Here is a 57671-nt window from a genome sequence, read left to right as displayed (position 1 = left end):
CAGGACCGGCGAGCCGAGCGCGGCAACGAGCCGGAGATCCCCGAGTGGATCACCGGGGCCGAGCTGGACGGCTCGTACCGCGAAGAGCTTCGTGCCCTCAGCAAGGACACCGCTGAGCGCGTCTCGCGCCATCTCGTGGCTGCGCTCATCAGCGTGGAGGAGGATCCCGCAGATGCCGCGGCGCATGCCAAGTTCGCCGTCAGCATCGGGGCCCGTGTCGGGATCGTCCGCGAGACCTACGGCGTGATCGCGTATCAGACCGGCGACTACCACACCGCCGTGCGCGAGCTGCGCACGGCGATGCGGATCACCGGCCGAGCCGACATCCTTCCCATGCTCGCCGACGCGGAGCGCGGCGTGGGCCGTCCCGAGCGCGCTCTGGACATCGCCGCGTCCCCCGAGGCGGAGAAGCTGGGTCTCGAGTCGACGATCGAGCTGATGATCGTCGTGGCCGGCGCCTACGCGGACACCGGAGACGTCGAGACCGCTCTGACCTCCCTGGAGATCCCGGCCCTGCGCCAGAAGGTCGAAGGACGCTGGCAGGTCCGCCTCTGGGTCGCGTACGCGGACCTGCTCGAGCGCGCGGGTCGATCCGAGGAGGCCCGCAAGTGGCTGCTGCTCGCCGCGGACGCCGACACGGAGCGGATCACCGACGCTGCCGAGCGTCTGGGCCGCCCGGCGCCGGTCGAGGAGCCGAACCCCACCTGGTACGACGCCGAGGAGATGCACGTCGTCGACGCATTCGACGAGGATGCCGAGGACGACGAGGTCGAGGGCGACGAGGACGACGACGAGACTGAGGTCGCTGAGGTCGTTGAAGACGACGAGGACGACACCGAGGCTGAGGTCGTCGAGGGCGACGAGGACGACAACGAGCCCGAGGCCGAGCTCGACGGGGAGGACATCGCGGCCGAGGCCGACGAAGCCGACTCGCGTCCCGAGCACCTCGCGTCCGAGGCGGTCTCGTCCGAGGACGCCCCGGTCGATGATGCCGACACGGATCCCGAGCACGTCGCGGCCGATGAGGACTCGGTCGCAGCCGAGCCGGCCATGCCCTCGTCTCAGGCCGAGCCCGAGGCCAGGGAGACGCTCGAGGACGCGGAGGCGGAGGCCGGCGAGGCGTCCGGGGACCGCGACGTGCCGGAGGAGACCGACCAGGAGGCGCGCGCGTGACCGCTGGGCCCGATTCCTGCTACCTGGACCTGTACGACGCTCTGCTGCTGGACCTCGACGGCACCGTGATGCACGGCCCGCGCCCGATCGAGCACGCGGCCGAGGGCATCCTCGCCGGGCGCGACGCCGGCGCCGGCATCGCCTTCGTGACCAACAATGCCTCCCGCACTCCCCGCCAGGTGGTCGACCACCTGCGGACCGTGGGCGTGGAGGCATCGGAGGACGAGATCGTCACCTCCCCGCAGATCGCCGCACGGCTGCTCGCCGAGCAGCTCGAGCCGGGCGCGACGGTGCTGGTCGTCGGCTCCGAGGGACTGGCCGAGGAGGTGCGGGGCGTGGGCCTCGAGCCCGTCGTCGAGGACCGCGAGGACGTCGTCGCCGTCATCCAGGGCTGGGATCCCTCCCTGGGCTGGGCGCGGCTGGCCGAGGGCGGATACGCGCTGCGGCGCGGCGCCCTGTGGATGGCCACCAACACCGACGCCACCCTGCCCACCGAGAAGGGCATCGCTCCGGGCAACGGCTCCCTGGTGGCGGCGCTGCGCCATGCCACCGGGCGGGAGCCCCAGGTCGCCGGCAAGCCGGAGCCGGGGATGTTCCGCGGCGCCGCCGATCGTCTCGGTGCGCGCCGTCCCCTCGCCGTCGGCGACCGCCTGGACACGGACATCGAGGGCGGCAACCGCGCCGGGATGGACTCCCTGATGGTCCTCACCGGTGTCGACTCGGCCCTGGACGCCCTGCGCGCCGACCCGATCCGCCGCCCCACCTGGATCGAGCAGGACCTCTCCAGCCTCGGGCGGCCCGCGCCGCGCGCGGTCCTCGAGGGGGAGCGGGCGCAGTGCGGGCCCGTGCATGCTACCTGGGAGGACGGGGACATCCGCCTCGGCGGCCCCGCGCAGGACATCCGCACCCTGCGCTGCGCCCTGGCGCTCGTCGCGCATCATCGGCCCGAGGCCCGCTTCACCGGGAGCCTGCGCGACGCCGAAGGCCGCGAGCTGGACGCGCTGCCCGCGCCGGATCCGGAGCCGGCCGCCCTGTGAGCCCGCGCCGTCTGGACGTGGCGCTCCACGAGGACGGCCATGCCCGCTCCCGCACGCATGCGCGCCGGATCGTCGAGGAGGGACGGGCCCTGGTCGACGGGAGGGCGGCGACCAAGCCGTCCCTGCCGGTGCCCGAGGGGGCGCTGGTGGAGGTCATCGACGTCCCCGACGGGGTCGAGTACGCCTCCCGCGCGGCCCACAAGCTCGCCGGCGCCCTCGCCGGCGCCGGGGTCCAGGTCGCCGGGCGGCTCTGCCTGGACGCGGGAGCCTCCACCGGGGGGTTCACCGATGTGCTGCTGCGGCGCGGAGCGCGCCGCGTGATCGCGGTGGACATCGGCCACGATCAGCTGGCCCCGCACCTGCGGGAGGATGCCCGGGTGGACGTCCGCGACGGCACCAGCATCCGCGGCCTGCGGCCCGAGGCCGTCGACGGACCGGTCGACCTCCTGGTGGCGGACCTGTCGTTCATCTCCCTGCGCACCGTGATCGCGGATCTCGCCGGCCTGGTCTCCGCCGACGGCGAGCTGCTGGTGATGGTCAAGCCGCAGTTCGAGGTGGGCCGCGCCCGCCTGCCTCGCAGCGGCGTGGTGGTCTCGGCGGAGCACCGCGTCGACGCGCTGCGCGGCGTGGTGGAGGCCGCCGCCGAGACGGGCCTGGAGCTGCGCGGGGCCGGCATGAGCGCGCTGCCCGGTCAGGACGGGAATCGTGAGTACTTCCTCCACCTGCGTCCGGCCCCCGTGGCGGCACCGGTTTCCCCTGCCGCCTATGACATGATCGACCAGGCGGTGCGCCACCCTTCCGCACCGCGCACGACCCCCGAGGGAGGCGAACGCACCCGATGAGACGGTTCCTGCTGTACACGCATGCAGGGCGCGCCTCCGCGCTCCAGGCGCTCCGCTCCGTCCTGCGGCACATGGCCGAGCGCGGCGTCGGCGCCGTGATGATCGACGATCAGGTCGACGAGGTCTGCGCGGACGAGGAGGGCCACATGCCCCCGGGCCTCGACGAGATCCTCCACAGCGACGCCGTCGAGGTGCGCGACGTCGCCCATGCGAGCCTCGGCGTCGAGCTGTGCATCGTCCTCGGCGGCGACGGGACCATCCTGCGGGCCCTGGAGGCCGTCCGCGACGAGGACGTCCCCGTCCACGGCGTGAACCTCGGGCACGTCGGATTCCTGGCCGAGAGCGAGGTGGAGGACCTCTCCACCACCATCGACCGTCTGCTGGACCGCGACTACGAGATCGAGGAGCGCTCCACCCTCGACATCACGGTCCTGGACGAGGACGATCGCCCCGTCGCCTCGCACTGGGCGATGAACGAGGCGTCCCTGGAGAAGGGCGACCGCCAGAAGATGATCTACGTGGTCGTCGAGATCGACGGCCGCCCCGTCTCCTCCTTCGGCTGCGACGGACTGCTGCTGTCGACCTCGACGGGGTCGACCGCGTACGCCTTCAGCGCCGGGGGACCGATCATCTGGCCGGAGGTCGACGCCTTCCTCGTCGTGCCCCTGGCCGCCCACGCCCTGTTCGCCCGCCCCCTCGTGCTGGGCCGCTCCAGCGAGGCCGCGATCGAGATGGCGCTGGACAACAGCGTCGACGCCGTCCTGACCCTGGACGGGCGGCGCACGGAGACCCTCCGGGCCGGCATGCGCCTGGAGGCGCGCCTCTCGCCGCAGTCGGTCCGCCTGGTGCGGCTGTCGCCCACGCCGTTCGCCGATCGGCTGGTGGAGAAGTTCCAGCTTCCCGTCGTCGGCTGGCGGGGGCGCGACGGCCGCGCCGTCTAGGGGGCGCCGATGCTGTCCACCCTGCGGATCCGCCACATCGGCGTGATCGACGACGCCACGCTCGACTTCGGTCCCGGCTTCACGGCCCTGACCGGAGAGACCGGCGCCGGCAAGACCATGATCGTGACGGGACTGTCCATGCTGCTGGGCGAGCGGCTGGACCGCGGCCGCGCCGGCACCGCCAGCAGCGTCGACGGCGTCATCGCCGTGCCCGGCCATGCCCGGCTCATCGAGGGCATCGACGAGCTCGGCGCCGAGATCGAGGACGACGAGGTGCTCATCGCCCGACGGGTCACCAAGGACGGCCGCTCCCGGGCCCACATCGGCGGGGTGCCGGTGCCGATCGGGACCCTGTCCACGCTGGTCGGCTCCGCCGTGACCGTCCACGGGCAGATGGACCAGCAGCGCCTGCGCGGGCCGGAGCCGCAGCGCGAGGCCCTGGACACCTTCGCGATCGCCAGCATCGGCGAGCCGCTGGCGCGCCACCGAGAGCTGTGGGAGCAGCGCCGTGCGCTCGTCGCCGAGCGCGACGAGCTGGCCGGGCTGCTGGCCGAGCGGTCGCGGCGCGGCGACCTGCTGCGCGAGGCCCTCGAGCAGATCGAGCAGGTCGACCCGCAGCCCCACGAGGACGACGACCTGCGCGCCGAGCTCGAGCGCCTGGGCCACGCCGTGGAGCTGCGCGAGGCCGCCGTCCAGTCCTCCCTGGCCCTGGTCGGCGACGACGGCCCCTCCGTGGCCTCCCTGCTGGATCTCGCCACCACCGCCGTGGGCACGGCCGCCCGCACCGACCGCGCCCTGGCCCCGCTCGCCGAGCGGCTCGACGCGGTGCGGCTGGACGTCTCCGACATCGCCGCGGAGCTCTCGCGCTACGCCGAGGACGTCGAGGCCTCCCCGGGGCGCCTGGACGCCGCCAACGAGCGCCTGCACGAGCTCACCCTGCTGCTGCGCGACACCGGCGCGGCCCTGCCGGGAGCGCAGGACGTGACCGAGCTGCTCGAGATCTCCCAGGGCGCCGCCGCGGACCTGGACCGCTTCGACGGGGCCCAGGAGCGGCACGCCGTCGTCGAGGAGCAGCTCGCCGCCCTGGACGCGCAGCTCGACGAGGCCGCATCGGCCCTCACCGCGGCCCGCACCGCGGCCGCAGAGCACCTCGCGCGCGCCGTCGAGGCCGAGCTGCGCGAGCTGGAGATGCCCCAGGCCTCCATCCGCGTCGAGGTCACCGAGCACGCACCGCGCGAGCACGGGCGCGACGCCGTGGCCATCCTCATCTCGCCCCACCCCGGGGCCCGGCACCTGCCCGTGGCCACCTCCGCCTCCGGCGGAGAGCTCTCCCGGGTGATGCTCGCCCTCGAGGTCGCGCTGGCGTCCTCGCGCGAGGACCGGTCCGGGGCGCCCGTGTTCGTCTTCGACGAGATCGACGCCGGGATCGGCGGCCGGGCCGCCCTGGCGGTCGGCCAGCGCCTCGCCCAGCTCGCGCAGCACGCCCAGGTCATCGTCGTCACGCACCTGCCGCAGGTGGCGGCGCACGCGACCACGCACCTGCGCATCGTGAAGACGGCCGAGGGGGACCGCACCAGCTCCACCGTCGAGTCCCTCGACCATGAGGCCCGGGTGCGGGAGCTGGCGCGGATGCTGGCCGGGGACGACGCCTCCCGCACCGCCCGCGAGCACGCCGCCGAGCTCCTGGCCCAGTCCCAGGGCGCCGGGGCGCCCGCGGCGGAGGCCCCATGAGCGCGTCCGATGACGACCTCGCGCTGAGCGGGCCCGCGCGGCTGGGACGACGCACCAAGGAGCTGACGGCCCGCCTCGCGCCCGGGGACATCGCCGTGATCGACCACGAGGACATCGACCGGGTGGCCGCGGAGGCCCTCGTGGAGAAGTCCCCGCTGGCCGTGCTGAACGCCGCCGCCTCCACCTCCGGCCGCTACCCCAACGCCGGCCCGCAGATCCTCGTGGAGGCCGGGATCGTCCTCATCGACGGACTGGGCCCGGAGCTGTTCGCGTCCGTCCGCGAGGGGGATCGCCTCACCCTCGACGGCGGCACCGTGCAGCTGGGCCCCGACCGTGCCCTGCACGGCACGCCGCAGGACGCCGCCAGCATCGAGCGGGACCTGGAGGCCGCCCGCGAAGGGCTCTCGCGCCAGCTCGAGCTGTTCGCCGAGAACACCATGGAGTACATGCTCAAGGAGAAGGACCTCCTGCTCGACGGCGTGGGCGCCCCGGACATCCGCACCGACGTCGACGGCCGTCCCGTCCTGATCGTGGTGCGCGGCTACCACTACAAGGAGGACCTGCTCACGCTGCGGCCCTTCCTGCGCGAGAACCGCCCCGTGATCATCGGCGTGGACGGCGGCGCCGACGCCGTGCTCGAGGCCGGCTGGCGCCCCGACATCATCATCGGCGACATGGACTCCGTCTCGGACCGGGCCCTGCGCAGCGGCGCCGAGCTGGTCGTGCACGCCTATCGCGACGGCCGCGCCCCCGGCATGGCCCGCCTGGAGGAGCTGGGCCTGGCCCGGCGGGCCGTCCCCTTCCCGGCCTACGGCACGAGCGAGGACATCGCCATGCTGCTGGCCGACGAGAAGGGCGCCAGCGTGATCGTGGCCGTCGGCACCCACGGCACCCTCGAGGAGTTCCTCGACAAGGGGCGCGCCGGCATGGGGTCCACATTCCTGACCCGTCTGCGCGTGGGATCGAAGCTCGTGGACGCCAAGGGGGTCTCGCGGCTGTACCGCCAGCGGATCTCCAACCAGCAGCTGGCCCTGCTGGCCGTCGCAGGGCTGCTGGCGCTGGGCGCCGCGCTCTGGGCGACCCCGGGAGGCCAGGCCCTGTTCCAGCTGCTGGGCGCCCGCATGGATGACATGCTGTCCTGGTTCACGGCGCTGTTCGCGCCGCGCACCGGAAGCTCGTAGGAGGCACCGCCCGTGATCGACTTCCGCTACCACCTGGTATCGCTGATCTCCGTGTTCATCGCGCTCGCGATCGGCATCGTGCTGGGGGCCGGCCCCCTGCGCGAGAGCCTCGGCGACCAGCTCGCCGAGCAGGTCGAGCAGCTGCGCACCGAGAAGGACGACCTGCGCGCGGCCAACGAGGGGCTCACCGCCGACCGCGACCAGCTCACCGGCTACGTCGAGGCGAGCGCCCCGCAGCTGCTGGAGGGCACCCTCGAGGGGACCACCATCGCCCTGGTCACCGAGCACGACTCCTCCCGCACCGAGGTCGAGGCGGTCGAGGCGAACATCGCCACCGCCGGCGGGACCGTCGGCCCGCGCATCACCCTGCAGTCGATGCTCTGGGCCCCGGACGCCTCCGCGCAGCGCCGCGACACCCTCGCCGACCTCCGGGCCGTCTCGCCGGAGCTGGTGCCCGCCGACGCCGACGACGACGTCACCGCGCTCACCGGCACCCTGGCCCGGCTGCTGTCCCCGGGGGACGGACCGGACGAGGAGGTGCGCGCGCAGGCCTGGCAGGTCCTCGTCGACCGCCAGGCCGTCACCGTGGACGGGGACCTGGTGCCCGTCGACGCGGTCGCCTACCTCGGCGCGGATCCCGCGGAGATGGTCGTGCCCACCGAGTCCGCCTCGGCCGCCGGGGAGCGGGCCCAGGCCCTGCTGGGCGTGCAGACCTCCTTCATGCTCGGCCTGGTCGACACCGGCACCCCGGCCGTCGTCTCCGCCGTCACCCCGCAGGACAACAGCGGCGACGGCATCCTCGGGACGGTGCGCACCGATGCCCGCTTCCGCGGGCTGTCCACCACGGACCGGCTCCAGCAGAGCGACGGCCCCGTCCTGACCGTGCTCGCGCTGGGCGAGCGCCTGCGCGGCGGCGTGGGGGACTACGGGACCGCGGCCGATGCCGACGCCCGCATCCCCGAGGTCGACACCTCCGTGCCGATCATCGGCCAGGAGGAGCCGGCGGCGTCGGACGGGGGCGAAGGATGAGCCTGCGCGCGCGGGTGCGCCGCGAGCTGGCCCGCACCAACTACGCCGGGCGCACCGTGAGCCTCGCCGAGGGCGCGGCCGTCGTCGCCGGCACCACGGCGGTGCTCGCCCTGGCCGGGCGCCCCCGGGAGGCGGGGATGGTCGGGGGGATCGGCGTGCTCGGCCTCGTCGACGACCTCGTCGAGCCGCATCGGCGCCGCGCCGACGGGGCCGCGCCCGCCAAGGGGCTGCGCGGCCACCTGCGGGCGCTGACGCGGGGGGAGGTGACCACCGGCGCGGTGAAGGTGCTGGGCATCCCGATCATCGCCCTGGTCGGGGTCGCCCCCGCCGGGCGGCCGGGGCCGATGACCCTCGTGGACGGCGCCCTCGTCGCGGGCGGCGCGAACCTCGTGAACCTGCTGGACCTGCGCCCGGGGCGTGCGCTGAAGGTCGTGCTGCCGCTGGCGGCCGTCCTCGCCGTGCGCGGGGAGCGCGCCGCGCCGGGCCCTGCGCCCGCCGCGGGAGGCGACGGCGCCGCGGAGGGGACGGCGCGCCCCCGCGCCCTCGCCCGGACGGCGCTCCTCGCCGGCGGTCTCGCGCTGCCCGCCGACCTGCGCGAGCACGGCATGCTCGGGGACGCGGGCGCCAACGCCCTGGGCGCCCTCGTCGGCGCCGCCGCCGTGCGGACCTTGCCCGCGCCGGCGCGGGTGGCCGCGCTGCTGGCGGTCGCCGGCCTCACCCTCGCCAGCGAGCGGGTCAGCTTCTCGCGGGTCATCGACGCGACCCCGGCGCTGCATGCGCTGGACCGGATCGGCCGCCGCGCCGCGCCGGAGCCGGGGGCCGGCGCATGAGCGCCTCGGCCCCCGGTCCCGAGATCCCTCCCGCGGCCGCCGCCGGCGCGGGGCTCGGCGGCGCGCCCGCGGCCGGGGGGCCGACGCTGCGCAGCACGATCCTCAAGGGCGCCGGCATCATCCTCGTGGTCACCGTCCTCGCCCGGATCGCCGGGTTCCTGCGCAACCTCGTGTTCGGGGCGAGCGTGGGCGCCGGGGACGTGGGCACCGCCTACGCCAGCGCCAACCAGCTGCCCAACGTCCTGTTCGAGGTGGTCGCGGGCGGCGCGCTGGCGGCCGTCGTGGTGCCGCTGGTGGCCGGTCTGGTCCCCGGGCCCGAGGGGCGCCTGGCCGGGCAGGACCGCACCGAGGGGGAGCACCGCGCCGATCGCATCGTCTCGGCCCTGATGACCTGGACGATCCTCGGCATGCTGCCGCTGGTCGCGGTGCTGATCGTCCTCGCCGAGTCGATCGCCCGGCTGCTGCTGAGCGGGGGAGAGGGCACCGAGCCGATGATCGTGCTCGGCGCCGATCTGCTGCGGATCTTCGCCGTGCAGCTGCCGATGTACGCCGTCGCGGTCATCCTCGGCGCCTACCTGCAGGCCCGCCGGCGTTTCTTCTGGCCCGCCCTGCTGCCGCTGCTGTCCTCCGTGATCGTGATGATCTCCTACCGGCTGTATGCCCTGGTGGTGCCGGGCGTCGCGACGGCCTCGACCATCGGTCCGGCAGGGACGCTCCTGCTGGGCTGGGGGACCACGGCCGGCGTGCTGGCCATGGCGCTGCCGGTGGTGATCGTCGCGCACCGCGCCGGGCTTCGCCTGCGCCCCACCCTGCGGATGCCCTCCGGCACCGGGCGCACCGCCCTGGCGCTGGCCGGCTCCGGCCTCGGGGCCGTCGGCGCCCAGCAGCTCGCCCTCGCCCTGGTGCTGGTGCTGGCCATGCGCGCCGGCGGCACGGGGACCCTGGTGGTCTTCCAGTACGCCTACGCCGTGTTCATGCTGCCCTTCGCCGTCCTCGTCGTGCCGCTGATGACCTCGACGTTCCCCCACCTGTCCGAGCAGCGCCTGACCGGGGACACCTGGGGTTTCGCCCGGACCGCGACCTCCGCCGTGCGCCTGGTCGCGGGGGTCGCCACGGGCGGAGCCGCCGTGCTGGTGGCGGCCGCGCCGGCGATCGAGGAGTTCTTCCGCCTGCTGGACCGCGCCAACGCCCAGGGCGTCGGCGCCACGGTCGCCGCGCTCGGCCTCGGGCTGGGCGGCTATGCGGTGACGATGCAGTGCACCCGGGTGCTCTCCGCCGCGGTGCGGGCGAAGGACGCGCTCATGGTCGGGTCGATCGGCTGGGTCATCGCCGCCGCGCTGATCGTGCTGTTCACCCTGTCCTCGCCCACCCGCCGCGCCGCCGAGGCCTCCACGAGCTTCGGCATCGCGATCGCGATCGGCATGCTGTGCGCCGGTCTGCTGGGGATGTCGCGCATCAGCGAGCTGATCGAGGCCAGCGGCCGCCAGCATGCGCTGCGCCGCGTCACCGTCTTCGCCCCGCTGGCGCTCGTGGGCGGGGCCGTGCCCGGGTACTTCGTGAGCAGCCTGCTGCTGCACACCGGCATGTCGATGCTGACGGTGGTGCTGATCGGCATCCTCGCCGGCGCCGTCGCCGGCGCCCTCGCCGGGGGAGTGCTCGCGGCCGCCTCCCCGGCTTCCGCCCGCCGCGGCCTGCGCCTGGCGAGGGCGCGCCTGCGCCGCCTGCGGAGGCGCGGATGAGCGCCCTCCCGCCCCGGTCCGGCCGATCGCCGCGAGGCGCCTCCGGGCCCCGGCACATCGTGCTGCTGGAGCCGACCGCCGTCGGCGGCCTCGCGGCGCATGTGCGCCAGGAGGAGGCGCTGCTGGAGTCCGCCGGGGTGCGGATCACCCGCCCCCCGGTCCGGATCGCTCCCCGCCCCGGTCCGCAGGACCTGGCCACCGTGCGGACGCTGCGCCGGATCCTGCGCCGCCCCGGCAGCGGCATCGGCGCCGTGCACGCCCACGGCCTGCGTGCGGCGGCCCTGGCCGGCCTGGCCCGGGGACCCCGGGGCCGCCGACCGCTGCTCGTGGTCACCCTCCACAACCGGATCGCCGGCGGCGCGGGCGTGCGGATCATCGGCGCGGCGCTGCTGCGCATCATCCGTGCACGGGCCGATGCGGTCCTGACCGTCTCCCCGGATCTCGCGACGGGCCTGGACGGCGTGCCGCGGGTCCTCCACGCCATCGTCCCCGCGCCGGAGCCCTCCGCCCCGGAGCCCTCCGCCTCGCAGCCCCCCGCCTCGGAGCCTCCCGCCCCGGAGGCCCCCGCGGGGCGCGGGACCGACCCGGCCCCGCAGCCCGCGCCGAGCGGGACCGGCCCGGCCCCGCAGCCCGCGCCGAGCGCGCGATCCGGCCCGGCCGGTCTCGAGGTGCTCGTGGTCGCGCGCCTCGCCCCGCAGAAGGGCCTGGACGTGCTGCTGGACGCCGTGCGCCTGCTGGTGGACCGCCGGGTCGACGTGCAGGTGCGGATCGCCGGGGACGGGCCCGAGCAGTCGGCGCTGGAGGCGAGGATCCGGGCCGAGAGCCTGCCCGTGCGGCTGCTGGGGCGGCGCGAGGACGTCCCCGCCCTGCTGGCCTCCTGCGACCTGGTCGTCTCCGCGGCGCGCTGGGAGGGGCAGCCCGTCTTCCTGCAGGAGGCGCTGCGGGCCGGCCGGGCGATCGTGGCCACCCGCGCGGGCGGCACCGAGCTGGTCACGGGCGATGCCGCCGCACTGGTCCCCGTCGAGGACCCCGCGGCGCTCGCCGACGCGATCGCCGCCATGGCCGACCCCTCCGCGCGCCGGCGCGCCGCGCAGGCCTCGGCCCGGCGGGCCCGGGAGCTGCCCGGAGCGGCGGAGATGTCCGCCCAGCTGCTCGAGGTCCTCGGCCTCGGCCCGGCCGCGGGCACCCCGCCGCGGGCCGCCGGGACCCCGATGAGAGATGACGCACCGTGATGCGGCCCGCCGTCGGCGGCGTGTCCTGGCCGCAGCCCCGAGCCCGATGGTAGGTTGACAATCCGTGGCAGACACCGACGCGCAGACCCCCCGAACCGGCCGAGCTCCGCAGCGAATCGCTGCGTCCCAGAGCACTGGCGCCAAGCCGTTCCGCAACACCGGAACCACCAAGCACATCTTCGTCACCGGCGGTGTCGTCTCGAGCCTGGGCAAGGGGCTGACCGCCTCCTCGCTGGGCATGCTGCTGCGCAGCCGGGGCCTGCGGGTGACGATGCAGAAGCTCGACCCCTACCTCAACGTCGACCCCGGCACGATGAACCCGTTCCAGCACGGCGAGGTGTTCGTGACCGAGGACGGCGCGGAGACCGACCTCGACATCGGCCACTACGAGCGCTTCCTGGACGAGAACCTCAGCGCCGACGCGAACGTCACCACCGGCCAGGTGTACTCCAACGTCATCGCCAAGGAGCGCCGCGGCGAGTACCTCGGCGACACCGTCCAGGTCATCCCGCACATCACCGGGGAGATCAAGGAGCGCATGCGCTCCCAGGCCGGCGACGACGTCGACGTGATCATCACCGAGATCGGCGGGACCGTCGGCGACATCGAGTCCCAGCCCTTCCTCGAGGCCGCCCGCCAGGTGCGCCAGGACGTCGGCCGCGACAACGTCTTCTTCATCCACGTCTCCCTGGTGCCGTTCATCGGCCCCTCCAAGGAGCTCAAGACCAAGCCGACCCAGCACTCCGTGGCCGCCCTGCGCAACATCGGCATCCAGCCCGATGCCATCGTGCTGCGCGCCGACCGCGAGCTGCCCGCCTCGGTGAAGTCGAAGATCTCCTCCATGTGCGACGTCGACCTCGACGCCGTCGTCGTCTGCCCCGACGCCCCGTCGATCTACGACATCCCCCACGTGCTGCACGACGAGGGGCTGGACGCCTACGCGATCCGCCGCCTCGACCTGCTCAGCCACGACGTCGACTGGAGCCTGTGGGACTCGCTCCTGCAGCGCGTGCACCAGCCCGAGTACGAGGTCACCGTCGGCCTGGTCGGCAAGTACATCGACCTGCCCGACGCCTACCTCTCGGTCACCGAGGCCCTGCGCGCCGGCGGCTTCCACCACTCGACCCGGGTGAACATCCGCTGGATCCCCTCGGACGAGTGCGCGACCCCGGAGGGCGCCCATGCGGCCCTCAAGGACGTCGACGCGATCGTCGTTCCCGGCGGCTTCGGCGTCCGCGGCCTGGACGGGAAGATCGGCGCCCTGCGCTACACCCGCGAGAAGGGCATCCCCAGCCTCGGGATCTGCCTGGGCATGCAGACGATGGTCATCGAGTACGCCCGCTCGGTGCTCGGCTGGGACGACGCGAACTCCACCGAGTTCGACGCCGCCACCACCCACCCCGTCATCGCGACCATGGCCGAGCAGGAGAGCATCGTCGCCGGCTCCGGGGACATGGGCGGGACCATGCGCCTGGGCTCCTACGACCACCAGCTCACCGAGGGCAGCCTCGCCGCCAGCATCTACGGCAGCACCCTCGTCGCCGAGCGGCACCGCCACCGCTACGAGGTCAGCAACGCCCACCGTCCCCAGCTCGAGAAGGCCGGCCTGGTCATCTCCGGCGTCTCCGCCGACCGCAGCCTCGTCGAGTTCGTGGAGCTGCCGGTGGACGTGCACCCGTACTACATCGGCACCCAGGCGCACCCGGAGCTCAAGTCCCGGCCCACGCGCTCGCACCCGCTGTTCGCCGGTCTGATCGGCGCGGCGATCGAGCTGCAGAAGTCCACCCGGCTCCTCGAGGTGCACGGCGCCGCGCTGCCGGCCTCCGACGGCTCGGAGCCGGCGCAGGTCGCCGCCACCGCCGATCCGGTCGAGGAGGACTGACCCCATGACGGAGGCATCGGCACCGGCGCAGCCCGCGGCCCCGCTGCAGGACGCGCCGGGCCGACGCCCCGTCGCCCGGAGCACCACCGTCTTCGAGGGGGCCATCTTCGACGTGGTCCGCGAGGACGTCGACTTCACCGCCCAGGTGCGCTTCACCCGCGAGTACCTGCGCCACTCCGGCGCGGTCGCCGTGCTCGCCCTGGACGAGGACGAGAACGTGCTCATGATCCGCCAGTACCGCCATCCCGCGGGGGCGGAGCTGTGGGAGATCCCCGCCGGGCTGCTGGACGTGGCCGGCGAGGACCCCGTCGCCGCGGCCGCCCGCGAGCTCGCCGAGGAGACCGGCCATGCCGCCTCCGCGTACGAGCCGCTGGTGACGCTGCGCCCCAGCCCGGGCTGCAGCGACGAGACCATCGAGGTCTTCCTCGCCACCGGGCTGCACGCCCTGGCCGAGGACGACTACGAGCGCACCGACGAGGAGGCGGGCATCCTCCTGCGGAGGGTCCCGCTGGCCGAGGCTGCCACCGCCGCCCTGTCCGGGCGCATCACCAACGCCACCGCCGTCGCCGCGATCCTCGCCGCCCGAGCCCGCCGCGCCTGACCCTCGAGCCCTCTGCGGGCCCGCGCGGCGCCGCGACGGGGTCGCCGACGGCCGCGGTGCTCAGTCCTCCGCGATCAGCGGGGTGCGCACCAGGACCGGGGCGACGAGCTCGGCCTGCCAGGGGCGGGCACCGAGCGCCCGCAGCTGATCGCGCACCGCGTCCTCGTCCTCGGCATGGGCGTGCTCCCACACCCACTGCCGCAGCAGGGACGGGGTGATCAGGTTCTCCGTGGGCAGATGGAGCTCGTCGGCGAGCTCGCCGACCGCCTCCCGCAGGGGGAGGTAGCGCTCCCAGACCTCGGGGTGCTTCTTGGGCCACAGCTTGTGCGGGGGCGGATAGACGGCCTGCGCACGCCGGGGCAGATGGCCCGCGGGCAGGTCCAGCCCCGAGCGCGCCGCCTTCCACCAGGTGTCCTTGCGCCGCAGCTGCGGCGGCAGGGCGGCGTCGAAGGCCGCCTTGCCCAGCGTCGCGGCCTTGGCCGCGGCCACGATCGACCGGTCCTTGATGATCAGATGGGGCGAGAGGTCCTCATGGCGCGCGATCTCGTCGCGACGCTCCCACATGGCGCGGGCCGCGGCCATCTGCTTGGGGCTGCGCAGCGCGCCGATGCCGCGCACCGACCGCCAGGGCTCGGCGGGCCGCTCCGGGACGGGGCGGGTGCGCAGATGCTCGAACTCCTCGCGGGCCCAGCGGCTCTTGCCCTGCTCCTCCAGACGTGCCGCGAGCACGTCGCGGACCTCGACGAGCACCTCGACGTCCAGGGCCGCGTAGGTCAGCCAGCTCTCCGGCAGGGGCCGCTTGGACCAGTCCGCCGCGGAATGCTCCTTGGCCAGGACCAGCTGCTGGGTGTCCTCGACGACGGCGCCGAGGCTCACGCGCTCCATGCCCAGCAGGCGGGCCGCGAGCTCGGTGTCGAACAGCTCGTCCGGGTGCAGGTCCAGCTCGGCCAGGCTCGGCAGATCCTGGGTGGCCGCATGCAGCACCCACTGCCGGCCCTGGAGGGTGCGGCGCAGGGTGTCCGGCACGGTGAAGGGGAGGGGGTCGATGAGCGCGGTGCCGGCGGCGCGGGTGCGCAGCTGGATCAGGTAGGCCCGGGCGCTGTAGCGGTAGCTCGAGGCGCGCTCGACGTCCACGGCCACGGGCTCCTCGGGAGCGGCCGCAGCCGCCTCGCACCACTCCAGCAGGGGCTGGATGCGGTCGATCACGGCGGGCAGCCCGTCACGGGGCTCGCTCAGCCGGCGGGACGCGCTGACCTCGGCGCTGTCGGGGACGGTCACGGTCGGTCTGCTCCATCCTGCCGCGGCGCGGTGGCACGGTGAGAGGTGCGCAGGGCGGCGACCTCGGGCGGTGCCGGCGGGAGGCCTCCGGCGGCGGCCAGCATCGCGGCCCAGGCGGCGAAGTGCGGGCCCAGGTCCTCCCCGGAGGGGGTCCACGACACCCGCATCTCGACGTCGACGGTCGAGGGACGCTCGGCCAGGGCCCCGTAGGACTGGGAGACCACACGGGTGGCGGTGCAACCCAGCTCGAGGGCCCCGGCATCGTGCAGCTCGAGCGACTCGGTCACCCAGCTCCAGGCGACGTCCCCGAGCATGGACTCGACGGCGAACTCGGGCTCGAGCTGCGCCTGGACGAGCACCACCATGCGATAGGTGCCCTTCCAGCTCTCCTGGCCGACGGGGTCGTGCAGGACGACGATGCGACCGGCGGCGAGCTCCTCGTCATGCAGGACGATCTCGCCGGTGGCGGCCCAGGCGTGCGGCGCCATCCGGGAGGGGGCGGGGATCTCCTCCCACTGCAGCTCGGGCCGCAGCCGCGCATCCTGCATGGCCGCGATCGAGGCGCGGAAGGACTCATCGCTGCTGCGGAAACGGTGCACGGACACGCGGCGAGGCTATCGGCACGGACGGGCGGTGCGGGGCAGGCGCGCCGTGCGGCGGGGGCGAGCCCTGCGTCACCCTCGCCCGGGCCCGGTCGCAGGGCGCGCTCCGGCGGCGGACGCGCCCCGGGGGCGGGCCCGGCCGCGGGGCGGGATCAGTCCTCGAGCTTCAGCGAGAGGGAGTTGATGCAGTAGCGCTCGTCGGTCGGGGTGGGGAACCCCTCGCCCTCGAAGACGTGGCCCAGGTGCGAGCCGCAGCGGGCGCAGCGCACCTCGACGCGGCGCATGCCCAGCGAGGTGTCCTCGAGCAGCTCCACGGCGTCGGAGTCCGCGGGGGCCCAGAAGGCGGGCCAGCCGCAGTGGGCGTCGAACTGCTCGCCGGCGGTGAAGAGCTCGGCGCCGCAGGCGCGGCAGGCATAGGTGCCGGCGGGGCGGACCTCCTCGTACTCGCCGGTGAAGGGGCGCTCGGTGCCTCCCTCGCGCAGGACGTGGAACTCGGCGGGGGACAGGCGCCGGCGCCATTCCTCCTGGCTGATGGCCACCGGGTAGCGGCCCTGGCCGATGGGGGTGTCGTTCATGCGTGCCTCCCGGCGGCGAGCACCGCGCGCGGCTGCAGGTGCAGCACGGCGGCGTCGAGGTCGTCCTCCAGCTCATGGGCCCATTCATCGGCCGCCGCGGCGCCCCCGGCCCCGTCGCTGAACAGGATCACCGCCTGGCTGCGACAGCCGGCGGCGAGCGCGGCCCGGACCGCGGCCAGCGGCGCGGCCGTGCACTCGGCGCCGACGATCTCGCAGCCGGCGGCGCGGAACGCCTTCTCGACCGAGGGGAGGATGCGCGGGCCGTCGGCATCGGCCCCGCAGGTGCCTGCGAGGTCGCGCGCGGGATCCCGGGGGACGACCACGCGCACCGCGGGGGGAGCGGCGCCGGCGTCCGGATCCATGTCCGGGGAGAGGCCCAGGTACTCCAGGGCGCTCATGGCGTCCGCCGCCTCGAGCGGTGCACCGGCCAGGACGATGAACGAGCTGTGCATGGGAGCGATCCTACGCCGCTGGATAGACTCCGGAGCATGATGCGAGCCACGCCCTTCGACCGCATGCTCCGCCCCCGCTCCGAACAGGGACGATGGGCTCGCGCGACGGCCGTCGGAACGGCCGGGGCGGGTGTGGCGTTCGTCATCAGCGCCGGGATGCTCGCCGTCGGCGCCCGGGTGATGGCCCGCCTGCCGCTGGTGCCCAACCAGTCGATGCGCCATCGCCCCGACGTCCCGGTCCGTGCCGTGCACGCCGACCGCGTGCACCTGGACGAGACGCCGGAGACCGCCCGCGGCGGGTACCTGGCGCTGCGCCAGCAGGGCGGCGCCGTGCACTGGCGCCTGGGGCCGGTGACCGGCCGCCCCACGCCGACCACCGTGTCCCGTCCGGTGATCGGCCGGGACACGGCCGCCGCGCTGGAGGTCGGCCGGGCGACGACGAACGGGTTCTTCTGGGCGGGCACCCCGGCGACGGCCCACGGCCTGGAGACGGAGGAGGTCGAGGTCGACTCCCCGGTCGGTCCGATGCCGGCCTGGCTGGTGCGTGCCCATGACGACCAGGGCGCGGAGTCGGACACGTGGGCGATCCTCGTGCACGGTCATGGCGCGACCCGCGGGGAGGCGCTGCGGGCCCTGCCGCTGCTGCACGCCCTGGGCATCACCACCCTCACCATCACCTACCGCAACGACACCGGCGCCCCCGTCTCCGCGGATCGGATGATGCACCTGGGCGCCGCGGAATGGGAGGACGCCGAGGCGGCCGTCGAGCACGCCCTGGCCCACGGCGCCCGGCGCGTGGTGCTGATGGGCTGGTCGATGGGCGGGGGCATCGTGCTGCGCACCTCGGTGCTCTCCGCGCACCGGGACGAGATCGCTGCGCTGGTGCTGGACTCCCCGGCGGTGGACTGGCGCGACATCCTCGTCTACCACGCGACCGCGCTCAAGGCGCCGCCGGCCATGCGCCGCCTGGCGCTGTGGATGATGACGTCCCGCCTGGGGGCGCGGATGGTCCGGCTGCACGAGCCGCTGGCCCTGCACGAGATGCGGCCCGAGTTCTACGCCCGCACCCTGCGGCATCGGACGCTGCTGCTGCACGCCATGGACGACACGACCGTGCCGCCGGGCCCCTCGCGGCGCCTCGCGGATCTGCGCGGGGACCTCGTGCGGTTCGTCCCGTTCCCGGGGGCGTCCCATACCCGCGAGTGGAACCGGGACCCGCAGCGCTGGGAGCGCACGGTCGCCCGGCACCTGGTCGAGGTCCTGGACCTGCCCGTCGACGTGGAGGCGATGGACCTGCCGGTGCGGCGCCCGGATTCCCCGGCGCAGGAGGGCTCCATCGGCCTGCGGCTGTGAGGTTCCGCGTCCCCCTCGCGCCGGGGCGTCCCGCCGTGCCGATCGGTGCTCGCCGTGCCGGGGCGTCCTCGTCCTCCCGCGCCGTTCAGGCCCGGGTGTAGCGGGTCAGGGTCGCGCGCTCTCCGACGATCAGCGAGGCCAGGTGCCAGTCCTGCTCGTGCGCCGGGCCGTCCAGGACCCGGGAGGAGGACCCGCCGACGGTCCGATGGGTGAGGGAGAAGCACAGCTCGTCCACGACGCCTGCGGCGACCAGCTGCCCCAGGGCTCCCGGGCCGCCCTCGGCCTGGATCGCCCGATGGCCCATCTCCGCGAGCCGGGCGACGGCATCGGCCGGGGCGTCGGCCGCGAGCACCTGGTCGGCCGGGACGATCCCCGCAGCGACCACCGCCTCCCGCGAGGCCCGCGGCACCAGCAGATAGGTGGGCCAGTCCGGCTCGATGGTCCGCGGCAGCAGCCCGGTGCGGGTGAGGATCGCCAGCGCCGGCCGCGGCCCGCCGCCCGGGCGCCGCGAGGGCTCCAGGAGGTCCGCGCGTCCCTGGGGGCGCCGGTAGTCCTCCTCCCGCACCGTGCGCGCCCCCACCAGGATCACGTCGGCCAGGGCGCGCAGCACCCCGAAGGCGAAGGAGTCGTCGGGGTTGCGCAGCGAGCCGCTGATGCCGTCGGCGCCGGAGACCGCGCCGTCCACGGTGGTGTTCATCATGGCGCGCACATGGACCCGGTCCGGCGGCGGGGCGTACACCGCGGCGAGACGGCGGGCCCCGGCGGCGTCGCGGGGCACCGGCACCGGCGCGGGCAGCGGCCGTCCTCGGTCGTGCAGCAGATGCATGGTCGGGGCCTCCGGTCGCCGTCCTGCGGGGTGTCGTGACCGATCATCCCGCACCGGCGGGCTCCGCGGCGCGCCTAGACTGGCCCGCGTGACCGATGCGCTCTGCTCCCGAAGCCCTGTCCCGACGCTGGAGCGCCTGCTGGCCGACCTCGTCCCCCCGCCCCGCTTCGCGGACGCGCGGCTGGAGACCTACGTGCCCGATCCGCGGTTCCCGTCCCAGGAGCAGGCCAAGGAGCGGATCGGCCGGTTCGCGCAGGGGCTGGGGCGCAGCTCCTCCGGCGGCGGCCTCCTGTCCCGGCTGCGGCGCAGCCGGCCCGCCGCGGCGCGCGGCCTGTACCTCGACGGCGGCTTCGGCGTCGGCAAGACGCACCTGCTGACGTCCCTGTTCCACATCGCCCCGGGGCACCGGGTCTACGGGACGTTCGTGGAGTACACCCATCTGGTCGGGGCGCTCGGCTTCACCCGGGCCGTCGACGTGCTCGCCGACTCGACCCTGCTGGCGATCGACGAGTTCGAGCTCGACGACCCGGGCGACACCCTGCTCATGACCCGCCTGATCCGGGAGCTGTCCGACCGGGGGGTGTCGATCGTGGCGACCTCCAACACGCTTCCCGAGGCGCTGGGGGAGGGGCGGTTCGCCGCCCAGGACTTCCTGCGGGAGATCCAGTCCATGTCCGAGCGCTTCGAGGTGCTGCGGATCGACGGCGAGGACTACCGCCGCCGCGGCGGCAGCCTCGAGGTGCCGGCCGTGCGCGAGGAGGACGTGCTCGCGCATGCGGCGGCGGAGCCGGGGGCGACCCTGGACGCCTTCGAGGACCTGCTGGGCCACCTCACCCAGGTCCATCCGTCCCGCTACGGCGCCATGATCGACGACATCTCCGCCGTCCACCTCACCGGGGTGCGCACCCTGTCCCACCACCACGACGCCCTGCGCCTGGTGGTGCTGATCGACCGGCTCTACGACCGGGAGATCCCGGTGCTGGCCTCCGGGATCGACCTGGAGCACCTGTACGCCGACGAGCTGCTGCGCAGCGGGTACCGCAAGAAGTACTTCCGCTCGCTCTCGCGGATCGGCTCCCTGGCCCGCGACGGCGCCGAGCTGCTCGCCGCCGCTCCGCGTCCGGAGTGACCCGCCGCCCGGAGCATCACGGCGCGGGGAGCGGCACGCCCGCGCCCCGCACCGCCGCCGGCACGGCCCGGCTCAGGCCGGGGCGTCCTCCGGCCACAGCGCGACCAGCACCTTGCCGCTGACCGCGGAGTCGCGGGCCAGGTCGAAGGCGCGGGCCGCCTCGGAGGCGTCGACGACGTGGGTGACGACCTCGGCGAGCGCGGGAGTGCGCCGCAGCAGGTCCACCGCGGCGGTGATCTCGTCGTCGAAGCGGAAGGTCCCGCGGTACTGGACCTCCTTGTTCACCATCGGCCCGAGGTTCACCGCGATCCGCTCGTCGGGCAGGATCCCCACCTGCACCACGATGCCGGCACGGCGCACCGCGGCGATGGCGGTGGAGATCGACGCCGGCGCCGCGGCGCACTCGAAGACGACGTCGAAGGCGTCGGAGGGCACCTCCTCCTGGGAGACCGCGATGGTCGCATCGGCCCCCAGGGCGCGCGCCCGCTCCAGCGGACCGGGCAGCACATCGCTGACGGTGATCGATGCGGCCCCGGCGTCCCGGGCCGCGGCGAGGGTCAGCAGACCGATCGGGCCCGCCCCGGAGACCAGCACCGACGCGCCGGAGAGGTCCCCGGCGATCGCGGCCGCATGCAGGGCCACCGCCAGCGGCTCGGCGAGCGCGGCGGTGCGCAGCGGGAGCTCGTGCGGCAGCACCCGGATCTGGTCGGTGCGCACCAGCATCATCTCCACCATGCCGCCGTGGGTGTGCGGATCCGTGGAGGCCGAGCCCAGATAGGAGCCGCCCGGCCGCAGGTGGCGGCCCAGCCCCTCGAGCTCCGGCGTCTCCGGCCCGAAGGTCGCCGGGTGCACGGTCACCGGGGTGCCGGGGGCGAGCGCCCCCGAGGGATCCAGGTCGACGGTCCCGGAGACCTCGTGCCCCGGGATCATCGGCTCCCGGATCTCGTAGACGCCGTTGCGGCCGTGGAAGAAGTAGTGCAGATCGCTGCCGCAGATCCCGGTGTACGCCAGCCGCACCCGCACCTGCCCCGGGGCAGGCTCCGGCACCTCGATCTCCTGCTCGCGCAGATCGGCGGGACCGTGGATGAACAGCGCTCTCATGGGGACTCCTCCGGGATCGGGCATGCTGCCGCCGCTGCGGAGCACGACCGCCAGTCTACGGCGCCATCAGGCACGTCGCCGGGCGGGCCGGCCGCGCGGGACGGCTCCGCGGGCCGAGGGACCGGCGGCCGCCGGGAGCGGCCACCGGCCGGGCGTCTCAGCCGCGGGCGGGCGGGGTCAGACGCACGACGAGCGCGCCGGGCCCCTCCAGATGCAGGGGAGCGTCATCGGCCGCGCGACCGGACAGGACCGCCGCGGAGGAGGCGAGCAGGCGCGCCCGCGCGGCGGAGGAGGCGGGCAGCTCGGCCCGTCCCGCGCCGCGATGCACGAGCACCTCGATCATCGCCGCCTCCGACGCGGCGCCCGCGCCCGCTCGGGCGCCCTCCTCGGAGACCGGCCGGCGCCCGCCGCCGCGACGCAGCAGCACGGTGTCCTCGCCCAGCACCTCGCAGCGGCTACGGCGCAGGTCCGCGACCTGCAGGATCGGCTCGGAGCGGCGCAGGGCGATCAGCGTGCGGTACCAGTCGCGGATCCGGGCATGCTCCCCGGTGCCCGCCTCGTCCCAGCGCAGGATCGACCCGGTGAACGTCGAGAGGGCCTGCGGATCCGGGACGTCCTCGGCCCACCCCATCCGGCCGAACTCCTCGGTGCGCCCCTGCGTGACCAGGCGCCCCAGCTCGGGCTCGTGGTCGGTGAAGTAGGCGAACGGGGTCGAGGCGGCCCACTCCTCTCCCTGGAACAGCATCGGCGTGAACGGCCCCAGCAGGATCGGGGCGATCGCCGCGGCATGCTCGGCGGGGGAGAGGGAGGCGTGGATCCGGTCGCCGGCCGCGCGGTTCCCCACCTGGTCGTGATCCTGCAGGAACGCCACGAAGGAGTGCGCGTCGTAGTGGGGCGAGGCCGGGTCCACGGGAGCGCCCCACACCTGCTCGCGGAAGCTCGAGTACGTCCCGGCGTGCTCGAAGGCCCGCGTCAGCACCCGGCGCAGGACCTCGCCGGACCCGAAGTCGGCGTAGTAGCCCTGGCGCTCGCCGGTGGCCCAGGCATGCACCCCGTGGTGGATGTCATCGGCCCACTGCATGTCCATGCCGAGCCCGCCGGCGGCGGCCGGGGTGACGGTGCGCGGGTCGTTGCGATCGGACTCGGCGATCAGCGCCAGCGGGCGGCCCGTCTCCTCCGACAGCGCCGCGACCGCCTCGGAGAGCTCCGCGAGCAGGTGCCGGGGGGAGTCGTCGTGCAGCTCGTGCACGGCATCCAGCCGCAGGCCGTCCAGCTGCATGTCCACCAGCCACTGCCGCACGCTGCCCAGCAGGAAGGCGCGGACCTGATCGCTGCCGGGGCCGTCGAGGTTCACGGCCCAGCCCCACGGGGTGTGATGGGCATCGGTGAAGTACGGGCCGAAGCGGGAGAGGTAGTTGCCGGCCGGACCGAGGTGATTGTGCACCACGTCCAGGATCACGCCGAGGCCGCGGCGGTGCGCCGCGGCGACGAACCGCGCCATGGCCGCGGGCCCGCCGTACGCCTCGTGGACCGCGTACAGCCCGACCCCGTCGTAGCCCCATCCGCGGCGGCCCGGGAAGCTCGCGACCGGCATGATCTCCAGCGCCTGCACCCCGAGGTCCACGAGCTCGTCCAGCCGCTCGATCGCGGAGTCGAACGTCCCGCCGCGCCCCTCGGGGCCGGCGGTGAAGGTGCCGACGTGCATCTCGTAGATCACCGCCCCGCGCAGGTCGATGCCGCCCCAGCCCTCCTCGCGCTCCAGCAGGGCCGGGTCCACCACGGTGCTCTCCTCGTGCACGCCGCGCTCCTGCAGCAGGGAGCGGGGATCGGGCAGCCACGTCTCCTCCGCCGGGTCGTCCTGCGCCGTCCCGTGCAGGCGGAAGGAGCAGCGCGAGCCGGGGCGCAGGGTCACGCCGGGCAGCGCCCACCAGCCGTCGTCCCCCGGCTCGAGCGCGTGGACCTGCCCGTCCAGGCGCACGTCGACGGCGCTCGCCGCCGGAGCCCACACCGCGCAGCGGTCGTACCTCCGCGGCGCCGGCGCCGCGCTCTGCGGACGGCCCGCGCCGGTGCCCCGGCTCATGCCGGTCCCTCGGGATCCTGCGCGGCGGCCGATGCTCCGCCGCCGGGCGCCGTCGCCGTGCTCCCGGGCCCCTCGCGCACCAGCAGGGCGACGGGGAGGCTGTCGAGGAGGCGGGCGAGGGGGACCTCGCCGCCGTCCAGGACCCGCCCGGTGAGGTCCTCGCGCCACGGCCCCTCGGGCAGCACGATGCTGGCCTCTCCCCAGCCGCCGCGGCGCGCCAGGCCCTGCGGCAGGCGGGTCGCGACGGTGACGACCTCGACCTCGCGCTCGTCGACGGCGCGCCCGAAGGCGATCGCCTGCCCGGTGGTGGTGGGCACCGGGCGATAGGCGGCCGAGCGGCCCCGGAACAGGTCCGGCCGCTCGCGGCGCAGCCGCAGCGCCCGATGGGTCAGCCACAGCTTCTCCTGCCCGACCCCGTCGGGATGGGCTCCCGAGGACAGGTGCGCGAGCGTCCGCGCATGCGCGGCATGGTCCACCGGGCGGCGGTTATCGGGATCCACCAGCGTCAGCGTGACGCCCTCGCTGCCCTGGTAGACGTCCGGCACGCCCGGCATGGTCAGCTGCACCAGCTTCTGGCCCAGGATCGCGGCGCGCTGCGCGGCGGCGGTCCGGCGGGTCCAGTCCGCCAGGATCCCTGCCACCTCCTCGGACTCCAGGGCCGCGCGGCCCAGGGCGAGGACCTCCTGCTCGTACTCGGCATCGGGCTCCGTCCAGGAGGTGCGGACCTTCGCCTCCCGCATCGCCTTGGTCAGGTGCTCCTCCAGCCGCGGCGCCGTCATCTCCTCCGCGCCCGAGCCGGGCAGGGGACAGGTCGCGGCGAGGGTCTGCCACAGCAGCAGCTCGATCGCCGGATCGACGTGGTCGCCGCGGTCCGCGGCGGTGGCCCGGTGGAGGGCGAGGACCACCAGGGCCCACTCCTCGGAGGCCTCGGTCAGCACCGCCAGCCGGGCCCGGACGTCCTCGCTGCGCTTGGTGTCATGGGTGGACAGGGTGGTCATCGTGTCCGGGAAGGTGCGCACCATCGTGCGGCAGTGCTCGTGGAGGTCGTCGACCTCCACCCCGATCCGCTCCGGGTCCGCACCGACCTCGGTGACCGGCAGGAACCGGGGGTAGCGGTAGAAGGCCGTGTCCTCGAGCGCCTTGGCGTGCACGGGGCCGCAGGTCTGGGCGAAGCGGACGATCAGCTCGGCGCGGTCGGCGCTCGCCGTCCTGCCGGCGCTGCCCACCTCGTCCCCGCACACCAGGGCCACGACGATGTCGAGCGCGGCCAGCACGTCCTCGTCCTCGCCGAGCTGCTCGCGGGCGCGGTCCGCGGCGTGCTCGATGACCTCGCGCTGCGCCCCGGGGGCCGGCTCCCCGGGCACGATGTACGCCCGGTAGCGGTCCATCGCCCCCAGCAGCTCGACCAGCACCCTCTGGATCATGCGGCGCGTGGTGTCCCGCAGGCGGATGTCCTCCTGGCAGATGCGGTGCACCAGGGAGGTGAGACGCTCGATCTCCGCCCACAGGCTGGTGGAGACGATCTGCTCGGTCGACTCCCGGGCGATCTCCTCGAACGGCCGCAGGTCGCCGGTGAAGCGCTGCCACACGTGGGTCAGGCCGAGCGCCCCCTGCGGGTCGTGGAACAGTCCGCCCACCCGCCACAGCGCGTCGTACCCGGTGGTGCCCGCACAGGGGAAGTCGCCGGGGAGGTGCTCGTCGCCCTCGAGGATCTTCTCCACCACGGTCCAGGCGCCGCCGGAGGCGGCATCGAGGTCGCGCAGGTACCCGCGGGGATCCGCGAGCCCGTCCGGGTGGTCGATGCGGAAGCCGTCGATGACGCCCTCGGCCTGCAGGCGCAGCAGCACGGCGTGGGTGGCCTCGAAGACCGCGGGGTCCTCCACCCGGACCGCGGCGAGGGTGTCGACGTCGAAGAAGCGCCGGTAGTTCAGCTCGTCATCGGCGACCTTCCAGTGCGCGAGGCGGTACCACTGGCGCTCGAGCAGGTCGGCGATGCCGAGGGACTCGGTGCCCTGTGCGATCGGCAGCACGTGGTCGAAGTAGCGCACCACGTGCTGGGTGCGCAGGGTGCCGTCGGACTGCGGGATCTCGGCGGTGCCCGTGGTGATCTCGCCGTCGGCGAGGACGGCGCCGATGGGACGCCCGAGCACGGGCACCAGGATCGAGCCCGCCGCGGAGGCGTCCACGTCGAACCACGAGGAATACTCGGAGGCGGGCCCCTTCTCGAGCACGTCCCACAGCGCCCGGTTGTGCCAGATGGGGGTGGGGATCGCCATGTGGTTGGGCACCACGTCGACGATCAGGCCCATGCCGTGGGCGTGCGCCGCCTCGGACAGCCGCCGCAGCGCCGCCTCGCCGCCGATCTCGGTGCTGATCCGGCTGTGGTCGACGACGTCGTAGCCGTGGGTCGAGCCGGGCGAGGCCTGCAGCACGGGGGAGGCGAACAGGTGCCCCACGCCGAGCTCGGCGAGGTAGGGGACCTGCGCCGCGGCATCGTCCGCGGTGAACCCCGCGTGCAGCTGCAGGCGGTACGTGCTCGTGGGCACGATCCGGGCGGATTCCTCGATCGCGGACATGGGTCTCCTTCGCACGGTGGGGAGGCGCCCGCGCGCGGTCCGCCGCGGGCGCAGGGCTCAGGCGGTCGTCGGGGGAGCGGGCGGCGTCTGCGAGTCCGGGCCCTCCTCCTGCGCGGGCTCGTCCTCGCTCTCGGGCTCGTCCTCCGGATCCGGCTCGGGTTCGGGCTGGTCCTCCGGCTCGGGCTCGTCCGGGCTGTCCGGCGCGCCGGCGCCGTCCGTCGAGCCGTCCGGCTCGGCCGGGGCGTCGGCCTGCGCGACCGCGCCCTCCTCCTGCGCCTCGGAGCCGCCGGGCTCGGGGGCATCGGCACCGGCCTCGGTGTCGGGGGCGTCGGGGGCGGCCTCGCCGTCCCCCGCCGCCGCGTCATCGGCCTGCGCGGAGGTCTCGGCGTCGGCCTCGCCGGTCCCCTCATCCGCGGACCCGGCATCCTCGGCCCCGGGGTCCACGGCCTCGGCGTCGGCGTCGGCCGGATCCTCGTCCGCACCGTCGGCCCCGGAGGAGCCGTCCTCGGGCTCGTCGGCCGGGTCCTCCGATTCGGGGGCGCCCGGCTCCGTGCCGTCCGTCTCCGCAGCGCCGGCGGGATCGCCCGCGGCCTGCGCCGGGATGGGCCCGGTCGCCGAGGACCTGGGGGCATCGGCCGCGGCGGGAAGATCCTCCGGGCGGCGTCCCAGCAGGAGCACGGAGAAGGCGGGACGCGTGATCGTCTGGCCCGGCTCGAGGACGTCGCCGATGGCGAGCTCGTCGGCCGTCCCGGAGATCACCGTCCAGGTGCTGCCGAAGCGCGCCTCGGGGAGCGTGAAGATGACGTCGTTGCCGGCGAAGTTGAACAGGATCAGCGCCGAGTCGTCCTCGATGCGCTCCCCGCGCGCCCCCGGTTCGGGGATGGCCGAGCCGTTGAGGAAGACCACCAGGCACTTGTTCTGCGGGTCCTGCCATTCCTGCGAGCTCATCTCGTGCCCGTCCGTGCCCAGCCACATCACGTCCGGCAGGCTCGAGGCGGTGGAGCCCTTGGTGCCCAGGAAGCGGCGCCGGCGCACGATCGGGTGGCGCCGACGCAGACGGATCGCGGAGCGCGTGAAGGCGAGCATCGCCTTCTGGTCCTCGTCCAGGTCCCAGTTCACCCACGACAGCTCGTTGTCCTGGCAGTAGGTGTTGTTGTTGCCCTGCTGGGTGCGGCCCATCTCGTCGCCGTGGAGGATCATCGGCACGCCCTGGCTCACCAGGAGGGTGGCCATGAAGTTCTTGGCCCGCCGCAGGCGCAGGGCCTTGATCTCCGGATCGTCGGTGGGGCCCTCGGCGCCCGAGTTCCAGGAGCGGTTGTGGCTCTCGCCGTCCTTGCCGCCCTCCCCGTTGGCCTCGTTGTGGCGCTCGTTGTAGGAGACGAGATCGCGCAGCGTGAAGCCGTCGTGGGCGGTGATGAAGTTGATCGAGGCGATCGGCGTGCGCCCCGTGTGCTGGTACAGGTCCGAGGACCCGGCCAGGCGGGAGGAGAAGTCGCCGAGCACGCCGGGCTGCGAGCGACCGGTGTCGCGGACGGTGTCGCGATAGCGGCCGTTCCACTCCGACCACAGGGGCGGGAAGCCGCCCACCTGGTAACCGCCCTCCCCGAGGTCCCAGGGCTCCGCGATCAGCTTGACCTGGGAGATGATCGGATCCTGCTGGATGATGTCGAAGAACGCCGAGAGCCGGTCCACCTCGTGCAGCTCGCGGGCGAGCGTCGAGGCGAGGTCGAAGCGGAAGCCGTCCACGTGCATCTCGGTGACCCAGTAGCGCAGCGAGTCCATGATCAGCTGCAGCACATGCGGGGTGCGCATGAGCAGCGAGTTCCCGGTGCCGGTCGTGTCGTAGTAGTGGGCGCGGTCCTCGTCCACCAGACGGTAGTACGCGGCGTTGTCGATGCCGCGGAAGGACAGGGTCGGGCCCAGGTGGTTGCCCTCGGCGGTGTGGTTGTAGACCACGTCGAGGATGACCTCGATGTTCGCCTCGTGCAGGCTCTTGACCATCTGCTTGAACTCCTGCACCTGCTGCCCCGTGTCGCCGCCGTGGGCGTACTCGTTGTGCGGTGCGAAGAAGCCGATGGTGTTGTAGCCCCAGTAGTTGCGCAGGCCCTTCTCCACCAGGTGCCCGTCCTGGACGAACTGGTGCACCGGCATCAGCTCGACGGCCGTCACGCCCAGCGAGGTGAGGTGGTCGATGATCTCGGGCTGGCCCATGGCGACGTAGGTGCCGCGGATCGACTCGTCGATGCCGGGGTGGAGCATGGTCAGGCCCTTGACGTGGGCCTCGTAGATGACCGTGTCGTGGTAGTCGTGCGCCGGCGGATGGTCGCTGCCCCAGTCGAAGAAGGGGGAGACGACCACCGAGTGCATGGTGTGCGCGGCCGAGTCCTCCTCGTTGCGCCGGGAGTGGTCCTCGAAGTCGTACGAGTACAGCGAGGAATGGTTGGTCGCCATCCCGGCGATCGCCTTCGCGTACGGATCCAGCAGCAGCTTGCTGGGATCGCAGCGGTGCCCCGAGGGCGGGTCGTAGGGGCCGTGCACCCGGAAGCCGTAACGCTGCCCCGGATGGACGGAGGGAAGGAAGACGTGCCACACGTAGGCGTCGACCTCGGTGATCTCGATGCGCCGCTCGGTGCCGTCCTCGTCCAGGAGGCACAGCTCGACACGTTCGGCCACCTCCGAGAAGAGCGCGAAGTTGGTGCCGCTGCCTGTGTAGGTGGCACCGAGCGGATACGGGTGACCCGGCCAGATCTGCATGGGCTCAGGGTAGCGGCATGCCGCTGCGCGCCGCGCAGAACGCCGGAGGTCGGCGACCGGCGGCGCGGCCCGCGTGCATCACGTGCTCGGCGGCGCATCGCGGACGTCGGTCCCGCAGAGGCATGGGACCGGGGCGGGCCCGGGGCGGCGCCGCGACGAGAAGAGCCCCGGCCGGGGCCGGGGCTCTCAGAGAGTGGGCGATACTGGGATCGAACCAGTGACCTCTTCCGTGTCAGGGAAGCGCGCTACCGCTGCGCCAATCGCCCGTGCGCATCCCGCAGGATGCCCCTCGGGGATCCGAGGATCCCCGAGGACGGGAGCGGACGACGGGACTCGAACCCGCGACCCTCACCTTGGCAAGGTGATGCTCTACCAACTGAGCCACGTCCGCAGTGCGAGATCCAAGGATCTCGCCGTGGGCGATACTGGGATCGAACCAGTGACCTCTTCCGTGTGAAGGAAGCGCGCTACCACTACGCCAATCGCCCAGGGCGTCGAGACTAGCTCTCCGCTCCGGTGCCGCCGTCCTGGCGACTCGAAGTACTTTACACGAGGTCCGCGGCCGATTCGAACCGTGGGGCTGTGGGGTGGAACACCCGTGCCACGCAGCGCTGTCGGCGCCGCGATGGGGTAGATGCGCACGGCGCGCAGAGGAGGCAGGTGCGCACGGCGCGCAGGGGAGGATCGCCATCCCTCGCCCCCGCGCGCGCCGGGCCGTGCCCCGGTCGCCGGCGCGGGGTGCTCGGACGCCGACCCGTGCCCTCCGGCGTCGGCCGGGGAGCTCGGCCGCCGGCCCGGGGCGTCGGTGCGGAGGCGTCCGTTCGGTGGGGAATCGGCCGGGCGGCCTCCTCGCCGAACCCGGAGGTGACCTGCCCCACGAGCGCCGCACCTCGGTTTGCGAGCGGCCCCGGCGCCGCGTAGAGTCTCTCCTCGTCGGCCCAGCCGATACGCGGACGTGGCTCAGTTGGTAGAGCATCACCTTGCCAAGGTGAGGGTCGCGGGTTCGAGTCCCGTCGTCCGCTCCAGCGAACGGCGCCCCCGGTCAGTCCGGGAGCGCCGTTTCTGATGGCGCCTCCGTGGGGATCCAGGGAGGCGTCGCCCCTGGTGGGTTGGCCGAGAGGCGAGGCAACGGCCTGCAAAGCCGTGTACACGGGTTCGAATCCCGTACCCACCTCCACCCCGTCCCGCACGGGCGATTGGCGCAGCGGTAGCGCGCTTCCCTGACACGGAAGAGGTCACTGGTTCGATCCCAGTATCGCCCACCACGATGGTGCAGGTCATGCCGTCGGCATGTCCCGTCCGACCCGCGTGTGCTGCCGTCTCCCGTCCCGGGAGGCGGCAGTTCGTCGTCTCCGGGGTCGGACATCCCTGCGCGCGCGATCCCTCTCGGACTCCCGCGGATCTCGGACTCCCGCGGATCGAGGGGCGAGGCGCCGGCGTCCGCCCCCGGTATGCCGTCAGCTGCTGCGGTCGGGGCCGGGGTGGACGATGCGGGGGATGCCGGTGCTGCTGACGAGGATCGCGGCGACCGAGAACGGGATGACGCCCAGTGCGAGCATCGCCGCGCCGGTGCCGCCGGCGAAGCCGACCGCGTCCTGGGAGAGGACCAGCTGCGAGCCGGTCTGGAAGGCGGTGTGGAACCCGATGGGCATCCATACCGAGCCGGTGACCATCCGGAGGTAGCCGAAGCCGATGCCCATCGAGAGGAAGAGCGAGAGATCGGCCGGATCGGCGTTCTGCCGCAGGATCGCGGCGAGGAGGGTGAACAGCAGCGCCTGGACGACGATGACGCCCCATCCGCGGGTGAGGGTCCCGAGCACCGTGGTCACGTACCCGCGGAAGACCGCCTCCTCGGGAATCGCCTCGGACAGGAGCACGGCCATCAGCAGCAGCAGGACGGTGCGGGCGAGCTCCGGCCCGGTGAGGGTCGCCGTCAGCGGGCTGCCGAGGAGGGCGAGCACCCCGAAGGTCGCTGCGGACGGGACGGTCCAGATGAACGCGCCCCACAGGGCCAGCCGCCATCCCGTGCGCACGCTCGTGAGCCCCGCCTCGCTCATCCGGCGGCGGTCGGCGACCCGGACCAGAAGTGCGATCACGGCCAGAGAGGCGGCGCTGATCACGATGCCCGCCGCGATCCGCGCGCCCAGCGTCCCGGGGGCGGAGGGATCCTCGGACGGGGGGAACATGCCCGCCACGAGGAACAGCCCCGCGCCGAGCGGAAGGAGGGCCAGCGCGATCCGCCAGGCGGCGGCGGCGAGCCGGCGGGAGCGCGGGTCCGGTGCTGTCGTCATGGTGTTCCCCGATACCTGTGTGCGAGGGCGTGAAAGGAGAGCTTGGGAGTCCAGGTGCCGTCGGCGTGGGCGGTGACGATTCCGTAGCTGGCGAGGTCGAGGTCCCGGCCGGGCTCGTCGGAGGTTGTCAGGGCGGGTTCGCTGAATCCCCAGACGAACGTGCCGTCCACCCCTGCACGGTCGAACACGTCGAGGAGCTCGAGGAGGTGCTCGGCCTGCTCCGGCTCGTCGCGCACGAGGTCCTTCGGCACCGACAGCTCGGTGCGCCCGCGGAGCACTCCCGCCGCGGTGGAGGCTCTCGCGGCCGCACCGCGATAGGTGCAGGAGCCGAACTCGAAGATGCAGCAGGGCTTGCTCTGCGCGTGGGCCTGATCGACGAGCGCGCGGATGTCGTCCTCGAACCGCCACAGGGTGCGTGCGTCGCGGAAGCGGTCGGCGCCGACGACATCGAAGATCGACCAGTCCGGACGCTCCCAGCTCCCCGCCCCGTAGGACACCGGCCCGGCGAAGCGCTCCCGCGCCTCGCCGACCAGCGCGGCGAGCAGTCGCCGCAGCCGCAGGTTCGCGAGCGGCAGCAGCGGAGACGTCAGCGGCAGCAGAGCCCCTCGGGTCCAGAACGTCGGGCCCGGGAGCATGCCCGGCGTCGAGAGCGTGAGCTCGCACCCCACGACCAGCCCGACATCGGCGCCCGATGCACGAAGCTGCTCCGCGGTGTCGGCCGCCGCGCGCACGGCCTGCACGAGCATATGGCGGGGCTGATCGAAGGGGCGGGGCTGCAGCCACACAGCGAGCCCTTCCTCCGCGGCGAGGCGGGCCGCGACCGCGAGGCGGTCGGGGTCGCCGGCCATGATCAGCACCGCGTCGCAGCCGAGCTCCTCATGGATCGCCCGGATGTCGCGGCGGGCGCGCCGCGGGGTGAAGCCGGGGTTGCTCTCGAAGCCCTTCTCGTAGAGCACGCCGGCGTCGTAGCCGATCCCGCGCACCGGCTCAGCCATCGGGCGCTCCCACGGCCCGGAACAGGAAGGGGACGATGTGCGCACGCAGAGCGCTGAGCTCCGCCTCGGGGTCGCGCTGGACGAGCGTGATCGCGCGATCCAGCACGCTCTCGGCCAGCCCGGTCGCGACATCGAGCGGCATCGCCGCGAAGGCACCCTGGTCGATGCCCTCGCGCAGGATGCTGCGCAAAAGGGCGGAGTCCTCCTCGTCCTCGACGAGATAGAGCGGCGTGCCGTCGGCCGTGCGGTGCGAGACGACGATCTCCACCGCCGCCGCGATCGCATGACGCTCCTCGTCCACGTGCGCGACGTACGCCTCCGCATACGCCCGCAGGCGCGCCACCGGGTCCGCGATCCCGTCCACCGCCGCCAGCACGCGCTCTCCGAGAGCGCCGAACACCGTCTGCACCACGTCCAGCAGGAGCCCCTCCTTCGACGCGAAGTAGTACGCCACCGCGCTCTTGACGATGTGCGCCCTTCTCGCGATCTCCGCCAGGGACGCCCGGTGGTAGCCGACCTCGTTCACCGTCACCACCGCGGCCTGGATCAGCTGGGCTCGCCGGGACGTCTCGATGAACGACGGCGCCGGTCCGTGGAGCCCCGCCGTGGTGCCCGCCTCCGCCCTGTCAGAACGCATGTACTGATTTTAGAACGGCTGGTCTGATCGGTCCAGGTGCCTCGCGGCCGACCTGCTGGCGGCGTCCGCCTCGGCGATGTCGGCGACCACCCCTGTCGCAGGATCGCGACGCAGTATCGTCGACCTGAGACGCGGGCGCGACAGCGCTGCGACGGAGCATGGCTAGCGTCGAGGTCAGGACGCGGCGCCGCCGCGGGACACAGATCGAGGAGACCGTCATGACCGCCATCGACCCAGCTCGCCTCCGTGCACGGCACCTCGTGGGCGGTGCCCTCCTGGTGGGCGCGCTGATGCTCACCGGCTGCCAGGTCGGCACCGGGGACATCGGCCCCGACGAGCAGAGCACCCCGGGGACCTCCGCTCCCGCCGGCAGCGCCGCCGGCGCCCCGTCCGAGGACGCGGTCGTCGACGAGGACGCCGCTGCCGCGGGCGTCGATCTGACCGCGCTGGGGGAGCCCGTCGCCAGCGCCGAGGTCCCCGCGATCGTGGAGGGGGACCCGACGGCGACGATGACCGTCTCCCTGCACGGGCTGCGGCGCGAGGGCGGGACCCTGGTGGCCACCTACTCCTTCACCGTGCACAGCGAGACGTCGGACGCCGAGGGATGGATCTACGACTACCTGGGCAGTCAGGGATGGCACCCGTACGCGATCGACACCGTGAACCTGAACAAGCACGAGGTGCTCGGAGGCGGCGCGGCGCAGACCGACTATCAGGGCGCGAAGTTCCGCCCCGGCCAGACGCTGTACGCCTACGCCTCCTTCGCGGCGCCGCCGGAGGACGTCACCACCATGGACGTGCTGCTCGTGGACGGCGCTCCCCTCGCGAGCGGGGTGCCCATCTCATGAGGCGCGTCACCGCTTCCGCCGCCCTCGGCCTCGCCCTCCTCCTGGCGCCGGCAGGCACCGCCCTCGCGGACGACGACGTGACCCCGCTGGATCCGGGCATCACGGCGCTCGACCCCTCGATCACCCCGCTGGCCCCGAGCATCACCCCGCTGGAGACGATCACCACCGAGGGCTCCCGGACCGAGATCACGCTCTCCTCGGACATCCTCTTCGACTTCGGCTCCGCGGAGCTCGACGCCCCCGCCGCGGCGAGGATCGGCGAGCTGGTCGCCGAGATCCCGCAGGGCGCAGAGGTCGCCGTGGACGGCCACACCGACTCCGTCCCCTACGTGCGCGGCAACCAGGTCCTCTCGGAGGAGCGTGCTCGGGCGGTGGCCGACGCCATCGCCGTCTCCCGCCCGGACCTCCGGCTGACCGTCACCGGATATGGCGAGACCCGCCCGGTCGCCGCCGAGGAGGTCGACGGACAGGACGACCCCGCGGGCCGCGCCCAGAACCGTCGCGTCGAGATCCGCTACGACGGATGACGCCGTCGACGGCCCCGCCGAGCCCGGCACGACCCCGCGTCCTGCTGGTGGACGACGACGCGACCATCCGCGAGCACCTCCCGCCGGTGCTCGAGCGCAGCGGGCTGCGCGTCGACGTCGCCGCCGACGGGGCCGATGCCCTGCGCAGCATCGGTCGCGCGCAGCCGGACCTCGTGATCCTGGACGTCATGATGCCGGTGCTGGACGGCCGCGAGACGCTGCGGAGGATCCGCGCCGACCACGACTGGCTGCCCGTCATCCTGCTGACGCAGGTGGGGGAGAGCTTCGAGCGGGCGGCAGCCCTGGACGAGGGGGCCGATGACTACCTCAACAAGCCCTTCGACCCCCATGAGCTGCTCGCACGGATCCGGGCGGTGCTGCGCCGCACCGCCCGCGGGACCGCTCCGCTGAGCGCGGCGGGAGCGCTGCGGGCCGGTCCGCTGCGCATCGACCGCCCGGCGCGGCGCGTGGTCCTCGCCGGGGCCGAGGCACCGCTGACCCCGCGCGCCTTCGCCCTGCTGGAGTTCCTCATGTCCCATCCCGACGAGGTCTTCCCCCGCGAGCGCCTGCTGCAGACGGTCTGGGGCTTCGATGCGATCGTCACCACCCGCGCGGTGGACCACCGCATCGCCGAGATCCGGCGGGTGCTGGGGGACGATGCGGCCGCGCCGACCTACCTCGAGACCGTGCCCGGGGCCGGCTACCGCTTCGTGCACCCGGTGGAGCGGGCATGAGCCCCCGCCGGGAGCGGGCCCTGCCGGTGCTCCTGGTCGTCGGGCCTCCGCTGCTCGGGGCCGCGGCCAGCCTGATCTGGTGGACGACCGGCGGGGGAGGGCCCGTCTACCTCCTGACCGATCTCGCCTGGATCCCCCTCGCCGCCGGCGCGGCGCTCGCGCTGCTGGCCGTCCCCGGAGCAGTGTGCTGGCGTGCCGCGCGTCGACGGGCGCAGCGAGAGCACCGCGAGATCCTGCGCGAGCACGCGGAGCGCCGCCGGCGGCTGCTCTCCCGGCTGGACCATGAGCTGAAGAACCCTCTGCAGGGCATCCGTGCCGCGCTCGCCGACGAGCCCTCCGACCGCCAGCGCGCGAGCATCGACGCACAGTCCCAGCGCCTGGTGCGCCTGCTCGGGGACCTGCGCAAGATCGGTGAGGTCGAGCACACCGCGCTGGAGCTCACGCAGGTCGATCCGAGCGCCCTCGCCGAGGAGGCCGTCGCCGCGATCCGCGAGGTGCCCGGGGCGGACGAGCGACGGCTCTCCGTCGCGCTGCCCCGGGCGCCGCGCCCGCTGCCCTGCATCCCCGGTGACGAGGACCTGCTGTTCCTGGTCCTGGTCAACGCCCTGTCCAACGCGGTGAAGTACTCCCGGCCCGGGGACGCCGTCGAACTGCGCGGCCGGGCCGCAGAGGACCAGGTGATCCTCGAGATCGCCGACACCGGACAGGGGATCGCCCCCGCGGAGCTGCCCCTGGTGTGGGAGGAGCTGGGGCGGGGGAGCGCCGCCCGGGGCATCGAGGGCTCCGGGCTGGGCCTGCCGCTGCTGCGCGCGATCGTCGAACGCCACGGCGGCACCGCCGTGCTCGAGTCCTGGCAGGGCGAGGGGTCCACCCTCACGCTCCGCCTGCCCCTGCAGGGGCCGCGGGAGCGAGCTGCTCCCGGGACCGGCGGGCGGCGGCACCCGACCGGCTCGGCCTCCGGTCGCGGATAGGATGACCAGCGGAGCCGGCACGGTCGGCCGGCTCGCCCCGAAACCTAGGAGACACGCCGTGCCCCAGATCGCCATCACCCTCGACTCCAGCCCGCAGCGCATCGAGGAGGGGACGACCGGCACCGCGCTCTACGAGGGCCGCAAGGACGTCATCGCGCTGCGCGTGGACGGACAGCTGAAGGACCTCGACACGGTCCTGGAGGACGGCTGGACCGTCGAGGGCGTCGAGATCACCAGCGAGGACGGTCTGTCGATCCTGCGCCACTCCACCGCGCACGTCCTCGCGCAGGCGGTCCAGGCCATCAACCCGGCCGCGAAGCTGGGCATCGGCCCGCCCATCACCGACGGCTTCTACTACGACTTCGACGTCGAGACCCCCTTCACCCCGGAGGATCTCAAGGAGATCGAGAAGCGGATGGGGCGCATCGTCAAGGAGGGCCAGGCCTTCGTGCGTCGCGAGGTCAGCGACGAGGCGGCCCGCGCCGAGGAGGCCTCCGAGCCGTACAAGCTCGAGCTGATCGGCCTGAAGTCCCAGGCGGCCGATGCCGGCGAGGGCGCCAGCGTCGAGGTCGGCGAGGGCGGCCTGACCATGTACGACAACGTGCGCCGCGGCGGCGAGGTGGTCTGGACCGACCTCTGCCGCGGGCCGCACCTGCCCTCGACCAGGCTCATCGGCAACGGCTTCGCCCTCACCCGCAGCGCCGCCGCCTACTGGCGCGGCAGCGAGAAGAACCCGATGCTGCAGCGCATCTACGGCACCGCGTGGGCCAGCAAGGAGGACCTGCGCGCCCACCAGGAGCGCATCGCCGAGGCGGAGCGCCGCGACCACCGCCGCCTGGGCTCCGAGCTGGACCTGTTCTCCTTCCCCGACGAGATCGGCTCGGGCCTGCCGGTGTTCCACCCCAAGGGCGCCATGATCAAGATGGAGATGGAGGACTACTCGCGCCGCCGGCACGTCGCGGCGGGATACTCCTTCGTCTCGACCCCGCACATCACCAAGAAGAACCTCTTCGAGACCTCCCGGCACCTGGAGTGGTACGCCGAGGGCATGTACCCGCCCATGCACATGGACGAGGAGGTGGACGCGGACGGCAACGTCACCAAGCAGGGCCAGGACTACTACCTCAAGCCCATGAACTGCCCGATGCACAACCTCGTCTACCGCTCCCGCGGGCGGTCCTACCGCGACCTGCCGCTGCGGCTGTTCGAGTTCGGCAGCGTCTACCGCTACGAGAAGTCCGGCGTGGTCCACGGCCTGACCCGTGCCCGCGGCTTCACCCAGGACGATGCGCACATCTACACCACCCGGGAGCAGATGAAGGAGGAGCTGGGCAGCCTGCTCGGCTTCGTCCTGGACCTGCTGCGCGACTACGGCCTGGACGACTTCTACCTCGAGCTGTCCACCCGCGACCCGGAGAAGTCCGTGGGCGACGACGCCACCTGGGAGGAGGCGACCCGCACCCTCGAGGAGGTGGCCACCGCCTCCGGCCTGGACCTCGTGCCCGATCCGGGCGGCGCCGCGTTCTACGGCCCGAAGATCTCCGTGCAGGCGAAGGACGCCATCGGCCGCACCTGGCAGCTCTCCACCATCCAGCTCGACTTCTTCGAGCCGGAGCTGTTCGAGCTGGAGTACACCGCTCCGGACGGATCGCGCCAGCGACCGGTGATGATCCACCGCGCGCTGTTCGGCTCCATCGAGCGGTTCTTCGGGGTGCTGCTGGAGCACTACGCCGGGGCGTTCCCGGTGTGGCTCTCCCCGGTGCAGGTCGTGGGCATCCCCGTGGCCGCCGAGTACGTGCCCTACCTCGAGGAGGTCGCCTCGAAGCTGCGGGCGCGCGGCGTGCGCGTCGAGGTCGACGCCTCCGACGACCGGATGCAGAAGAAGATCCGCACGCACACCAAGGAGAAGGTGCCCTACCTGCTCATCGCCGGCGGCGACGACCAGGAGAAGGGGGCGGTGTCCTTCCGCCTGCGCGACGGCAGCCAGGACAACGGCATCGCCGTGGACGAGGCCGTCGAGCGGATCGTGCGGGCGATCGAGGACAAGGTCCAGGTGTGAGCGACGGCGGCGCGAGCAGGTCGGAGCCGGGCACCGCACCGGGACCCGGCGGGCCCGTCCCCCTGGAGGACCCGGCGGGCTTCGCCGGCGAGCCCGACGGGATGCAGCGGCTGTGGACGCCCCATCGGATGGCGTACATCTCCGGGGAGGCGAAGCCCGACGACCCGGGCGACGTCCACCAGTGCCCGTTCTGCCTCGCGCCGGCGCGCACCGACGAGGAGTCCCTGATCGTCCACCGCGGCGAGCAGTCCTTCGTCATCCTGAACCTGTTCCCGTACAACACGGGCCATCTCATGGTGTGCCCCTACCGGCACGTCGCGGACTACACCGATCTCACGGTGGAGGAGGTCCACGAGGTCGCCGAGCTCACCCGCACCGCCATGCGGGTGGTGCGGGAGGTCTCCGCCCCGGCGGGCTTCAACCTGGGCATGAACCAGGGCGAGGTCGCCGGGGCGGGGATCGCCGCCCACCTGCACCAGCACGTCGTGCCGCGGTGGATGGGCGATACGAACTTCCTGCCGATCATCGGCCGCACCAAGGCGCTGCCGATCCTGCTGGCGGACACGCGGCATGCGCTCGCCGCCGCCTGGCCCGCCCCGGCCGGGCCCTGACCGGCGCGGTTGCTACGATGACCGCGCCGTTCCGGCACCCGACAGCGGAGGATCAGATGGCCACGAGCACCCTCGGCGGCGGATACGCCTACGACGTGCCCCGCACGGACCCGCTGGCGCCCGCGCGCCTGGGCGCCGGCGCGGAAGGGCCCGTGAAGCAGCCCAACCGGTGGATCCCGCGCATCATCTGGGGCGTGGCGATCCTGATGCTGCTGCTGGTCTTCGTCGGCGTCTACTTCTTCACCATCCGCCCGCTCGGCTTCGGCACCTCGCTGGTCGCCTTCACCGCGGCGCTCGTGCCGGTGGCGATCGTGTTCCTGGCCGTGTGGTGGATCGACCGCTACACGCCGCAGCCGCGGATCACGCTGGTGTACGCCTTCATCTGGGGCGCGGCCGGCTCGGTGGGCCTGACCTTCGTCATCGGCGGGGCCTTCACCTTCCTCATCACCCCGGCGGATTCGCAGCAGGCGACCGCGGAGTTCCTCGGCGCGGTGATCCAGGCGCCGGTCGTCGAGGAGGCCACGAAGTCCGCCGGGCTGATCGCCCTGCTGTGCTGGGGGCGGCGGTTCATCGGCGGGCCGATCGACGGCCTCGTCTACGCGGCGCTGATCGCCGGGGGCTTCGCCTTCACCGAGAACATCCTCTACTTCGGCCGCTCCTTCCACGAGGCGCAGGCCGCCGGGGAGGCCGCCGTCTTCTGGCAGACGTTCCTGCTGCGCGGGCTGCTCTCGCCCTTCGCCCACGTGTGCTTCACCGCCCTGTGCGGGCTGGGCCTGGGCATCGCCGCCGAGCGCCGCTCGCTCATGCTCTACTTCGGGCTCGGGATCGGCGGGCTGAGCCTGGGCATGTGCCTGCACGCCCTGTGGAACGGCGCGACCTTCCTGCTGGACATGGATCCGGAGAACCCGCTGCGCAGCTTCCTCCAGTACTACCTCACCGTGCAGGTGCCGATCTTCCTGGTGCTCGCCGCGATGGTCCTCTGGCTGCGGTGGCGCGAGCACGGGATCGTCCGGCGCCAGCTGTCCGCCTACGGGCGCGCCGGATGGTTCGCTCCGCAGGAGGTCGAGATGCTGGTGTCGATGCGCCGTCGCCGCCGCGCCGAGAAGTGGGCCGCGCAGCACGGCGGGGCCGTGGCCCGCACCGCGATGCGCGACCTGATCCTCGCGGCGGTGGCCCTGGCCCTGGACCGCCACGGAGTGCTGCACGGGAAGCCGAGCGCGAAGACGCGCCTGCACGAGCGGCGGCTGCTCGAGCGCATCACCGCCGACCGCCGCCTCATCGCGGCCGTGACCCGGCCCGTGGTGCGGACGGACGCCCCCTCGGCCTGAGCGCCTGCCATGCCCTGGCGCCGCGGCCCGTACAATGGTCCGGCACAGCAGGACGCAGCGATCTTCCGAGGAGACACATGTCGGGTCACTCCAAATGGGCGACGACCAAGCACAAGAAGGCCGCCATCGATGCCAAGCGCGGCAAGCTCTTCGCCAAGCTGATCAAGAACATCGAGGTGGCGGCGCGCACGGGCGGCCCCGACCCGGCCGGCAACCCGACCCTCTTCGATGCGATCCAGAAGGCGAAGAAGACCTCCGTCCCCAACGACAACATCGAGCGCGCCGTCAAGCGCGGCGGCGGCCTGGACGGCGGCGGGGTCGACTACCAGACGCTCATGTACGAGGGCTACGCCCCCGGCGGCGTCGCGCTGCTGGTCGAATGCCTGACCGACAACAAGAACCGCGCCGTCTCCGAGGTGCGCCTGGCGTTCTCCCGCGGCGGCGGGAACATGGCGGACTCCGGCTCGGTGTCCTACATGTTCAACCGCAAGGGCGTGGTGTCCCTGCCCAAGGGCGAGCACACCGAGGACGACCTGCTCGAGGTGGTCCTCGACGCCGGCGCCGAGGAGATCAACGACGAGGGCGAGTCCTTCGAGATCATCTCCGAGGCCTCCGACGTGGTCGCCGTGCGCACCGCGCTGCAGGATGCGGGCATCGACTACGACAGCGCCGAGGCGCAGTTCGTGCCGAACATCCGCACCGAGGTCGATCTCGACGGCGCGCGCAAGGTGCTGCGGCTGATCGACGCGCTCGAGGACAGCGACGACGTCCAGAACGTCTACTCCAACCTCGACATCCCCGACGACGTCGCCGCCCAGCTGGCCGACGACGAATGATCCCCGGCGCCCGGACGGCCCCGAGCGCGCGCAGGCCGCGATGAGCCTGCGCGTGCTCGGGGTCGACCCGGGCCTGACCCGCTGCGGCTACGGCGTCCTGGACGCCGGCCGCGGCCGGGGGGCGAGCCTGGTGGACGTGGGCGTGGTCCGCAGCGCGCCCGAGGACACGATCGACCTGCGTCTGCTGGCCATCTCCCGCGGCCTCGAGGCGAAGCTCGAGGAGCATGCGCCCGACGTGGTCGCCATCGAGCGGGTGTTCAGCCAGAACAACACCTCCACGGTGATGGGCACCGCCCAGGTCTCCGGGGTGGCGATCCTGCTGGCCGCCCAGCGGGGGATCCGGATCGCGATGCACACCCCCTCCGAGGTGAAGGCCGCCGTCACCGGCAGCGGCCGGGCCGACAAGAAGCAGATCCAGACGGTCCTGGTGAAGATCCTCGGCCTCTCCGAGGCACCCCGGCCCGCCGATGCGGCCGATGCCATCGCCATCGCGCTGACCCAGCTCTGGCGGGGGCCCGGCCCGGTGCGCCTGGATGCCACCGGCGGGGCCCGCACCTCCGCCCAGTCCCGCTGGGCCGAGGCCGAGCGGGCGGCGCGCCGGGCGCGCGAATCCTCCACCTCCCGCTTCTGATCGAACGCATGTTCTAGGGTGGTCCCGTGATCTCCACTCTCACCGGCCGCGTGAGCCACATCGGCCTCGATTCCCTCGTCCTCGAGGTCCACGGCGTGGGCTACCTCGTCCACACCACCGCGCAGTCCCTCGCGGTGACCCGCCACGACGCCGAGCTGACGCTCCATACCGAGCTCGTCGTGCGGGAGGACTCGCTGACCCTGTTCGGCTTCCCGCAGCGCGAGGAGGCGGAGATCTTCCGCATCGTCCAGTCCGTCTCCGGCGTCGGTCCCCGCACCGCGCTGGCCCTGCTCAGTGTGATGGCTCCGGACGATCTGCGCCGCGCCGTCGCCGCGGAGGACGCGAAGGCCATCACCCGCACCCCGGGCATCGGCCCGAAGGGGGCGCAGCGCATGATCCTCGAGCTCAAGGACAAGATCGGAGCGCCCACTTCGGCCGCGCCGTCGCCGGCCGACGTCCCCGCGAGCCCGGAGGAGGCCTCGGTCCTGCGCGGGCCGCAGGCCGACGTGGTGCAGGCGCTGGTCGGGCTGGGCTGGGCCGAGAAGTCCGCCGCCGATGCCGTCGCGACGGCGGCCGCCGAGGGCGAGAGCGACCCCGCGGTCCTCCTGCGCACGGCGCTGCGCGGCCTCGGAGGCAGCCGATGAGCCCCCTGGGGGAGGCCGGAGGCTCCGTCGACGCGGGCGGAGAGGAGGAGTCCGGTCCGGTGACCAGCCCGGACTCCGGCGCCCTCGAGCGCGCCGCGGAGGCGGCGCTGCGCCCGCGGCGCCTGGCCGAGTTCGTCGGCCAGCAGGTCGTGCGCGATCAGCTCTCCCTCGTCCTGGAGGCGGCGACCGCGCGCGGACGCCCGCCCGAGCACGTGCTGCTGTCCGGTCCGCCGGGACTGGGCAAGACCACCCTGGCCATGATCATCGCGGGGGAGATCGGCGCGGCCCTGCGCATCACCTCCGGGCCCGCGATCCAGCACGCCGGGGACCTCGCGGCGATCCTGTCCTCCCTCGAGGAGGGGGAGGTCCTGTTCATCGACGAGGTCCATCGCCTGGCCCGCCCCGCCGAGGAGATGCTCTACATCGCCATGGAGGACTTCCGGGTCGACGTGGTGGTGGGCAAGGGCGTCGGGGCGACGTCGATCCCGCTGGAGCTGCCGCCGTTCACGGTCGTCGGCGCGACCACCCGCGCCGGGCTGCTCCCGGCGCCGCTGCGGGACCGCTTCGGCTTCGTCGGCCACCTGGACTACTACCGCGCCTCCGAGCTGCACGAGGTCGTCACCCGATCGGCGCTGCGGCTGGACGTGCCCCTGGACCCCGACGCCGCCGCCGAGATCGCCGAACGCTCCCGCGGCACCCCGCGCATCGCCAACCGCCTGCTGCGCCGCGTGCGCGACTGGGCGCAGGTGCGCGGCAGCGGCCGCCTGGACCTCGCCGCGGCCCGCGCCGCCCTGGAGGTCTACGAGGTGGACCCGCGAGGGCTGGACCGTCTGGACCGCGGCGTGCTGGCGGCCCTGTGCACCCGCTTCGCGGGCGGCCCGGTGGGCCTGTCGACCCTCGCCGTCTCCGTGGGGGAGGAGACCGAGACGGTGGAGACCATGGTCGAGCCGTACCTCGTGCGCGAGGGCTTCCTCACCCGCACCCCCCGCGGCCGCATCGCCACGCCGATGGCCTGGGAGCATCTGGGCCTGGCCCCGCCGGAGCCCGCGGCCGGCACCACCCCGCCGCTGGGGCGGTTCTGAGCGCGACCGCCGCGCGGGGCCTGCGTCCTCGCCCAGGCGGGCCCGGGTACAGTGGCCGGGTACGTGACCGAGCGGGCCGTGCCATGCCCGGCCGCTGTCCCCGAAAGGACTCCTGTGGACCCGATCTTCCTTCTCCTGATCATCTTCGCCGTGATGATGATCCCCATGCTGCTCATGAGCAGCCGCCAGCGGAAGGCGCAGCGGGCGCACCAGGCGCTCGTGAACCAGCTCGGCGTGGGCGACGAGGTCCGCACGCACTCCGGCTTCTACGGCCTGATCGTCGAGGCGGACGACGACGTCGTCATCCTCGAGACCGAGTCCGGCGCGCAGACCAAGTGGGCCCGTGCGGCGATCGCCATGAAGGTCGAGGACGAGGCCGCGCAGGACGCGTCCGAGGACGCGGAGGATCCGGCGGACGGCTCCGAGGACGACGGTCCCGCCGACGGCGACATCCTGAACTCCCGCCCCTCGACCGACCGCTGACGCCGGCTCAGCCGCCGGGACGCGAAGGATCCATCCCCCATGCCCGCACGTCGTATCGCGCTGCTCGCCCTCGCACTCATCGTGGTGCTGCTGGGCGGCGGCATCGGAGCAGGAGCCTGGAAGGGCGGCTGGGAGCCCTCCCCGAAGCTCGCCCTGGACCTCGAGGGCGGCACGCAGGTCATCCTGCAGGCCAGCTCCCGGGACGGGGCCCCCATCGACCGCGACTCGATGGAGCAGGCCCGTCAGATCATCGCCCAGCGCGTGAACGCGATGGGCGTGGGGGAGACGGAGATCAGCGTCCAGGGCGGCAGCAACATCGTCGTGGACGTCCCCGGGACCTTGGACCAGGAGACCTCGCGGGCCCTGCGGCAGACCGCCGTCATGTCCTTCCGCCCGGTCATCGGCTCCTCGGCCCCTGAGGGCACGGGCGCCTCCGACGGGGGAGGAGCCTCCGACGCCGGCGGCGCCTCCGACGCGGGCGGCGCGGAGGGGGAGAGCCCCGAGTCCTCCGCCGGCGACATCGACCCGGCGCAGGCGACCTTCTCCGGTCTCGTGGACCAGGACGTCGCCAACGCGCCCGCGACCGCCGACGGCTCCAGCGCCCCCTGGGCCCTCGAGCAGGCCACGCCGGAGATGCAGGAGACGTTCTTCGCGACCGACTGCACCGACCCCGCCGCGCAGCAGGAGATCGCCGCCGACGCCCCCGCCGACGAGCCCGTCGTGGTCTGCGACCCCCAGGGCACCGTGAAGTACCTGCTGGGACCCGAGGTCGTCCCCGGATCCGCGGTCCGCTCCGCGACGGTGGGCAGCGAGACCAACCCCACCGGCCAGGCGACCGGGTACTACCTGGTCAACATGACCTTCCAGCCGCAGTACGCCCGCGCGTTCTCCGAGATGAGCAACGCGCTGTACGGCGGGCAGGGCGCGACCACCTCCTTCGCGATCATGCTGGACGGGCAGGTCATCTCCGCCCCGGTGGTGGAGGAGCCCTCCCCGGACGGCAACGCCTCCATCCGCGGCAACTTCGACCAGGAGACCGCGACCACCCTCGCGAACCAGCTGAAGTTCGGGGCGCTGCCGCTGGAGTTCCACGTGCTCTCCGAGCAGCAGATCTCCGCGACCCTGGGCTCCGACCAGCTGGGCAAGGGGCTGATCGCCGGGATCATCGGCCTGATCCTGGTGATCGGCTATGCCTTCGTGCAGTACCGGGTGCTGGCGATCGTCACGATGACCTCGCTGCTGGCCATGGGCACGCTCGCGTACGGGACGCTCACGGTCCTGTCCAACGTGCCCGACATCGGCTATCGCCTCTCGCTCGCCGGCGTGGTCGGCCTGATCGTCGCGATCGCCTTCACCGCCGACTCCTTCATCGTGTACTTCGAGCGCGTCCGCGACGAGATCCGGGACGGCCGCGGGATCGTCAGCGCCGTGGACCACGGCTGGTCCCGCGCCAAGCAGACGATCCTCGCCTCCGACGCCGTGAACCTCATCGCCGCCGTGGTGCTGTACGCCCTGTCCACCGGCAACGTGCGCGGCTTCGCCTTCACCCTCGGCCTGGCCACGCTCCTGGACCTGCTCGTGGTCTTCCTGTTCACCCACCCGCTGCTGCAGGTCCTGGTGCGCACCCGCTTCTTCGGCAAGGGCCACCCGCTCAGCGGCCTCGACCCCGCCGCGCTCGGGAGGGACCTGCCCGCGTACGCCGGCCGCGGCCGGATCCGCGACGTCCAGGAGCGCTCCGCGCGCCGTCGCCGCGGCGAGGACGCCGAGCCGCCGGTCCGCGAGAGCCTCGCCGAGCGCAAGGCCCGCCGCGAGCGCGAGGCGCAGCAGGCCGCCCAGGAGATGGGCGAGGAGCCTCCCCGCCCGGCCGACGACCCCGCCGATCACCCGGAGGACGACCGATGACCGCAGCGTTCGCCCAGTTCGGCAACGATCTCCACGCGGGCCGCCGGGCACTGCCGATCGTCCGCCGCCGCCGCACCTGGTATCTCATCGGGGTCGCGCTGATCGTCGTGCTCGGGGCCATCGCCCTGGTGCGCGGCCCGAACCTCGGCATCGAGTTCACCGGAGGGTCGGAGTTCCAGATCGCCCGGGTCGCCGATGCCGACCAGTCCATCGCCCGGGATGTCGTGCGCGAGCACGTGCCCGACAACGAGCCGAAGATCACCGTGCTCGGGACGGACACCCTGCGCGTCCAGACCAGCGAGCTGAGCAGCGACGAGACCGCGCAGCTGGCCTCCGAGCTGGCCGGCGCCTACGACGTGCCGGCGCAGAACGTCTCCAGCTCCTTCATCGGCCCGGTGTGGGGCGCGGACGTGACGACCAAGATGCTGCGCGGCGTGCTCGCGTTCATCGTCCTCACGGCCGTGGTGATGGCGCTGTACTTCCGCAACCTCACCACCTCGATCGCCGCCATGATCGCCCTGGTCCACGACATGCTGCTGACCGCGGCCGTGTACGGCGTGGTGGGCTTCGAGATCACGCCGGCCACGGTGATCGGCTTCCTGACGATCCTGGGCTACTCCCTCTACGACACGATCGTCGTGTTCGACAAGGTCCGGGAGAACACCGCCGGCCTGCAGGGGCAGCGCGCCCACACCTACGCCGAGGCCGTCGAGCGCGCCGCGAACCAGACCGTGGTCCGCTCGATCAACACCTCGGTGGTCGCCCTGCTGCCGGTCGGAGCGATCCTGGCGATCGGCGCCTTCGTGCTGGGCGCCGGCACCCTCAAGGACATCTCGCTGGCGCTGTTCGTCGGCATCCTCGCCGGCACCTACTCCTCGATCTTCCTCGCCCCCGGGATCCTGGTGGACCTGCGCAACCGCGAGCGCTCCATCGCCGCCCACACCCGTTCCGTCCAGGAGTCCCGCAGCCGCGGCGAGGTCGGCGACCTCGCCCCGCGCCCGCTCGCGGACGCCGCCCCCGACCAGGGAGAGTCATGACCTCAGCGCCGCCGCACCCGCCCGAGGAGATCCAGGGCCTGCTGTCCACGCACATCGCCGAGTACCCGGACTTCCCCCAGCCCGGCGTCCTCTTCCGCGACATCACCCCGCTGCTGCGCGACGCGCGGGCCCTGCGCCGGGTCATCGAGCACTGGGCCTCGATCATCCCCGAGGAAATCGACGTCATCGTCGGCACCGAGGCACGGGGGTTCGTCCTCGGCGCCCCGCTGGCGTACGAGATCGGCGCCGGCTTCGTGCCCGTGCGCAAGGCCGGGAAGCTGCCCGGCACCCCGCGCAGCCGCACCTACGACCTGGAGTACGGCACGGCGACGGTCGAGATCGCCGAGGGCGCCCTGGAGACGGGGGTGCGCACCCTCGTCGTCGACGACCTCCTCGCCACCGGCGGGACGGCGGCCGCGACGGTCGCCCTGGCCCGCGAGCTCGGCGCCGAGGTCCTCGGCGCCTCCTTCCTCATCGAGCTGAGCGCTCTCGAGGGCCGCACCCGGCTCGAGGGCGTCCCCGTGAGCACGGTGTGGTCGCTGGAGGGATGACCGCGTCCCGCCGATGACCGCGGTCACCGGCACCGTCTCCTGACGCGTAGCATGGATCCACTGCAGGGAGGTGGAACCATGTCGGACCGTGACGAGGTGGAGCGCACCGCGCCGGGCACTGCCCCCGGAGGAGCGAGCTCGGGCGGGCTCACGCCCTGGCGCAGCCGGTCGCGGCTGCCGTTCTTCGGCGCCCGCAGCGCGACGCCGGCCGACACGATCCTCGAGCCCCTGCTGCAGACGATCGGCGCGGTCAGCCCCAAGGAGGACCTGAGCCTCGTCGAGCGCGCCTACCAGGTGGCGGAGACCGCGCATCGCGGCCAGCTGCGCAAGAGCGGCGACCCCTACATCACGCATCCCGTCTCCGTGGCCACGATCCTCGCCGAGCTCGGGGCGCCCCGCGAGGTCATCGCCGCGGCGCTGCTGCACGACACCGTGGAGGACACGGACTACTCCCTCGAGGATCTCCGCCGGGACTTCGGCGAGGAGATCTCGATCCTCGTGGACGGCGTGACCAAGCTCGACAAGGTCACCTACGGGGAGGCCGCACAGGCCGAGACGGTGCGCAAGATGATCGTGGCGATGAGCCGCGACGTGCGGGTGCTGCTGATCAAGCTCGCCGATCGGCTCCACAACGCCCGCACCTGGAAGTACGTCCCCTCCTCCTCGGCCGAGCGCAAGGCGAAGGAGACCCTGGAGATCTATGCGCCGCTGGCGCACCGCCTGGGCCTGAACACCATGAAGTGGGAGCTGGAGGACCTCTCCTTCCAGGTCCTCTACCCGAAGGTGTACGAGGAGATCGTCTCCCTGGTCGCCCACCATGCCCCGGCGCGGGACCAGTACCTCTCCGCGGTGTCCACGCAGATCCTCGACGATCTGCGCAAGGCCCGGATCAAGGCCGAGGTCACGGGCCGGCCCAAGCACTACTACTCGATCTACCAGAAGATGATCGTGCGCGGCCGGGACTTCGCGGACATCTACGACCTGGTGGGCATCCGCGTGCTGGTGGACACGGTGCGCGACTGCTACGCGGTCCTCGGCATCCTCCATGCGCGCTGGTCGCCGCTGCCCGGGCGCTTCAAGGACTACATCGCCCTGCCGAAGTTCAACCTCTACCAGTCGCTGCACACGACGGTCATCGGGCCGACGGGCAAGCCCGTCGAGGTGCAGATCCGCACCCGCGAGATGCACCGCCGGGCCGAGTACGGCGTCGCCGCGCACTGGAAGTACAAGGCCAAGGCGGGGCAGGCCGAGCCCGCCCGGGCGGGCAACCAGGAGATGGCGTGGCTGCGCCAGCTCATGGACTGGCAGAAGGACACGACCGACTCCGGCGAGTTCCTGGACTCGCTGCGCTTCGAGATCGCCTCCCAGGAGGTGTACGTCTTCACCCCCAAGGGCGACGTCCTGGCCCTGCCGCAGGGCGCCACGCCCATCGACTTCGCCTACACGGTGCACACCGAGGTGGGCCATCGCACCATGGGCGCGCGGGTCAACGGCCGGCTCGTCTCCCTGGAGTCCGCGCTGTCCACCGGCGACGTCGTCGAGGTCTACACCTCCAAGGCGGCCGATGCCGGTCCCAGCCAGGACTGGCTCGCCTTCGTCAAGACGCCCCGCGCCCGCAACAAGATCCGCCAGTGGTTCACGAAGGAGCGCCGCGAGGAGGCGCTGGAGAAGGGCAAGGACGAGCTGTCCAAGGCGCTGCGCCGGCAGGACATGCCGCTGCGGCGCCTGCTGACCCACGACACGCTCCAGTCCGTCGCCTCCGACCTCCATCAGAAGGACGTCGACGGGCTGTACACGGCCATCGGTGAGGGGCACATGAGCGCCCAGCACGTCGTGGAGCGGCTGCGCGCCCTGTTCGGCGGGATCGACGCCACCGAGGAGGACGCCGCCGAGGTCACCCTGCCCTCGAAGGTGCTGACCAAGCCGGGGCGGGCCCAGCAGCGCACCGCCGAGACCGACCAGGGCGTGGTGGTCGACGGCCAGAACGACGTGTGGGTCAAGCTCGCCAAGTGCTGCGCGCCGGTGCCCGGGGACCCGATCGTCGGCTTCGTCACCCGCGGGGCCGGGATCAGCGTCCACCACCGCGACTGCACGAACGTCGCCCAGCTGCAGGAGCAGCAGCCCGACCGCATCCAGCCCGTGCAGTGGTCCGGGCGCACCGGGGCCGTCTACCTCGTCCACGTGAAGGTGGAGGCCCTGGACCGGCCCCGCCTGCTCACCGACCTCGCGCATGCCATCTCCGAGCAGCACGTGAACCTGCAGGCCGCCTCCTGCCAATCACACAAGGACCGCCTGGCCACCGCCTACTTCTCCTTCGAGCTGGCGGATCCGGCGCATCTGCAGTCGGTGATCAACACGGTGCGACGGGTCGAGGGCGTCTACGACGTCTACCGGGTCACGGCCGACGGCAAGCAGGTCGACGCCCGGGCCTCCCTGACCGCCCACGCCTGACCCGGGGAACCCGGCCTGTCAGACGGGCCCGCGGTCCGGCCCGCGGTCCGGCCCGCGGTCCGGGCCGGAGCGGGCCGGTCCAGCCGGTCGAGCAGCTCCTGCGCGCGCCGCGTGAACGGCGCGCCGTGCAGCCGGTCCAGACGGCGGCGCACCTCCCGCAGGTCCAGGTGGCCGGAGGCGATCAGGCCCCGGATCGCCGTGGATGCGACGTGCGGGGCGTGCAGGCGCAGCAGGTCCACGGCGGTGCGGCCGGGGACGGTGATCGGCGCGCCGCCGAGCATCTCGACGTCCTGCGGGGCCAGCACGCTCTGGCGGACCACGACCCCGGCGATCACCGTGCGATGGGAGGGGGAGATCAGCTCCATCGGATCCGGAGGGTCCCCGCCCAGCAGCACCCACGCCGCCGACCTCCCTGCGATCACCTGGTGGCTGCGCAGCGCGAGCCCGACCGCGCAGCCGACGGCGACCGCCCGATCCACGGCGGAGGCGCAGGCCACCGGGGGCACGTACATCCCCGCGCGCAGGCGCAGGAGCTCGCCGCGCAGCACCATGCTGCGGGTCGCGGGGCTCTCCGGCCAGGGCTGGATCTGCCCGACCATGCCGGCGGCGAGATCCGCGGCATGACGGGACCAGGCGGCGCAGGCGGCGCTCGCCTCCGTGCCGTCCGGTCCCGAGGGGGCGTCCTCGGCGGCCGCCGAGGACGGGGGAGGGGAGGGATCGACGCGCGAGATCATCACCCGAGGATGCCGCGCCCGCCCGGACGCAGCAAGGCGCCCGTCCCCGGGTGTGGACGGACGCCTGCTGGGGAGGAGGAGCGGCTCTCCCCGAGGACTCAGCCCAGGTCGCGCGCGGAGCGCTCGATCACCGCGAGCCACTCCTTGCGGGCCTCCAGGGCGGCCTCGGCCTCGGCGATCCGGGCGGGGTCGCCGGAGGCGCGCGCCGTCTCGAGGTCCTCCTCGTAGGAGGCGATCGCCGCCTGCAGCTGGGAGGAGGCGCCCTCGACGCGCGCCTTGGTGCGCGGGTCGGTGCGACGCCACTCGTCCTCCTCGGCCTTCTTCACCGCGCGCTCGACGGCGCGCAGGCCGTCGTCGAGGCGATGCATGGCGCTGCGGGGGACCTTCCCGGCGCTCTCCCAGCGGTCCTGGATCGAGCGCAGGGCCTCCTTGGCCGCGTCGAGGTCCGCGCTCGGATCGATCGCCTTCGCCTCCTCGAGCAGGGCCTCCTTGACGACGAGATTCTCCTGCTGCTCGGCGTCCGAGGCGGCGAGATCCGCGTTGCGGGCCTCGAAGAAGCGGTCCTGGGCGGCCTTGAAGCGCGCCCACTGCGCATCGTCCTTGCGGCGGTTGCCGCGCGGCGCGGCCCGCCACTCGTCCATCAGCTCGCGGTAGGCGCGGACCGTCGGGCCCCAGTCGGTCGAGTCCTGCATGGCCTCGGCCCGGGTGATCAGGTCGCTCTTGATCCGCTCCGCCTCGGCGTGCTGGTCGTCCAGCTGGGAGAAGAACTGCTTGCGCTTCCGGTCGAAGGCGCTGCGGGCGGCCGAGAGCCGCTTCCACAGGGCGTCCTCGACGGACCGCTCCATCGCGACGGACTCCTTCTGCATCTGCTTCCAGGTGCCGACCATCGACCGCATCGTCTCCCCGGCGCTGCGCCAGGAGATCTGCGCCGGATCGGTCGCCACGAGCGATTCGATGCTCTCGACGAAGGCCGTGCGCTCCGCGGTCGCGGCCTCGCGGGCGGCGTTGCGCTCGGCCTCGAGCTCCTGGATCTTCGCCTTGGCGGTCTCGCGCAGCTGGGCGGCGCGGGCCCGCAGGGCGGGGATGTCCCCGACGACCTTGGGCTCCTTGAGGTTCTTGCGCAGGTTCTCCAGCAGGCGGTTCAGCTCGACCTGGGTGTGGCGGGGCGCCGAGAGGGTCCGCTCGGTCGCGTCCAGGAACACCGACAGGTCGATGTAGGCGCGCGCGAACGGATCCAGCGCGGCGACCGGATCCTTCTCGGCGGTGGTGCCGATCTCGCGGCGCTGGGTCCCGTCCTGAACGCTGACGGTGCCGTCCTCGGCGACCTCGCCGAAGGCGCGGGCCGCGGCGAGCTGCTCCTCGTCGTACTCGGCGACCGGGGCGGCCACCACGGGGACGAGCGGCGCCGACGGCTTGCGGCCGGCGAGAGCCGCGGGGGAGGGCGGCGTGGGACGGGCACTGGGCTTCGGGGCGGGCGTCTGGGACTCGCTCACGATGCGCTCCTTCGGGGTCGTTCCGCTGCAGGGCGGGGCACTGTCGCTCGGAGGCGACGTCATGGATGCGGCGCGGGCGCCGCAGGGCGGGCGCCACAGGGAGGAACTCTACAGCTCTCCGCGTGTGCGGCCTCTGGCCGTCGCAGGGACGGACTCCTCGGGGACGCGGTGCACGCCCCGGGCGGGCATCGTCGATAATGGTCCGGTCAGCAGTCCCCGCACCCAGGAGCACCTCCGTGGCGAAGATCAGCGCCCTGTCCGGATTCCCCGAATGGCTCCCCGCCCAGCGGCGGGTCGAGCAGCACGTCATCGACGTGTTCCGGCATGTGGCGGAGCTGCACGGGTTCGCCGGCATCGAGACGCGCGCGGTGGAGCCCATGTCCCAGCTGCTGCGCAAGGGCGAGATCGACAAGGAGGTCTACGTCCTGCGGCGGCTCCACGCCGAGGAGGGCGAGGACACCGATCCCGACCGCACCCTCGGGCTGCACTTCGATCTCACCGTGCCGCTGGCGCGCTACGTCCTGGAGCACCAGAACGACCTCTCCTTCCCCTTCCGTCGCTACCAGATCCAGAAGGTGTGGCGGGGCGAGCGCCCGCAGGACGGGCGGTTCCGCGAGTTCTACCAGGCCGATCTGGACATCATCGGCCAGGACTCCCTCCCCGGCCACGTGGAGGCGGAGGTCGCGGTGGTCATGGCGGAGATCCTCGCCCGGCTGCCGCTGCCGGGGTTCACCATCCACGTCAACAACCGCCGGCTCTCCGAGGGCTTCTTCCGCTCGATCGGCATCCAGGACCACGAGGCCGTGCTGCGCGCGCTGGACAAGCTGCCCAAGATCGGCCGGGAGGCGGTCCACGCCCTGCTCGTGCAGGACGCCGGCGTGAGCGACCAGCAGGCCGATGCCTGTCTCGGCTTCGCCGCGATCAGCAGCGCCGACGGCTCCTTCGCCCAGGCGGTCCGCGACCTCGGCGGCAGCGGCGAGCTGATGGAGCAGGGCATCGCCGAGCTCACCGCGGTGCTGGAGCGCGTGCAGGCCGCCGTCCCCGGGGCGATCGTCGCGGACCTCTCCATCGCGCGCGGCCTGGACTACTACACGGGCACCGTCTTCGAGACCTTCGTGGAGGGCCACGCATCGCTGGGCTCCGTCTGCTCGGGCGGACGGTACGACCGCCTGGCCGCGGACAACCGCCACACCTATCCGGGCGTGGGCCTGTCCATCGGCCTGTCCCGTCTGGTCTCCCGCCTCATCTCCGCGGACCTCGCCCGCGCCACCCGCCCCGTGCCCTCGGCCGTGCTCGTGTCGGTGACCTCCGAGGAGACCCGCGGCAGCAGCGAGGCGGTCGCCCGGGCGCTGCGCGCGCGGGGGGTGCCCACCGAGGTCGCCCCCAGCGCCGCGAAGCTCGGCAAGCAGATCCGTGTGGCGGACCGGCGCGGCATCCCCTTCGTGTGGTTCCCCGCAGAGGAGGGCGGCGAGCATGCGGTCCGCGACCTCCGCAGCGGGGAGCAGGTCCCGGCCGACCCGGCGTCCTGGACCCCGCCCGAGGAGGACCTCACGGCGCGGGTCGTGCCGACGGCGTGAGGTGACTCACCTCGCGGCGGCGCGGGAATGCCGGCGCCGCCGCGGGCGTTCTCCCGTCATGGCTACTACCACGCTGACCGCAGCGAACCACGACGAGACCGTCCAGGACGGCGTCGTCCTCATCGACTTCTGGGCCGGCTGGTGCGTTCCGTGCCAGCGCTTCGCCCCCATCTTCGAGCAGGCGTCCGAGGAGCACACGGACGTCACCTTCGCCAAGGTCGACACCGAGGACCAGCAGGAGCTGGCCATGCGCTACGGGGTCACCTCGATCCCCACGCTCGTGGCCTACCGCGACGGGATCCCGGTGTTCTCCCAGCCCGGCGCCCTCCCGCAGAGCGCCCTCGAGGACCTCATCAACCAGGTCCAGAACCTCGACATGGACGAGGTCCGCAAGGCCTACGCCGAGGCGCAGTCCCAGCAGCCCGGCGCCTGAGCCCGGCCGAGCGAGAGCTCGCCGCACCGCGAGAAGGCCCCGCACCGATCGGTGCGGGGCCTTCGTGCTGTGCCCTGCGGGGCCGCGTCCTGCGGGGGCCGCGCGGGAGGCGCGGCCCGGCGGCCGGCAGCCGCGCGGCGCCGGGCCCTGCGGAGCCGGGCCGCGCGGCGCTCAGCGCGCCGACGTGTCAGTCGTGGTGACCGCGGCGGAAGGGACGCGAGCTGTCGTCCCGGCCGAAGCGCGCGGGGCGGCCGCCGCCGCGATGCTCCCGCTTGCCGTCGTAGCGCGCCCGGGGATCGTCGCCCGAGGAGCGCGGACCGGTGCGCGGACCGCGGTCCTCCGAGATCCGCAGCGAGCGGCCGGCGATCTTGGCCCGGCCCACCCGCGCGAGCTGCTCCTCGTCCAGCGTGCCGCGCAGCTGGACCAGCGAGAAGCTCCCGAAGATGTCGATCTTGCCGACGTCCTTGCCCGTCAGCCCGCCCTCGCCGGTGATGGTGCCGACGATCGCCGGCGGCTTGGCGCCGTGGCTGTGGCCGACGCCGATGCGGTAGGTGGTGTAGCCCTTCTCGGCGCGGCCCGGAGCGGCGCCGCCGGGGCGGTCGCCGCGGGAGGGACGGTCGCCGCGGGAGGAGCGGTCGCCGCCGTCGCGGTCCGAGCCGCCCTTGAGCGAGGCCCCGCGGAACTCGTCCTCCTCGGCGCTCTGCGGGCCGGCGTCGCCGACGCTCATGGCGCCGAGCACGGCCGCCAGCTGGCGGGCGTCGAGCTCGGAGTCCGCGAGGAACTCGTCGACCAGCGTCAGGTACAGGTCCAGGCGCCCGGCCTCGGCGCGTGCCGGCACGGAGGCCAGCAGGGAGCGCATGCGGTGACGGGAGACGTCCAGCGGCGAGGGGATCTGCATCTCCTCGAGCGTCTGGCGGGTGGTCTTCTCGATCGCGCGCAGCTTGCGGCGCTCGTGCGGGGCGACGAAGGTCAGCGCCTCGCCGGTCCGGCCGGCGCGGCCGGTGCGGCCGATGCGGTGCACGTACGCCTCCGGCTCGCCGGGGACGTCGAAGTTCACGACCAGGCCGATGCGGTCCACGTCGAGGCCGCGGGCGGCGACGTCGGTGGCCACGAGGACCTGCAGCGAGCCGTCGCGCAGGCGCTCGACGATCTTCTCGCGCTCCTTCTGGGGGACGTCGCCGCTGATGGTGGCGGCCACGAGCCCGCGGGTGATGAGCTCGGCACCGACCTCCTCGGCCGCGGCGCGGGTGCGCACGAACACGATCGCCGCCTGGGCGTCCGAGACCGCCAGCACGCGGGCCAGGGCGCCGGCCTTGTGACGGAAGGGCACCACGGCGTAGCGCTGGGTGACCGAGGAGACGGTCGAGGACTGGCGGGCCACGGTCACGCGGACCGGATCGTTCATGTGCTCGGCGGCGACCTTCTGGATCGCCGGCGGCATCGTCGCGGAGAACAGCGCCGTCTGCTTGGTGGACGGCGAGTGGGAGAGGATCTCCTCGACGTCCTCCGCGAAGCCCATGCGGAGCATCTCGTCGGCCTCGTCCAGGACCGCGTAGCGGATCCCGTCCAGGCGCAGGCTGCCGCGGCGCATGTGGTCCATCACGCGGCCGGGGGTGCCGACGACGACCTGGGCGCCGCGGGAGAGGGCGCGCTCCTGCGGGTGGTAGGGCGAGCCGCCGTAGACGGCGACGACCTCGAGGCCCTCGCTCGCGGAGGCAAAGGAGGTGATCGCGTCGGCCACCTGCATGGCGAGCTCCCGGGTGGGGGCCAGCACCAGGGCCTGCACCGAGCGCAGGGCCGGGTCGACGGCGGCCAGCAGCGGCAGCCCGAAGGCGGCCGTCTTGCCGGTGCCCGTCTGGGCGACGCCGATCACGTCGCGGCCGGAGAGCAGGGACGGGATCGCCTGCTCCTGGATGGGGGAGGGGCGCTCGAAGCCGAGCGCGGCCACCGCCCTGCGCAGCGCCGGCGGCAGCTGCAGATCGTCGAAGGTCGGCTCGGGGGCGGCCGGGGCCGCCTCGGCCGGGGGCGCCTCATCGCCGGCGCCGGCGCCCTCGCGGGGCGCGTCGGTCATCTCGGGGTCGGAGGGCATGGGGGCGTGTTCAGACATCTCGTCCTCGGTCTGCGGGATTGGAGCCGCTGCGGGGGTGGACCCGCACTCGCGCAGGTCGGGACAGCTCCCCAGTCTAGGTGCGAGGGTGCGCACGGCGACAGGTGCGGGCCGGGCGAGATCGCTCACGCCCGCTGTAGGCTGGCCCCTGCCCGGGCGGCCCCCCGCCGGGTCGAGACCACCCCGACGACGAAGGACATGTCTGTGCTGCGCACCCACAACGCCGGTGAGCTCCGTGAGGACCACATCGGAGCGACCGTCACCCTGACCGGCTGGATCGGCCGCCGCCGCGATCACGGCGGCGTGACCTTCCTCGACCTCCGCGATGCGAGCGGGGTCGCGCAGGTGGTGGTGCGCGAGGACGAGGCCATGCACCTGCGCAACGAGTACGTGCTGAAGGTCGTCGGCACCGTGGACCGTCGCCCCGAGGGCAACGAGAACCCGGCGCTGCCCACCGGCACCGTGGAGGTCACCGCGCAGGAGGTCGAGGTGCTCAACACCTCGGCGCCGCTGCCCTTCCAGCTCGACGAGCACACCGAGGTCGGCGAGGAGGCGCGGCTGCGCTACCGCTACCTCGACCTGCGCCGCCAGGGCCCCGCGCAGGCGCTGCGCCTGCGGTCGCTGGCCAACCGGGCCGCCCGCGACGTGCTGCTGGACGACGGCTTCCTCGAGATCGAGACGCCGACGCTGACCCGCTCCACCCCGGAGGGCGCCCGCGACTTCCTGGTGCCCGCGCGCCTCTCGCCCGGTTCCTGGTACGCCCTGCCGCAGTCGCCGCAGCTGTTCAAGCAGCTGCTCATGGTCGCCGGCATGGAGAAGTACTTCCAGCTGGCCCGCTGCTACCGCGACGAGGACTTCCGCGCGGACCGCCAGCCCGAGTTCACCCAGCTCGACATCGAGATGTCCTTCGTCGACCAGGAGGACGTGATCGCCCTCGGCGAGAAGATCGTCCAGAAGGTGTGGGCGAGCGCCGGGTACGAGATCTCCACCCCGATCCCGCGGATCACCTACGAGGAGTCCATGCGCCGCTACGGCTCGGACAAGCCGGACCTGCGCTTCGACCTCGAGATCACCGAGATGACCGAGTTCTTCGCCGACACGCCCTTCCGCGTGTTCCAATCCCCGTACGTGGGGGCGGTCGTGATGGCCGGCGGCGCCTCGCAGCCGCGCCGCACCCTGGACGCCTGGCAGGAGTGGGCCAAGCAGCGCGGTGCCCGCGGCCTCGCCTACGTGCTGATCCAGGAGGACGGCAGCCTCACCGGCCCGGTCTCCAAGAACATCTCCGAGCAGGAGAAGGCGGGCCTCGCGGAGAAGGTCGGCGCGAAGCCCGGGGACTGCGTCTTCTTCGCCGCGGGCGAGGCGAAGACCTCCCGCGCCCTGCTGGGCGCCGCCCGCAACGAGATCGCCGCGCGCCTGGGCCTGATCGACGAGGACGCCTGGGCCTTCGTCTGGGTCGTGGACGCGCCGATGTTCGAGCCGGCCGGCGACGCGGTCGCCGCCGGTGACGTGGCCGTCGGCTCCGGGGCCTGGACCGCGGTCCACCACGCGTTCACCTCGCCCAAGCCGGAGTACCTCGACACCTTCGACAGCGATCCCGGCTCGGCGCTCGCCTACGCGTACGACATCGTCTGCAACGGCAACGAGATCGGCGGCGGGTCCATCCGTATCCACCGTCGGGACGTCCAGGAGCGCGTGTTCTCCGTGATGGGGATCGACGAGGAGCAGGCCCGCGAGAAGTTCGGCTTCCTGCTGGACGCCTTCGCCT

General features: G+C 73.5%; 47 protein-coding genes, 6 tRNA genes and 1 pseudogene (2 of these 54 only partly in view). 36 read left to right on the top strand and 18 right to left on the bottom strand.

The window, feature by feature from the left end:
• The 12 genes from BF93_RS19495 to BF93_RS03020 form a co-directional block, all read left to right on the top strand.
• Nucleotides 1–1173, top strand: the end of a protein-coding gene (locus BF93_RS19495) for a hypothetical protein (RefSeq protein WP_156954016.1). Its footprint begins 1266 nt before the window's first position; 1173 of the gene's 2439 nt are visible here — the last part of the coding sequence; its start codon lies off the left edge, out of view; it ends in the stop codon at nt 1171–1173.
• Nucleotides 1170–2210 (top strand): HAD-IIA family hydrolase, encoded by a 1041-nt coding sequence (locus BF93_RS03070; RefSeq protein WP_051486443.1) that lies wholly within the window; start codon nt 1170–1172, stop codon nt 2208–2210. Before BF93_RS19495 ends, BF93_RS03070 begins: the two co-directional genes overlap by 4 nt.
• On the top strand, nt 2207–3052 hold the full coding sequence (locus BF93_RS03065) for a TlyA family RNA methyltransferase (RefSeq protein ID WP_051486442.1): 846 nt from the start codon (nt 2207–2209) through the stop codon (nt 3050–3052). The genes BF93_RS03070 and BF93_RS03065 overlap by 4 nt, the downstream gene beginning before the upstream one ends.
• Entirely contained in the window at nt 3049–3993 is a 945-nt protein-coding gene (locus tag BF93_RS03060) for an NAD kinase (protein ID WP_038370397.1), read from the top strand. Before BF93_RS03065 ends, BF93_RS03060 begins: the two co-directional genes overlap by 4 nt.
• Nucleotides 3994–4002: 9 nt before the next feature.
• Nucleotides 4003–5724, top strand: a complete 1722-nt coding sequence (recN, locus tag BF93_RS03055; protein ID WP_038370396.1) for a DNA repair protein RecN — start codon at nt 4003–4005, stop codon at nt 5722–5724.
• The gene (gene steA, locus BF93_RS03050; RefSeq protein ID WP_038370395.1) at nt 5721–6905 is read left to right on the top strand and encodes a putative cytokinetic ring protein SteA; all 1185 of its coding nucleotides are present in this window, start codon (nt 5721–5723) and stop codon (nt 6903–6905) included. The genes recN and steA overlap by 4 nt, the downstream gene beginning before the upstream one ends.
• A gap of 12 nt (nt 6906–6917) precedes the next feature.
• Nucleotides 6918–7934 carry a copper transporter gene (locus BF93_RS03045; protein ID WP_038370393.1) on the top strand — a complete coding sequence of 339 codons (1017 nt, stop codon included), beginning with the start codon at nt 6918–6920 and terminating at the stop codon, nt 7932–7934.
• Nucleotides 7931–8764 carry a hypothetical protein gene (locus BF93_RS03040; protein WP_038370391.1) on the top strand — a complete coding sequence of 278 codons (834 nt, stop codon included), beginning with the start codon at nt 7931–7933 and terminating at the stop codon, nt 8762–8764. Before BF93_RS03045 ends, BF93_RS03040 begins: the two co-directional genes overlap by 4 nt.
• Nucleotides 8761–10503: a murein biosynthesis integral membrane protein MurJ gene (murJ, locus tag BF93_RS03035; protein ID WP_084148202.1), complete on the top strand. Its 1743-nt coding sequence runs from the start codon at nt 8761–8763 to the stop codon at nt 10501–10503. Before BF93_RS03040 ends, murJ begins: the two co-directional genes overlap by 4 nt.
• Nucleotides 10500–11735, top strand: coding sequence for a glycosyltransferase (locus tag BF93_RS03030; RefSeq protein WP_051486441.1), 1236 nt, complete (start codon nt 10500–10502; stop codon nt 11733–11735). The genes murJ and BF93_RS03030 overlap by 4 nt, the downstream gene beginning before the upstream one ends.
• Before the next feature lie 115 nt (nt 11736–11850).
• The gene (locus BF93_RS03025; RefSeq protein ID WP_051486467.1) at nt 11851–13617 is read left to right on the top strand and encodes a CTP synthase; all 1767 of its coding nucleotides are present in this window, start codon (nt 11851–11853) and stop codon (nt 13615–13617) included.
• 4 nt (nt 13618–13621) lie between these two features.
• A complete protein-coding gene (locus BF93_RS03020) occupies nt 13622–14218 on the top strand; it encodes an NUDIX domain-containing protein (RefSeq protein WP_038370390.1) in 597 nt (198 codons plus the stop codon).
• A gap of 60 nt (nt 14219–14278) precedes the next feature.
• On the opposite strand, the gene BF93_RS03015 is transcribed toward BF93_RS03020, so the two are convergent.
• The 4 genes from BF93_RS03015 to BF93_RS03000 all read right to left on the bottom strand — a co-directional run bounded on the left by BF93_RS03015 (nt 14279) and on the right by BF93_RS03000 (nt 17125).
• On the bottom strand, nt 14279–15496 hold the full coding sequence (locus BF93_RS03015) for a ribonuclease D (RefSeq protein WP_038370389.1): 1218 nt from the start codon (nt 15494–15496) through the stop codon (nt 14279–14281).
• Entirely contained in the window at nt 15493–16101 is a 609-nt protein-coding gene (locus tag BF93_RS03010; RefSeq protein WP_038370387.1) for a DUF3000 domain-containing protein, read from the bottom strand. The genes BF93_RS03015 and BF93_RS03010 overlap by 4 nt, the downstream gene beginning before the upstream one ends.
• A gap of 149 nt (nt 16102–16250) precedes the next feature.
• Nucleotides 16251–16673 (bottom strand): peptide-methionine (R)-S-oxide reductase MsrB, encoded by a 423-nt coding sequence (gene msrB, locus BF93_RS03005; protein ID WP_038370386.1) that lies wholly within the window; start codon nt 16671–16673, stop codon nt 16251–16253.
• On the bottom strand, nt 16670–17125 hold the full coding sequence (locus BF93_RS03000) for a hypothetical protein (RefSeq protein WP_038370385.1): 456 nt from the start codon (nt 17123–17125) through the stop codon (nt 16670–16672). Before BF93_RS03000 ends, msrB begins: the two co-directional genes overlap by 4 nt.
• 36 nt (nt 17126–17161) lie before the next feature.
• On the opposite strand from BF93_RS03000, the gene BF93_RS02995 reads away from it, so the two are divergent.
• Entirely contained in the window at nt 17162–18478 is a 1317-nt protein-coding gene (locus tag BF93_RS02995; protein WP_051486440.1) for an alpha/beta hydrolase family protein, read from the top strand.
• Between the two features lie 85 nt (nt 18479–18563).
• Here the strand turns inward: BF93_RS02995 and BF93_RS02990 are convergent, their stop codons facing one another.
• A complete protein-coding gene (locus BF93_RS02990) occupies nt 18564–19304 on the bottom strand; it encodes a dihydrofolate reductase family protein (protein ID WP_038370383.1) in 741 nt (246 codons plus the stop codon).
• Nucleotides 19305–19392: 88 nt separating this feature from the next.
• Between BF93_RS02990 and zapE the strand changes: the two genes are divergently transcribed.
• On the top strand, nt 19393–20433 hold the full coding sequence (zapE, locus tag BF93_RS02985) for a cell division protein ZapE (protein ID WP_038370382.1): 1041 nt from the start codon (nt 19393–19395) through the stop codon (nt 20431–20433).
• A 72-nt stretch (nt 20434–20505) separates the two neighbouring features.
• Here the strand turns inward: zapE and BF93_RS02980 are convergent, their stop codons facing one another.
• From BF93_RS02980 to BF93_RS02950, 7 genes and pseudogenes are all read right to left on the bottom strand, one after another.
• A complete protein-coding gene (locus BF93_RS02980; protein ID WP_038370381.1) occupies nt 20506–21534 on the bottom strand; it encodes a zinc-binding dehydrogenase in 1029 nt (342 codons plus the stop codon).
• A 157-nt stretch (nt 21535–21691) separates the two neighbouring features.
• Nucleotides 21692–23614: a malto-oligosyltrehalose trehalohydrolase gene (treZ, locus tag BF93_RS02975; RefSeq protein ID WP_051486439.1), complete on the bottom strand. Its 1923-nt coding sequence runs from the start codon at nt 23612–23614 to the stop codon at nt 21692–21694.
• On the bottom strand, nt 23611–26190 hold the full coding sequence (gene treY / locus BF93_RS02970) for a malto-oligosyltrehalose synthase (protein WP_051486438.1): 2580 nt from the start codon (nt 26188–26190) through the stop codon (nt 23611–23613). The genes treZ and treY overlap by 4 nt, the downstream gene beginning before the upstream one ends.
• Before the next feature lie 642 nt (nt 26191–26832).
• A pseudogene (gene glgX / locus BF93_RS02965) lies at nt 26833–28944 on the bottom strand (glycogen debranching protein GlgX); the annotation flags it as partial.
• 194 nt (nt 28945–29138) lie between these two features.
• Nucleotides 29139–29210 (bottom strand) — tRNA-Val (locus BF93_RS02960).
• A gap of 52 nt (nt 29211–29262) precedes the next feature.
• Nucleotides 29263–29335 (bottom strand) — tRNA-Gly (locus BF93_RS02955).
• A gap of 25 nt (nt 29336–29360) precedes the next feature.
• Nucleotides 29361–29432, bottom strand: a tRNA-Val gene (locus BF93_RS02950).
• A gap of 461 nt (nt 29433–29893) precedes the next feature.
• On the opposite strand from BF93_RS02950, the gene BF93_RS02945 reads away from it, so the two are divergent.
• The 3 genes from BF93_RS02945 (at nt 29894) to BF93_RS02935 (ending at nt 30209) form a co-directional block, all read left to right on the top strand.
• A tRNA-Gly gene (locus BF93_RS02945) sits at nt 29894–29969 on the top strand.
• A gap of 78 nt (nt 29970–30047) precedes the next feature.
• A tRNA-Cys gene (locus BF93_RS02940) sits at nt 30048–30121 on the top strand.
• 13 nt (nt 30122–30134) lie between these two features.
• A tRNA-Val gene (locus BF93_RS02935) sits at nt 30135–30209 on the top strand.
• A 192-nt stretch (nt 30210–30401) separates the two neighbouring features.
• On the opposite strand, the gene BF93_RS18785 is transcribed toward BF93_RS02935, so the two are convergent.
• From BF93_RS18785 to BF93_RS02920, 3 genes are read right to left on the bottom strand one after another with little or no spacing between them, the layout of a single operon-like run.
• On the bottom strand, nt 30402–31235 hold the full coding sequence (locus BF93_RS18785; RefSeq protein ID WP_051486437.1) for a CPBP family intramembrane glutamic endopeptidase: 834 nt from the start codon (nt 31233–31235) through the stop codon (nt 30402–30404).
• Nucleotides 31232–32230 (bottom strand): hypothetical protein, encoded by a 999-nt coding sequence (locus BF93_RS02925; RefSeq protein WP_038370380.1) that lies wholly within the window; start codon nt 32228–32230, stop codon nt 31232–31234. The genes BF93_RS18785 and BF93_RS02925 overlap by 4 nt, the downstream gene beginning before the upstream one ends.
• On the bottom strand, nt 32223–32867 hold the full coding sequence (locus tag BF93_RS02920; protein ID WP_051486436.1) for a TetR family transcriptional regulator: 645 nt from the start codon (nt 32865–32867) through the stop codon (nt 32223–32225). The genes BF93_RS02925 and BF93_RS02920 overlap by 8 nt, the downstream gene beginning before the upstream one ends.
• Nucleotides 32868–33085: 218 nt before the next feature.
• Here BF93_RS02920 and BF93_RS02915 point away from each other — a divergent pair, with 218 nt between their 5' ends.
• The 16 genes from BF93_RS02915 to BF93_RS02840 all read left to right on the top strand — a co-directional run bounded on the left by BF93_RS02915 (nt 33086) and on the right by BF93_RS02840 (nt 49562).
• Nucleotides 33086–33715, top strand: coding sequence for a hypothetical protein (locus BF93_RS02915; RefSeq protein WP_051486435.1), 630 nt, complete (start codon nt 33086–33088; stop codon nt 33713–33715).
• Nucleotides 33712–34242, top strand: coding sequence for an OmpA family protein (locus BF93_RS02910; RefSeq protein ID WP_038370379.1), 531 nt, complete (start codon nt 33712–33714; stop codon nt 34240–34242). The genes BF93_RS02915 and BF93_RS02910 overlap by 4 nt, the downstream gene beginning before the upstream one ends.
• On the top strand, nt 34239–34976 hold the full coding sequence (locus BF93_RS02905) for a response regulator transcription factor (protein WP_038370378.1): 738 nt from the start codon (nt 34239–34241) through the stop codon (nt 34974–34976). The genes BF93_RS02910 and BF93_RS02905 overlap by 4 nt, the downstream gene beginning before the upstream one ends.
• The gene (locus BF93_RS02900; protein WP_084148198.1) at nt 34973–35947 is read left to right on the top strand and encodes a sensor histidine kinase; all 975 of its coding nucleotides are present in this window, start codon (nt 34973–34975) and stop codon (nt 35945–35947) included. Before BF93_RS02905 ends, BF93_RS02900 begins: the two co-directional genes overlap by 4 nt.
• A 58-nt stretch (nt 35948–36005) precedes the next feature.
• Complete coding sequence (thrS, locus tag BF93_RS02895; RefSeq protein ID WP_038370376.1) at nt 36006–38006, top strand: threonine--tRNA ligase; 2001 nt, start codon at nt 36006–36008, stop codon at nt 38004–38006.
• Nucleotides 38007–38107: 101 nt separating this feature from the next.
• Nucleotides 38108–38617 carry an HIT family protein gene (locus tag BF93_RS02890; protein WP_084148216.1) on the top strand — a complete coding sequence of 170 codons (510 nt, stop codon included), beginning with the start codon at nt 38108–38110 and terminating at the stop codon, nt 38615–38617.
• A gap of 56 nt (nt 38618–38673) precedes the next feature.
• Nucleotides 38674–39945, top strand: coding sequence for a PrsW family intramembrane metalloprotease (locus BF93_RS02885; protein ID WP_038370374.1), 1272 nt, complete (start codon nt 38674–38676; stop codon nt 39943–39945).
• 77 nt (nt 39946–40022) lie between these two features.
• Entirely contained in the window at nt 40023–40781 is a 759-nt protein-coding gene (locus BF93_RS02880; protein WP_038370373.1) for a YebC/PmpR family DNA-binding transcriptional regulator, read from the top strand.
• Nucleotides 40782–40821: 40 nt separating this feature from the next.
• Nucleotides 40822–41412: a crossover junction endodeoxyribonuclease RuvC gene (gene ruvC / locus BF93_RS02875; RefSeq protein ID WP_038370371.1), complete on the top strand. Its 591-nt coding sequence runs from the start codon at nt 40822–40824 to the stop codon at nt 41410–41412.
• Nucleotides 41413–41438: 26 nt separating this feature from the next.
• Nucleotides 41439–42056, top strand: a complete 618-nt coding sequence (gene ruvA, locus BF93_RS02870) for a Holliday junction branch migration protein RuvA (RefSeq protein WP_038370369.1) — start codon at nt 41439–41441, stop codon at nt 42054–42056.
• On the top strand, nt 42053–43138 hold the full coding sequence (gene ruvB / locus BF93_RS02865) for a Holliday junction branch migration DNA helicase RuvB (protein WP_038370368.1): 1086 nt from the start codon (nt 42053–42055) through the stop codon (nt 43136–43138). Before ruvA ends, ruvB begins: the two co-directional genes overlap by 4 nt.
• A 114-nt stretch (nt 43139–43252) precedes the next feature.
• A complete protein-coding gene (gene yajC, locus BF93_RS02860; RefSeq protein WP_038370366.1) occupies nt 43253–43621 on the top strand; it encodes a preprotein translocase subunit YajC in 369 nt (122 codons plus the stop codon).
• A 39-nt stretch (nt 43622–43660) separates the two neighbouring features.
• Nucleotides 43661–45523, top strand: a complete 1863-nt coding sequence (gene secD / locus BF93_RS02855; protein ID WP_038370364.1) for a protein translocase subunit SecD — start codon at nt 43661–43663, stop codon at nt 45521–45523.
• Nucleotides 45520–46560 (top strand): protein translocase subunit SecF, encoded by a 1041-nt coding sequence (gene secF / locus BF93_RS02850; protein ID WP_038370362.1) that lies wholly within the window; start codon nt 45520–45522, stop codon nt 46558–46560. The genes secD and secF overlap by 4 nt, the downstream gene beginning before the upstream one ends.
• Nucleotides 46557–47111: an adenine phosphoribosyltransferase gene (locus BF93_RS02845; RefSeq protein ID WP_038370361.1), complete on the top strand. Its 555-nt coding sequence runs from the start codon at nt 46557–46559 to the stop codon at nt 47109–47111. Before secF ends, BF93_RS02845 begins: the two co-directional genes overlap by 4 nt.
• 78 nt (nt 47112–47189) lie before the next feature.
• Complete coding sequence (locus BF93_RS02840; RefSeq protein WP_051486434.1) at nt 47190–49562, top strand: RelA/SpoT family protein; 2373 nt, start codon at nt 47190–47192, stop codon at nt 49560–49562.
• Here BF93_RS02840 and BF93_RS19490 read toward each other — a convergent pair.
• Both BF93_RS19490 and BF93_RS02830 read right to left on the bottom strand, forming a co-directional pair.
• Nucleotides 49499–50296: a hypothetical protein gene (locus BF93_RS19490; protein WP_051486433.1), complete on the bottom strand. Its 798-nt coding sequence runs from the start codon at nt 50294–50296 to the stop codon at nt 49499–49501. The two genes, BF93_RS02840 and BF93_RS19490, sit on opposite strands and share 64 nt — an antisense overlap.
• Before the next feature lie 98 nt (nt 50297–50394).
• On the bottom strand, nt 50395–51789 hold the full coding sequence (locus BF93_RS02830; protein ID WP_232226161.1) for a DUF349 domain-containing protein: 1395 nt from the start codon (nt 51787–51789) through the stop codon (nt 50395–50397).
• Nucleotides 51790–52025: 236 nt separating this feature from the next.
• On the opposite strand from BF93_RS02830, the gene hisS reads away from it, so the two are divergent.
• Both hisS and trxA read left to right on the top strand, forming a co-directional pair.
• Nucleotides 52026–53366 carry a histidine--tRNA ligase gene (hisS, locus tag BF93_RS02825; RefSeq protein WP_038370360.1) on the top strand — a complete coding sequence of 447 codons (1341 nt, stop codon included), beginning with the start codon at nt 52026–52028 and terminating at the stop codon, nt 53364–53366.
• 58 nt (nt 53367–53424) lie between these two features.
• Nucleotides 53425–53799 (top strand): thioredoxin, encoded by a 375-nt coding sequence (gene trxA, locus BF93_RS02820; protein ID WP_038370359.1) that lies wholly within the window; start codon nt 53425–53427, stop codon nt 53797–53799.
• A 187-nt stretch (nt 53800–53986) separates the two neighbouring features.
• Here trxA and BF93_RS02815 read toward each other — a convergent pair whose 3' ends face one another.
• Nucleotides 53987–55906, bottom strand: coding sequence for a DEAD/DEAH box helicase (locus BF93_RS02815; RefSeq protein ID WP_038370358.1), 1920 nt, complete (start codon nt 55904–55906; stop codon nt 53987–53989).
• 204 nt (nt 55907–56110) lie between these two features.
• Here BF93_RS02815 and aspS point away from each other — a divergent pair, with 204 nt between their 5' ends.
• A protein-coding gene (gene aspS, locus BF93_RS02810; protein ID WP_038370357.1) for an aspartate--tRNA ligase crosses the window boundary here: on the top strand, nt 56111–57671 show its 5' portion. The gene runs 266 nt beyond the window's last position; only the first 1561 of its 1827 coding nucleotides appear in the window; its start codon is at nt 56111–56113; its stop codon lies beyond the right edge, outside the window.

Source organism: Brachybacterium phenoliresistens (assembly GCF_000576425.1).
GTDB lineage: Bacteria > Actinomycetota > Actinomycetes > Actinomycetales > Dermabacteraceae > Brachybacterium > Brachybacterium phenoliresistens.
Note: the sequence above shows the minus strand (reverse complement) of the source record. Positions and strands in the feature narration are given on the sequence as shown.

Coding starts and splice junctions, on each gene's coding strand:
- BF93_RS03060 (WP_038370397.1), top strand. CDS start 3,049: ATGAGACGGTTCCTGCTGTACACGCATGCAGGGCGCGCCTCCGCGCTC.
- recN (WP_038370396.1), top strand. CDS start 4,003: ATGCTGTCCACCCTGCGGATCCGCCACATCGGCGTGATCGACGACGCC.
- steA (WP_038370395.1), top strand. CDS start 5,721: ATGAGCGCGTCCGATGACGACCTCGCGCTGAGCGGGCCCGCGCGGCTG.
- BF93_RS03040 (WP_038370391.1), top strand. CDS start 7,931: ATGAGCCTGCGCGCGCGGGTGCGCCGCGAGCTGGCCCGCACCAACTAC.
- murJ (WP_084148202.1), top strand. CDS start 8,761: ATGAGCGCCTCGGCCCCCGGTCCCGAGATCCCTCCCGCGGCCGCCGCC.
- BF93_RS03030 (WP_051486441.1), top strand. CDS start 10,500: ATGAGCGCCCTCCCGCCCCGGTCCGGCCGATCGCCGCGAGGCGCCTCC.
- BF93_RS03020 (WP_038370390.1), top strand. CDS start 13,622: ATGACGGAGGCATCGGCACCGGCGCAGCCCGCGGCCCCGCTGCAGGAC.
- msrB (WP_038370386.1), bottom strand. CDS start 16,673: ATGAACGACACCCCCATCGGCCAGGGCCGCTACCCGGTGGCCATCAGC.
- BF93_RS03000 (WP_038370385.1), bottom strand. CDS start 17,125: ATGCACAGCTCGTTCATCGTCCTGGCCGGTGCACCGCTCGAGGCGGCG.
- BF93_RS02995 (WP_051486440.1), top strand. CDS start 17,162: ATGATGCGAGCCACGCCCTTCGACCGCATGCTCCGCCCCCGCTCCGAA.
- BF93_RS02990 (WP_038370383.1), bottom strand. CDS start 19,304: ATGCATCTGCTGCACGACCGAGGACGGCCGCTGCCCGCGCCGGTGCCG.
- BF93_RS02980 (WP_038370381.1), bottom strand. CDS start 21,534: ATGAGAGCGCTGTTCATCCACGGTCCCGCCGATCTGCGCGAGCAGGAG.
- treZ (WP_051486439.1), bottom strand. CDS start 23,614: ATGAGCCGGGGCACCGGCGCGGGCCGTCCGCAGAGCGCGGCGCCGGCG.
- treY (WP_051486438.1), bottom strand. CDS start 26,190: ATGTCCGCGATCGAGGAATCCGCCCGGATCGTGCCCACGAGCACGTAC.
- BF93_RS18785 (WP_051486437.1), bottom strand. CDS start 31,235: ATGACGACAGCACCGGACCCGCGCTCCCGCCGGCTCGCCGCCGCCGCC.
- BF93_RS02925 (WP_038370380.1), bottom strand. CDS start 32,230: ATGGCTGAGCCGGTGCGCGGGATCGGCTACGACGCCGGCGTGCTCTAC.
- BF93_RS02920 (WP_051486436.1), bottom strand. CDS start 32,867: ATGCGTTCTGACAGGGCGGAGGCGGGCACCACGGCGGGGCTCCACGGA.
- BF93_RS02915 (WP_051486435.1), top strand. CDS start 33,086: ATGACCGCCATCGACCCAGCTCGCCTCCGTGCACGGCACCTCGTGGGC.
- BF93_RS02910 (WP_038370379.1), top strand. CDS start 33,712: ATGAGGCGCGTCACCGCTTCCGCCGCCCTCGGCCTCGCCCTCCTCCTG.
- BF93_RS02905 (WP_038370378.1), top strand. CDS start 34,239: ATGACGCCGTCGACGGCCCCGCCGAGCCCGGCACGACCCCGCGTCCTG.
- BF93_RS02900 (WP_084148198.1), top strand. CDS start 34,973: ATGAGCCCCCGCCGGGAGCGGGCCCTGCCGGTGCTCCTGGTCGTCGGG.
- BF93_RS02890 (WP_084148216.1), top strand. CDS start 38,108: ATGCAGCGGCTGTGGACGCCCCATCGGATGGCGTACATCTCCGGGGAG.
- BF93_RS02885 (WP_038370374.1), top strand. CDS start 38,674: ATGGCCACGAGCACCCTCGGCGGCGGATACGCCTACGACGTGCCCCGC.
- BF93_RS02880 (WP_038370373.1), top strand. CDS start 40,023: ATGTCGGGTCACTCCAAATGGGCGACGACCAAGCACAAGAAGGCCGCC.
- ruvC (WP_038370371.1), top strand. CDS start 40,822: ATGAGCCTGCGCGTGCTCGGGGTCGACCCGGGCCTGACCCGCTGCGGC.
- ruvB (WP_038370368.1), top strand. CDS start 42,053: ATGAGCCCCCTGGGGGAGGCCGGAGGCTCCGTCGACGCGGGCGGAGAG.
- secD (WP_038370364.1), top strand. CDS start 43,661: ATGCCCGCACGTCGTATCGCGCTGCTCGCCCTCGCACTCATCGTGGTG.
- secF (WP_038370362.1), top strand. CDS start 45,520: ATGACCGCAGCGTTCGCCCAGTTCGGCAACGATCTCCACGCGGGCCGC.
- BF93_RS02845 (WP_038370361.1), top strand. CDS start 46,557: ATGACCTCAGCGCCGCCGCACCCGCCCGAGGAGATCCAGGGCCTGCTG.
- BF93_RS02840 (WP_051486434.1), top strand. CDS start 47,190: ATGTCGGACCGTGACGAGGTGGAGCGCACCGCGCCGGGCACTGCCCCC.
- BF93_RS19490 (WP_051486433.1), bottom strand. CDS start 50,296: ATGATCTCGCGCGTCGATCCCTCCCCTCCCCCGTCCTCGGCGGCCGCC.
- trxA (WP_038370359.1), top strand. CDS start 53,425: ATGGCTACTACCACGCTGACCGCAGCGAACCACGACGAGACCGTCCAG.
- BF93_RS02815 (WP_038370358.1), bottom strand. CDS start 55,906: ATGTCTGAACACGCCCCCATGCCCTCCGACCCCGAGATGACCGACGCG.